Source organism: Catenovulum sp. 2E275 (assembly GCF_025515275.1).
GTDB lineage: Bacteria > Pseudomonadota > Gammaproteobacteria > Enterobacterales > Alteromonadaceae > Catenovulum.
The window spans coordinates 57,672-101,835 of the sequence record NZ_JAOPFU010000009.1; the positions used below are offsets into that span (position 1 = coordinate 57,672).

Annotated in this window: 45 protein-coding genes and 1 tRNA gene (1 of these 46 running past the window's edge); 39 read left to right on the forward strand and 7 right to left on the reverse strand. The window is 37.3% G+C overall.

The annotated features are described in order from the left end of the window. The 3 genes in view from N7931_RS06935 to N7931_RS06945 are tightly spaced (each overlapping or abutting the next) and all read left to right on the forward strand, a layout consistent with a single transcriptional unit that may run on beyond the window. On the forward strand, positions 1-71 hold the 3' end of the coding sequence (locus N7931_RS06935; protein WP_262792919.1) for an ATP-binding protein. 1,402 nt of this gene lie to the left of the window's left edge; the window shows 71 of its 1,473 coding nt (coding positions 1,403-1,473); the start codon falls outside the window, past its left edge; the stop codon is at positions 69-71. Further along, complete coding sequence (locus N7931_RS06940; RefSeq protein WP_262792921.1) at positions 71-985, forward strand: TniQ family protein; 915 nt, start codon at positions 71-73, stop codon at positions 983-985. The genes N7931_RS06935 and N7931_RS06940 overlap by 1 nt, the downstream gene beginning before the upstream one ends. Then, positions 945-2,543 carry a TnsD family transposase gene (locus N7931_RS06945; protein ID WP_262792922.1) on the forward strand — a complete coding sequence of 533 codons (1,599 nt, stop codon included), beginning with the start codon at positions 945-947 and terminating at the stop codon, positions 2,541-2,543. Before N7931_RS06940 ends, N7931_RS06945 begins: the two co-directional genes overlap by 41 nt. Here N7931_RS06945 and N7931_RS06950 read toward each other — a convergent pair. Beyond that, positions 2,523-3,059, reverse strand: coding sequence for a hypothetical protein (locus N7931_RS06950; protein ID WP_262792924.1), 537 nt, complete (start codon positions 3,057-3,059; stop codon positions 2,523-2,525). The two genes, N7931_RS06945 and N7931_RS06950, sit on opposite strands and share 21 nt — an antisense overlap. A 185-nt stretch (positions 3,060-3,244) precedes the next feature. On the opposite strand from N7931_RS06950, the gene N7931_RS06955 reads away from it, so the two are divergent. The 15 genes from N7931_RS06955 (at position 3,245) to N7931_RS07025 (ending at position 12,951) form a co-directional block, all read left to right on the forward strand. Beyond that, entirely contained in the window at positions 3,245-4,108 is an 864-nt protein-coding gene (locus N7931_RS06955) for a hypothetical protein (RefSeq protein ID WP_262792925.1), read from the forward strand. Further along, the gene (locus tag N7931_RS06960) at positions 4,092-4,745 is read left to right on the forward strand and encodes a hypothetical protein (RefSeq protein ID WP_262792927.1); all 654 of its coding nucleotides are present in this window, start codon (positions 4,092-4,094) and stop codon (positions 4,743-4,745) included. Before N7931_RS06955 ends, N7931_RS06960 begins: the two co-directional genes overlap by 17 nt. After that, positions 4,738-5,193 carry a hypothetical protein gene (locus tag N7931_RS06965; protein ID WP_262792928.1) on the forward strand — a complete coding sequence of 152 codons (456 nt, stop codon included), beginning with the start codon at positions 4,738-4,740 and terminating at the stop codon, positions 5,191-5,193. The genes N7931_RS06960 and N7931_RS06965 overlap by 8 nt, the downstream gene beginning before the upstream one ends. A 157-nt stretch (positions 5,194-5,350) precedes the next feature. After that, on the forward strand, positions 5,351-6,283 hold the full coding sequence (locus N7931_RS06970; protein WP_262792930.1) for a hypothetical protein: 933 nt from the start codon (positions 5,351-5,353) through the stop codon (positions 6,281-6,283). Between the two features lie 36 nt (positions 6,284-6,319). After that, complete coding sequence (locus tag N7931_RS06975; RefSeq protein WP_262792931.1) at positions 6,320-6,886, forward strand: helix-turn-helix domain-containing protein; 567 nt, start codon at positions 6,320-6,322, stop codon at positions 6,884-6,886. Between the two features lie 301 nt (positions 6,887-7,187). Then, positions 7,188-7,337: a hypothetical protein gene (locus N7931_RS06980; RefSeq protein WP_262792933.1), complete on the forward strand. Its 150-nt coding sequence runs from the start codon at positions 7,188-7,190 to the stop codon at positions 7,335-7,337. Positions 7,338-7,402: 65 nt separating this feature from the next. After that, complete coding sequence (locus N7931_RS06985; protein ID WP_262792935.1) at positions 7,403-7,648, forward strand: hypothetical protein; 246 nt, start codon at positions 7,403-7,405, stop codon at positions 7,646-7,648. A gap of 103 nt (positions 7,649-7,751) precedes the next feature. Next, positions 7,752-8,420: a hypothetical protein gene (locus N7931_RS06990; RefSeq protein ID WP_262792938.1), complete on the forward strand. Its 669-nt coding sequence runs from the start codon at positions 7,752-7,754 to the stop codon at positions 8,418-8,420. 372 nt (positions 8,421-8,792) lie between these two features. Beyond that, a complete protein-coding gene (locus N7931_RS06995; protein ID WP_262792940.1) occupies positions 8,793-9,101 on the forward strand; it encodes a hypothetical protein in 309 nt (102 codons plus the stop codon). Positions 9,102-9,118: 17 nt separating this feature from the next. Beyond that, positions 9,119-9,529, forward strand: coding sequence for a septal ring lytic transglycosylase RlpA family protein (locus tag N7931_RS07000; RefSeq protein WP_262792941.1), 411 nt, complete (start codon positions 9,119-9,121; stop codon positions 9,527-9,529). An 89-nt stretch (positions 9,530-9,618) separates the two neighbouring features. Next, the gene (locus N7931_RS07005) at positions 9,619-10,539 is read left to right on the forward strand and encodes a hypothetical protein (protein WP_262792943.1); all 921 of its coding nucleotides are present in this window, start codon (positions 9,619-9,621) and stop codon (positions 10,537-10,539) included. A gap of 3 nt (positions 10,540-10,542) precedes the next feature. Beyond that, positions 10,543-11,121 carry a Crp/Fnr family transcriptional regulator gene (locus N7931_RS07010; RefSeq protein WP_262792945.1) on the forward strand — a complete coding sequence of 193 codons (579 nt, stop codon included), beginning with the start codon at positions 10,543-10,545 and terminating at the stop codon, positions 11,119-11,121. A 79-nt stretch (positions 11,122-11,200) separates the two neighbouring features. Next, entirely contained in the window at positions 11,201-11,827 is a 627-nt protein-coding gene (locus tag N7931_RS07015; protein WP_262792946.1) for a nitroreductase family protein, read from the forward strand. Continuing rightward, a complete protein-coding gene (locus N7931_RS07020) occupies positions 11,824-12,264 on the forward strand; it encodes a DMT family transporter (RefSeq protein ID WP_262792947.1) in 441 nt (146 codons plus the stop codon). The genes N7931_RS07015 and N7931_RS07020 overlap by 4 nt, the downstream gene beginning before the upstream one ends. A 3-nt stretch (positions 12,265-12,267) precedes the next feature. Then, on the forward strand, positions 12,268-12,951 hold the full coding sequence (locus N7931_RS07025; RefSeq protein WP_262792948.1) for a GNAT family N-acetyltransferase: 684 nt from the start codon (positions 12,268-12,270) through the stop codon (positions 12,949-12,951). A gap of 40 nt (positions 12,952-12,991) precedes the next feature. On the opposite strand, the gene N7931_RS07030 is transcribed toward N7931_RS07025, so the two are convergent. Then, positions 12,992-13,321 carry a DUF1904 domain-containing protein gene (locus tag N7931_RS07030; protein ID WP_262792949.1) on the reverse strand — a complete coding sequence of 110 codons (330 nt, stop codon included), beginning with the start codon at positions 13,319-13,321 and terminating at the stop codon, positions 12,992-12,994. 318 nt (positions 13,322-13,639) lie between these two features. On the opposite strand from N7931_RS07030, the gene N7931_RS07035 reads away from it, so the two are divergent. The 3 genes from N7931_RS07035 to N7931_RS07045 are packed head-to-tail and all read left to right on the forward strand — an operon-like array spanning position 13,640 to position 15,802. Then, positions 13,640-15,142, forward strand: a complete 1,503-nt coding sequence (locus N7931_RS07035) for a PepSY-associated TM helix domain-containing protein (protein WP_262792951.1) — start codon at positions 13,640-13,642, stop codon at positions 15,140-15,142. 10 nt (positions 15,143-15,152) lie between these two features. Beyond that, positions 15,153-15,509: a hypothetical protein gene (locus tag N7931_RS07040; RefSeq protein WP_262792952.1), complete on the forward strand. Its 357-nt coding sequence runs from the start codon at positions 15,153-15,155 to the stop codon at positions 15,507-15,509. Next, on the forward strand, positions 15,506-15,802 hold the full coding sequence (locus tag N7931_RS07045) for a DUF3325 family protein (protein WP_262792953.1): 297 nt from the start codon (positions 15,506-15,508) through the stop codon (positions 15,800-15,802). Before N7931_RS07040 ends, N7931_RS07045 begins: the two co-directional genes overlap by 4 nt. A gap of 178 nt (positions 15,803-15,980) precedes the next feature. On the opposite strand, the gene N7931_RS07050 is transcribed toward N7931_RS07045, so the two are convergent. The 4 genes from N7931_RS07050 to N7931_RS07065 form a co-directional block, all read right to left on the reverse strand. Next, positions 15,981-18,161, reverse strand: a complete 2,181-nt coding sequence (locus tag N7931_RS07050) for a TonB-dependent siderophore receptor (protein WP_262792954.1) — start codon at positions 18,159-18,161, stop codon at positions 15,981-15,983. A gap of 341 nt (positions 18,162-18,502) precedes the next feature. After that, positions 18,503-20,008 carry an exopolyphosphatase gene (gene ppx, locus N7931_RS07055; RefSeq protein ID WP_262792955.1) on the reverse strand — a complete coding sequence of 502 codons (1,506 nt, stop codon included), beginning with the start codon at positions 20,006-20,008 and terminating at the stop codon, positions 18,503-18,505. A gap of 51 nt (positions 20,009-20,059) precedes the next feature. Further along, positions 20,060-22,129: a polyphosphate kinase 1 gene (gene ppk1 / locus N7931_RS07060; RefSeq protein ID WP_262792956.1), complete on the reverse strand. Its 2,070-nt coding sequence runs from the start codon at positions 22,127-22,129 to the stop codon at positions 20,060-20,062. Between the two features lie 121 nt (positions 22,130-22,250). Beyond that, the gene (locus tag N7931_RS07065; RefSeq protein ID WP_262792957.1) at positions 22,251-22,769 is read right to left on the reverse strand and encodes a glycine cleavage system protein R; all 519 of its coding nucleotides are present in this window, start codon (positions 22,767-22,769) and stop codon (positions 22,251-22,253) included. A 178-nt stretch (positions 22,770-22,947) separates the two neighbouring features. Between N7931_RS07065 and N7931_RS19535 the strand changes: the two genes are divergently transcribed. From N7931_RS19535 to phoU, 7 genes are all read left to right on the forward strand, one after another. Then, the gene (locus N7931_RS19535) at positions 22,948-24,915 is read left to right on the forward strand and encodes a methyl-accepting chemotaxis protein (RefSeq protein ID WP_316250569.1); all 1,968 of its coding nucleotides are present in this window, start codon (positions 22,948-22,950) and stop codon (positions 24,913-24,915) included. A 96-nt stretch (positions 24,916-25,011) separates the two neighbouring features. Then, on the forward strand, positions 25,012-25,689 hold the full coding sequence (locus N7931_RS07075) for a TIGR00153 family protein (protein ID WP_262792958.1): 678 nt from the start codon (positions 25,012-25,014) through the stop codon (positions 25,687-25,689). A gap of 15 nt (positions 25,690-25,704) precedes the next feature. Continuing rightward, a complete protein-coding gene (locus N7931_RS07080; RefSeq protein ID WP_262792959.1) occupies positions 25,705-26,982 on the forward strand; it encodes an inorganic phosphate transporter in 1,278 nt (425 codons plus the stop codon). A gap of 210 nt (positions 26,983-27,192) precedes the next feature. Next, positions 27,193-29,421 (forward strand): ABC transporter permease subunit, encoded by a 2,229-nt coding sequence (locus tag N7931_RS07085; RefSeq protein WP_410369338.1) that lies wholly within the window; start codon positions 27,193-27,195, stop codon positions 29,419-29,421. A 12-nt stretch (positions 29,422-29,433) separates the two neighbouring features. Continuing rightward, the gene (gene pstA, locus N7931_RS07090; protein WP_262792960.1) at positions 29,434-31,074 is read left to right on the forward strand and encodes a phosphate ABC transporter permease PstA; all 1,641 of its coding nucleotides are present in this window, start codon (positions 29,434-29,436) and stop codon (positions 31,072-31,074) included. A 29-nt stretch (positions 31,075-31,103) separates the two neighbouring features. Next, on the forward strand, positions 31,104-31,925 hold the full coding sequence (pstB, locus tag N7931_RS07095) for a phosphate ABC transporter ATP-binding protein PstB (RefSeq protein ID WP_262792961.1): 822 nt from the start codon (positions 31,104-31,106) through the stop codon (positions 31,923-31,925). 59 nt (positions 31,926-31,984) lie between these two features. Then, a complete protein-coding gene (phoU, locus tag N7931_RS07100) occupies positions 31,985-32,695 on the forward strand; it encodes a phosphate signaling complex protein PhoU (protein WP_262792962.1) in 711 nt (236 codons plus the stop codon). A gap of 159 nt (positions 32,696-32,854) precedes the next feature. Here phoU and N7931_RS07105 read toward each other — a convergent pair whose 3' ends face one another. Continuing rightward, positions 32,855-34,294: a DEAD/DEAH box helicase gene (locus N7931_RS07105; protein ID WP_262792964.1), complete on the reverse strand. Its 1,440-nt coding sequence runs from the start codon at positions 34,292-34,294 to the stop codon at positions 32,855-32,857. A 229-nt stretch (positions 34,295-34,523) separates the two neighbouring features. On the opposite strand from N7931_RS07105, the gene aspS reads away from it, so the two are divergent. The 11 genes from aspS to N7931_RS07160 all read left to right on the forward strand — a co-directional run bounded on the left by aspS (position 34,524) and on the right by N7931_RS07160 (position 44,149). After that, positions 34,524-36,302 carry an aspartate--tRNA ligase gene (gene aspS, locus N7931_RS07110; protein WP_262792966.1) on the forward strand — a complete coding sequence of 593 codons (1,779 nt, stop codon included), beginning with the start codon at positions 34,524-34,526 and terminating at the stop codon, positions 36,300-36,302. Between the two features lie 169 nt (positions 36,303-36,471). Continuing rightward, positions 36,472-36,993: a crossover junction endodeoxyribonuclease RuvC gene (gene ruvC / locus N7931_RS07115; protein WP_262792968.1), complete on the forward strand. Its 522-nt coding sequence runs from the start codon at positions 36,472-36,474 to the stop codon at positions 36,991-36,993. Between the two features lie 63 nt (positions 36,994-37,056). Continuing rightward, positions 37,057-37,680, forward strand: a complete 624-nt coding sequence (gene ruvA / locus N7931_RS07120) for a Holliday junction branch migration protein RuvA (protein WP_262792969.1) — start codon at positions 37,057-37,059, stop codon at positions 37,678-37,680. A 3-nt stretch (positions 37,681-37,683) separates the two neighbouring features. After that, on the forward strand, positions 37,684-38,694 hold the full coding sequence (ruvB, locus tag N7931_RS07125) for a Holliday junction branch migration DNA helicase RuvB (protein WP_262792970.1): 1,011 nt from the start codon (positions 37,684-37,686) through the stop codon (positions 38,692-38,694). 341 nt (positions 38,695-39,035) lie between these two features. Next, positions 39,036-39,746, forward strand: coding sequence for a protein TolQ (gene tolQ, locus N7931_RS07130; RefSeq protein WP_262792972.1), 711 nt, complete (start codon positions 39,036-39,038; stop codon positions 39,744-39,746). Positions 39,747-39,750: 4 nt separating this feature from the next. Beyond that, on the forward strand, positions 39,751-40,173 hold the full coding sequence (tolR, locus tag N7931_RS07135; protein ID WP_262792973.1) for a protein TolR: 423 nt from the start codon (positions 39,751-39,753) through the stop codon (positions 40,171-40,173). Positions 40,174-40,177: 4 nt separating this feature from the next. Next, complete coding sequence (gene tolA, locus N7931_RS07140; RefSeq protein WP_262792974.1) at positions 40,178-41,107, forward strand: cell envelope integrity protein TolA; 930 nt, start codon at positions 40,178-40,180, stop codon at positions 41,105-41,107. A gap of 18 nt (positions 41,108-41,125) precedes the next feature. Further along, complete coding sequence (tolB, locus tag N7931_RS07145) at positions 41,126-42,469, forward strand: Tol-Pal system beta propeller repeat protein TolB (RefSeq protein WP_262792976.1); 1,344 nt, start codon at positions 41,126-41,128, stop codon at positions 42,467-42,469. A gap of 45 nt (positions 42,470-42,514) precedes the next feature. Further along, positions 42,515-43,060, forward strand: coding sequence for a peptidoglycan-associated lipoprotein Pal (gene pal / locus N7931_RS07150; protein ID WP_262792978.1), 546 nt, complete (start codon positions 42,515-42,517; stop codon positions 43,058-43,060). Between the two features lie 19 nt (positions 43,061-43,079). Further along, entirely contained in the window at positions 43,080-43,859 is a 780-nt protein-coding gene (gene ybgF, locus N7931_RS07155) for a tol-pal system protein YbgF (protein WP_262792980.1), read from the forward strand. Between the two features lie 214 nt (positions 43,860-44,073). Next, positions 44,074-44,149, forward strand: a tRNA-Lys gene (locus N7931_RS07160). Positions 44,150-44,164 lie beyond the last annotated feature (15 nt).

Consider the following 44,164-nt stretch of genomic DNA (forward strand, 5'->3'; position numbering starts at 1 on the left):
AGAAAATCAAAGAAAGCCTAGCGAATAAGAAAAATGGCTTATCAGGACCTCAGACATTAGAGCATAAATAATGATCCGCATACCCGCGTTATTACCTGAAGAGCATGTTTACAGCTGTTTTGTTCGAGGTCGTTTTCTGAGTGCTCAAATGCACCTGAGTGATAAAGAGTTCTTTAGCATGAATCAGCTTCCATATCATTGGCTACGCTCTCAAGTGCCGCTGTGTGGCAATATGAATGCGGTTCTTGAATTAATGTCAGTCTCATTGGAGCAACAGTTTAAGCTACGCCTATTGCACACGCCTTTCGCCCCTTGGTTACTATCATTACCTAACGATTTAAAGCCTTCAGATCTGACTGAAAGCAATGTACGAAACAATATGGAAGAGAGCCCTTTTAATGTAGATAAACGCTGGAAGTTTTGCCCACACTGTTTAGCGGAAGATCGAACAACTTTTGGTGTAAGTTATTGGCGTTCATTTCATCAATTGCCAGGTGTACTTATTTGTGAAAAGCATAAAGTTGCTTTGCACAGCCATGCAGAGCTTCGTTATCTGGCTTTTAAACTCCCGCATCACTTTCTAAATGGATCTGAGGAACTGGTTGTTGACGCCGATTGGCAACACTGTTGGCAGCCTTTTATTTATAAATTGAGTAGACATTTACAAGCAAATCCAGAATGGGGTCGCGATGTTCCTAACTACATTAAGCGACAACTGCAAATTGAAGGAGTAATTAAAAGCACACATCGTCCACTCTTTAATAATCTATTTAAATCTATGAGAGAGGATGTGGGAATGGCTTGTCTGGCAGGCCTGTTTACTCGGTTTGCGAGGAATAATGGTCGTATGCCAAACATATTATGGTTAACCCTTTCTGGGCGTTCACAAAACAAAGGTATCCGACATCCTTTATATTGGCTCGCAATCTTATTTTGGTTACGAGATGAACTTCCTGAGCTACGTTTTTTACGTGAAGACCGTTAGCTTTATCCCTTACGAAACTGTTTATAGCTGGGTTGCTCGAAGCCACTGTCGATACGGTGTGGGGCTAACTGAGAGCACATTTAAAGCAATTTTTAGAACCCAGAGGATCCGTATTCATCCGTATTTACCCAGTTATTTATTTCAAGTATCACAAGTGAGTACGTTTGACGTAAATAAGATACTAAGTTTTCATACGTTACACCCTTTGTTTAGGTACTTTGAAAATGATAAATCAGGCATTTTGAAGCAACAGATGTTGGCTAATAAAGGGGCTGCAATTGCTGCATCCCATATCCCAAGTTCATCGATAGAGATCCCTTTAAGCCATAGTTATTGCTCTTTATGTGCTCAAGAACAGCGGGTGAATAAAGGGTTCAGTTTCTTTGATATACGTTTTCAGATACCTGGCGTTGAAGCTTGTCCAGTTCACTTTTGTCACTTAACTCGAATTACATGCGGGGATGGTGGAATTGACAGGCTAATTACCTTACCTAAAGCCAATGTATGGGCGTATCCCTGTAAAGATATAACAGTTCGATTTGCAGCATTTTGCTTCGGTGTTTACGAAGCACTTGTTCTTTGCCCAAGAGCTAAGTTTAACAAATCGAACTATTTAATTATGTTAGATAGAAAAGGCTATTTGACTCGATGTGGAAATATTCGACTAAAACAGTTAAAGCAATCGTTAAAGCTCTTTTATAAGGAGATAGAACTTCCCGAAGGAGCTTATAACTTACTAGATTTTAATTTTATTGGGCCGCTTTTGCGAAATAAAACCCATTTTTCGATGCACCCATTAAAACATTTGTTGCTTGGCTTTTGGTTATTTGATGCTAAAGCCAGCATCTATTTTGATGAGTTAAAACTTACTGAACAAATCGCTTTACCATTAGAGGAAACAGCAGATGCTGATGAGTTAATCATTAAAGGCTTAAAGTCCGGAATCAGTCTAAATAAATTAGAGAAACAAACAGGCCGAAGCCGTTGTTATATAAGGCGCTTAGCTGAACTTAATAATATCTTTCATCAATCGAATAGATTATCTTTTGATAGGAAAGTACGTGACTGGGTAATACTCCAAGCTCAGCTTGGCCGTCATCGAAAAATAATCGCAGAAAATGTCGGTGTTGGAATTGGCTATGTTGAACAAGTGATTTCAAATACACCGGGGCTTGCTGAGTGGAGAAAAAATTTCAAGAAGCAGCAAAAAATAGCATTAGCAGTAAAGGAGATCATTCAAGCTCGGTATGGTCACCCTGAGTGGTTAAGAAAGGATGTAAAATTTCACTGTAATCAAGCCTTTTTTTACCTCTATCGCAATAATCGAGCTTTATTAGAATCTATCTTGCCTGCCCCTGAAGTGCCTATCCTGCATAAGCTTGATTGGAGCAAAGAAGATGACCGGCTTTACATAGGTATTAAGCAATTAAAGCATCCGTTACCAAAATCTTTAAGTGCACTCGGTCGTGCGTTGAGAGATAAGGGGCACCTTAATAGGAAGCTAAATCTATTGCCGAAAACGAAGCAGCTATTACATTCACTGGGTATTATCAAATAATGTGAAGGTTTTGATGATGCTAGCTTCGTCTTTGCATATTTCTATCGGCTTTATGTTCAAAGCGCAGTCGTAATTAGAGAGCCAGCTTATGAAACGTTTCTTTTGATTGTTTTTAAATCGTTTATTGCATTCCATTGATAGTAATTTCAATGCATTGTGAGAAATATTGTGTTTAGGTATTGCTTCGATAGGGAGCGATATTTCGAATATATCAGCCCTTAAGCTTTTTGCTCCCGCAATAAGTTTATCGAGAATGTGTTTGTGATATGAATTTTCAATACCAAGAGCATCTTTCTTTAAGCAGTAGACGCTGCCACTGAGCTGAGGCCAGTACCAATATTCATCGTCTTCTTTTAATTCTTGAAAATGATAGGCACCAGAGCTAATTCGCCACTCATCATTAACAATACTGGAAAATACCTTAAAATATTCATCATCTTGTGTTTTTACTTTCAGAACCTCCCACTTTTCGGCTATGACGGTCGTCGGCGTTTTACGTGAAATTTGAATAGTCATGAGGCCTCCTAATAATGAACGGCTGTTCGCTATACACCAAGACGATAATTAAACTTCAATAGTTATAAATTTATTTTAGTGAATTTCCTCAATTTTCCATAATTCTCTGCTATTAGTTAAATGATGGTATTAATTTTATTCCTTGATGCATGTTTAGTCGGGAAGCATCTTTACTGGGAGATTGAATGAATATTGTTTCAACACCTAAGCGAGTTATTTGTTTAGGAATTCGACCAATGTACGAGGATAGTAAGGCAAGAACTTACGAGTATTTTGTTCAACCCAAGCCTCTTTTTTGTCGATTACCTGTCACACAAAGCTTCGTAGATAAAGTGACAGAACTAAGATGTTGGTTAGTTGAAAAAGACCTGAAAAGTTTGTCGTTTCTTTGGCGTGACATAGTTTGGTTTTATGGGGTAACAGAGCGTTTCCACTTTGGGATAGAGTCAATCGTTCATGTATCTGCCACAGAGCTTTTTATAACTGGTAAATATAACTTTGAAGCTGAGAGCTTATATCGTTCTGTATCATTGCCTATAAGCGAATTGGTTGAGGAGCACGTGCTCAAGTCAGTTGATACGACTGCTTTCGAGTTACCTTGTTCGAAAGCGTTAATAACTGAAATTGATGCAAAGTATCAAAGCTATCTTCGAACTTTGGATATGCAAGAAAAGCTTGAGCAGGTGAGGGATGATTTAATCTCACTAGCTGACTCATCTGTGCAATTAATGTCTGTCGAAAATCAGCGATATATTGATTCATTGCAATTAGAAGTAGCGGCATTGGATAGGCTCACTACAGAGCAAGAACTTAGCCTCGAAAACTTATGCGCGAGGTTGTTATATCAAAGTTTACAAATAGCTTTAGGCGATTGGGTTTACTTTGATATTAACCGTCACCGAAAACCTGTTCAATTGGTCGCAGAGTCAGTGAGTTATCACGAAGGCGTTATCTATATCAATGGAGCAAATATTACTCAAAAGGGAGAAATAGGAAAACGGCAAGAATCAATCAGCTTTGGGATCTTAAATAATGAATCTGACGGATAAATTAAAGTCTATTAGACAAGCCAAAAAGCGGCGGGTTGCATTAATGTATCATCAAAGAAATATTGGAGGTATTGATGTGCCAGACGATATTTTTGAAGATGTGATGAGGTTCACCAAGGCCCTATTTAAAAAGCTTAAGGAGGCAAAGTACGCTATTGAAGTGACTCATTGGGGAGAAGTGTTTTTCATTGAGCCAACAAAAGATGTCTACATCCAATACTCGGTTAATTTAGGGTTGAAACATGATTTGGTTGAGTCGTTAAAAAATCGGCTGAAGCACACTCCATATATAGTTGATACAACTGAACCTTCATGTCTGCTTTCATTTCAAGCATTGCGGCCAGGAACAAAACTCTGGCAATTTAATTTTGAAGATTTAGCAAATAAAGAAAATGGTGTTGAATATGTGTTTGAGCGGATTATCGATGCTGTTGCAGGTCTACAGCAACATGTTCGTCGAACTATTCGTATTGATCCACTTGAGATAAGTAATGCAGACATACGCTGTATTGAACATTACAGTGCAGCTAAGTTCGGTAACCGTAACCAGTTACACAAGCTTCTGCGTACTCAAGCATTTAGTATTTTCTCTGAGTTAAATAAGCTGTGTTCAGATCACCGGAGGGGTTATGAGTAATGACAATACAAATCGCGAAGCAGAAAAAGATAACAAAATTGATAAAGACCTTGAGGAGCTGTTTCTTCGTATCGAATCCCCTGAATACGGCAATGGGATTAGGAAACTATTTGAAGCGGATGGTGAAGAGCTAATGGCTATTAATATCCTCAGTCAGTGGGGGGCATCGCCGGAGCAAATAATTTCAGTACTTCCATTTGATGTGGATAAAGTTGAGATGGGGAGAAGAATTCAAATAGTACGTACACTCAATACGACGCTCCGAAATTTACTTGGCAACTCAAAGTCTATATCTACTTTTATGACTTCAACTAACGAGAGTTCTTACTTTTCAGGCTGTAAACCCATAGATGTTTTTGCTGAAGGAGGTATTGAAACTATGGAAGAGGTGCTTAAACAGTTAGATGACGATAAGGAAATAAAGTTTATTAATTCTAACACTAGATAGCAGAAATATTGGCTATTAGGTAACTAACTAAGAAAGTAATAAAGCCATGATGTTTATTATTTTGTTGCTATCCGCTATTCGTAGTACTCTCATTAAGTTATATTAACCCTTTAAAAATAGGGAGTGCCCCCAAGTTGTAGCGTAGGGAATGTAAATAATGGCAGCTAAAATTCAGTTTAAAACGGAAAAGAAGTCGGGGTGGGTATCTGGCTATGATTTTGAGAAGTTACTGTTCCAAGTTAAAGATAATATTTTCTCAAATAAGCAAGCGCTAACTATTGTAATTCAGGCAAAATCAAATGCACCAATAAATACAATTATCAGACTGCTTAATGTTGCAAATCAACTTGATGAAAAAGGAGTTAAAGTTACTTTAGACTTTTCAGGTAAAACAAATAGGCTTTATGGATATTGTGAAACAATGGGCTTTATTGAGTGTTTGTCTGATAATGTGGTTGTTAAGAATAACAGCAGTATTAAAAAAGTCGGTAAGATTAAGAAGTCTGGAAATTCATACGTATCCATTCATTGCATATCGGGTTCTGTGCATGATAAAGAGTTGCCGAAAGCCCTTGCACGAAAAATTACGGAAAATATACCCGAAATAAATGAAAATCAAAGGCAGGAGCTATTTACTCAGTTCTTTTCTTTATTTAGCGAGCTTACTAGAAATGTGTGTGAGCACAGTAAGACAGAGTTAAATGGCTTTGCTGCATTGCAAGTATATAAGAATAATCGAGCTGAAATAGTTGTATGTGATAGTGGTATTGGATTACTTGAATCATTAAAGTCAACTTTTGAAGCTCATAATAAAAAGTATAAGGACTTTACAGATAAGGAGTTAATAGTAGAAATGCTAACCAGAGGCATTTCCAGTAAGGAAGGTGATCAGGGAGGTAATGGGCTATGCACTTGTTTTCATCATGCAAAACTAACTAATTCTGATATGCATATTCGCTTGAACGATAGCTATTATCATTTTTATAAGGTAGCTGATAAACCTAAGCTAGTTGATTCTATGAAGGTAACAAATGAGCTCCTTGAGTTATCAGGCACTTTTATATCGTTTGCTGTACCTTTCACGAAATAATTGCAATCTATTCGCATTTCTGCTTCAATATAAAATATGAAACAGAATGAAAATGTAATTAGTCTAAAGAAAATTTTCGAGGAAAATTCTTTAGAAGGGATCGGAGACGATGAAGGCAAGCTGGTTTTTGACAAGCTTGTTTTTTTTATCGATAAGAAACCTGAATATAAAATTTTTTATATCTCTATAAAAGGAGTTATTTTTGATGCTTCTTTCGCTAGGGAGGCATTGGTGCGTCTAGCAAAAAGGTATCGGAAACAGAAAGGAATTTGTTTAATTGATGCTACAAGTGAGACATTGAGGCTGAATATCTTGGCCCCGGTACTTAGTCTCGAACAACCAATGCCATTCTATGACGGTGATCTTTTTGATCACATTAAGTCAGATAAGATTGGTGTACCTTCAAAAACAAACCTACCAATATTCAAATTCGTCTTTGACAACGGAATTACAAGTGCGAGTGAAGTAGCTGAACATCTTGATTACAAAGTAAATAATGCTAGCACTAAGTTGAAAAGCCTTTATGAAGATGGATTTTTACTTCGCGTTGAAGATAAGTCTGAAACCGGCGGAGTTGAATATAAATACTACGCTATAAAATAGCCCATCAAAAAAAAGTTTGATCCTCAGGTTTTAATATGTATACTAATACCATCAAAATTTATTTTGATGGTATTGCTTTGTTGTACTCAGAACTGAATCAGTTAGATTTTTTTATGATGTCAAAAAGCTAATCAAGGAAAGGATTACCTGACCATGTGTCCAGCAAGGTCAGGTAATGATGAACCATACTTGAGAGGCTCATCTGAGGAATTTTTTACGTTCCAAGCGCGGCTAAATTTAGTCTATTTCGTAATTAATTTCAACCTTTAGCCTCTCTGAAAAATTTTTTAGGAGCTATTTTATGGCTAAAGAAAAAAAGAAGATCGATGTGCCTAAAGGCATGAAGTTGATCTTTCGTCGTTATCGAAAAGATCCCAAGTCAAATCAGCTATTAGATGCACGTCAATATGGTTGTAAAGCTTGGCCTATTTTGGTCCCTGCGAATTCCTAGGCAACACAACGGGCATATTGCTTTGTTTTTATGCCTTTTTGAAATTAATTATGGAGTCATAAATTATGACAAATTCAAAACAATCATCTAAGTCGTTAGCTTCAAAAGCTGCGTCTACTCTAAAGGACCCTTCTGCTTCGAATATACAGAAGTCTCTCGCAGCTTCAGTTTTAAGCCAATCAAGTACAGGTAATCAAACTGGTTCTGAAATGGAGACTAAAGCATCTGAAGTGATGAAAAGTAGTAAGTATAGTTCTGATACTAAGTCCTTTGCCGCTTCAGTGTTATCTCAGTCAAATAAGGGAAGGTAATGAGGTTTTGATACTGTCATACATTTTCTTGTGTGGCAGTGTCAAACATCCTGTCATGTGCTGTTTAGAAGAGAGTTTGTTTTCATTTCATATGAGGTAATCAGTGAAAAGTTTATTAAATCATGCTTCTGTAGTGATTAGCTTAACCTTAGCTGGGATGTATGCGCTGGGGTTGATGTATCATTTAAGTTATTTAAAAGCGTTTGGAATAGAGGAAACACAATTTCCCTTTTCTATTGATAGAGTTTTCTTCCAAGGTTTTTTAGCTTTTGCCAATTTAACAGCACCTAATATTGGATTTGTGATCATGTGTGCAGCGGGGGTCTTGATCACCTCATGGGGAGCGTTAATAGTGTTTGAAACAACCAAACGACTTGATATGTTTAAGTCTTTGTTTTCTTCTATTCAAAAGCTATTTGTTAGTGAGCCCCAGCAAATACAGTTAAACCAAGCTTTAGAAGGGTTTGCCAATTTCTCAATGAAAGTCTTTAGCTACGTTGTAGCAGGTGTACTTTTTTATCTTTCTGTTTTGATTGTTCTAGTTGCCGCTGAGCATACAGGTAAGGAAGGTGCACAGCGATATATGGAAAAAATTAATGCTCATGGAGTGCCTATGGATACTTTACAAGTAATAAATGCAAAGGGAGAGATCCAAGAGTACAAGGGTTATTCAATAATTTGTAATGTTCACCAATGCGCCTATTTTGATGGTAAGAAATCCACAGTATTCAATCATACAGCTGTAAAGTCTTTACATTCAGAACCACTATAGGCGGATTACGAAACGCTTACACGGTTGATGAAGACGTTTCAACAGCTAATGTTACAGAGCTACTCTAACGTACAGACACTGTTTTTTATTTATGCTGTTCTTTTCAGTGAAATATAAGCAAACCTTCTTGTAAAATTGTTCATGTCGTACTTATTTTAGGTATATTGTTTCGTTCAAATGACTATGCTTAATTAAATTAAAGAATTGAAATTTGAATAAAAAATTTCATTTAGATTAGTGAGTTAAGATTGTCTTCGTTGCAATTTAATTTTTCATGTTAAAAAGGGGGGGTTGTAGCAAGGGTTTTAGGCTTACTTTGTCTTCGTTCTATTTATGAGAAATCATTAAGTTAATAACTCAGTTTGGACAATAATGAAAAAACTATCAAAAGTACAAATTAAACAGCAAACGGCGGTGATGGCGGCGGTTACCAAATTGGAAGAAAAAGCATTTAGCGAGTTAACTGGAGTTAAACAAGCTTGGTTTAGTATGGATTACGATGCTTTTCCCGGTTCTTTATTGGTTAGGTTACAGTTTGAAACTGAACCGGATTTAAACGTGTGTGAGCCAGAATTATTAGCATGGCAAAAATATTTGGCGGGTTTATTGTTTAAAAAAGGGATATTAATTAAAGATATGCGCAGGCATCTGGTATTTACGCTGGCCGATCCGCAAGATTAATATTAACAGGAGTGTTTATGTTAAAACGTTTTATAATTAATAACTGGGTTAAATCGGTTTGTTGGCTCACATTATTAACTCTGGCTGGTTGTACAAGCGCGCCAACACCAATGCAGGATCAAACCCAAGCGCAGGGTTTTAAACAAAATGGTAAAGCCTCGTATTATGCGGCGCATTATCATGGTAAAACGACTGCGAGTGGCGAGGCTTTTGATCAAAATAAATTAACTGCGGCGCATCCGGTTTTACCATTTGGCACAAATGTTAAAGTGACTAATCAAGCTAATAATCAATCTGTGGTGGTTAAAGTTAATGATCGCGGTCCTTTTGTTTCGGGTAGAGTAATTGATTTAACTAAAACTGCATTTGGACAAATTGCAGATTTAAACTCAGGTGTGATCAGTGTAACGCTTGAAGTCATAGATTAAGCCTAAAATAACCAAGCTAAAATAAAAACTAAGCTCAATACAGAAAAGCATTTAACAAGAAATAATGAAAGAAATAAGGGGATAAATAGATGAATTCAACAGTCTCAAATTTTATTAAAGAAGAAGATAATCATAATATTTGGCTAGCACCAGCAGCTTCTCAACATACAGAGTTTACGGATTATGGTATTACCCCAACAGTGCTTGAGTCAGAAGCCGCAGTGGGTCAGGCCATGTTAAACGAGTTATTTGAAACGGCAGCAGCAAAAAGTGGCGATATTAATATTGCGCTTTTAGGTGGCCGTGGAGCTCAAGAATTACACCGTTTATTAGGCGAAATTGCTAAGTCGTCAGAGCATGACGCACTACTTGGTCGGTTAAATGTATTCACTCAGGATGCATTAGCGCCAATGGGAATGAATAACTGTTTAAGTTTTGTCAGAGATTTTGAACGAATTTTAGGCGATGCATTTTTCCAAAAAATTAAAAGTTTTACCCCTATGCAAACCGATACTCAGGATTTAGAAGCAGGTTTGATTAATTATTTAAATAAGCTTGAATCTTTAGGTGGTCTAGATATCTTTTTTATTGGCCACGGGCCAGAAGAAAATGCAGCATCCCACCTTGCTTATATTAAACCGTTTTCTGGCGCAAAAGCTGCCCATGTTGCTGGATTAATTCCAATTTCAAGCAGCATTTTAGAGCATCACATTAGTAAATTTAAAGCGGGTGGCAGCGTGATTAACGAGCAAGATGAGCAAGAGTGTAGGGCGGCTAAGTTTATTTTAACCTTGGGACCTGCGGCTATTTTGCAAGCTAAAAAAGTCGTTCAGTCTGTGGTTGATGCAGATTCTGCTCCGGCTAAAGTGAAAACTTATGCAAATGTATTAAATACCGAGCTAAGTTCAAATCAAGCTGAATTAATGGCTCAGTTAAATGCAAACCCCGGCCTTTGGATTAGATTGCACTCTAATACCAAATCTTTTGTATTGCCTAATTTAGGGTTATAGCTTTTGCAAAGCTTTGATTTTTTAAAGCGAATTCTTAGCCGTTATGAGAAACTTCCGGAAAAAAGTTGGCTATCGTATTTAACTTGTTGTTCATTCAAACAATTAAATAAAGGTGATATTTTATATTCATTGGGTGAACAACCAAAAAGCTTTGCTTTTTTAAATAAAGGTTTAATGCGAGCTTATGTTATTGATGATAAAGGCAACGAGTTTAATAAAAACTTTTTTGCTGAGGGGCGTTTTCCCGGTTGTATGACCGCGCTATTGACCCAAACCCCGAGTTTTATTGAAATTCAAGCTCTTGAGCAGTGCGATATTATTGAAATTAATTTCAAACGCTTTCGTAAATTGCTTTTAAATGATCCAGCGCTTATGCGTTTGCATATTAGCTATTTAGAAACACATTGGTTGCTAGAAAAAGAGCCTAAAGAAATTGGCTATTTACAAAATGAAGCTAAGCAAAGGTATCGGGTATTTTTAGAGGATTATGCAGGTATTGCTACTCGACTATCTCAATATCATATTGCTGGTTATTTAGGGATAACACCAACACAATTAAGCAGGATTAAAAAACAAATATAAATTTTATATTTATCAACATATGTAAATGAAAGTGTGGTGGCAACATTTTAAATTAATGATATTGATAAAGGAGAAAACAATGTCATTAATTGAATCACTCAACTGGCGTTATGCCGTAAAAACATTTAATCGAAAAAAATTACCTCTTTCCCAGCTTAATTATCTCATTGAAAGTATTCGTTTATCACCGAGTGCATTTGGGTTGCAACCTTTTAAGTTATTTATTGTCGAATCAGATAGGTTAAAAGGTCAATTAACAGCAGCTTGTTTTGAGCAACCTCAAATTTTGTCATGTTCACATTTGTTCATTTTTGCTGCTCAAACCTCCATTGCAGAAGACGATATTTCACTTTACATCAAAGAGCTTGCTCATACTCAACAAATCAGTGAATCAAGTTTAAATAGTTATAAACAGCAGATTATTCAGAGTTTATTGGGATTACCTCAAGAGCAGCAACAGAAGATTGCACAAGAACAATGTTTTATTGCGTTAGGCACTTTATTAGCGGCTGCGGCAATTAAGAGAATTGATGCTTGTCCAATGACGGGGTTTAATGTAGATGAACTTAATCAGATTTTGACATTACCAGAACAAAACCTGACTTCTGTCGTTTTATGCCCTCTTGGCTTTAGAGCTGAAACTGATCATACCGCACATAGGCAAAAACACCGGAAGTCAAAACTGGATTTAGTGGTGAACTTATGAGTGGATTCGCCTTGTTAGCTATTTTTTCTGGTGCGTGTATTGCAATTCAGGCTGCAATGAATGCTGAATTAGGTGTAGCGCTTAATAGCAGTTTAAAAGCCACCTGTTATGCATTTTTAACCAGTTCTTTATTAGTCGGATTATTATTACTCGGACTAAATCAACCACTACCAAACGATGTAATCAGTAAAGTACCTTGGTATTCATGGTTTTCATTTGTGTTTAGTGTGGTTGGAGTGGGTAGTTTATATTATTTAATCCCCAAAATGGGCGTTGCTAATTTAATGAGTTATGCGTTAACTGGACAGGTGATACTAGCTATGATCATTAGCCATTATGGACTCTTTTCTAGCCCAATAAAAATGGTAAATATAAGTAAGCTGATAGGTGCTATGTTTATGATTTTTGGGATAATGTTAATTAATAGGGGTGAGTAGATAATGGACCAATTACAGAAAAACTTAAATAATTTACACCATTTCTGGCTAACGCTTGGTGGTCAATTTAAAAATGGTCATTTTGAACAGGAGATTTGGCCGAATCATTTCTGGTTAAAAGACTATTCACTGCTTGATGCCCATAAAATACAACAACGTGCTAACTTACACAAAAAGATCGTTTTGGCGACTATCGAAAAGCCCTGTTTTGATGCAGAAAATACTAAACAATCTGTTAGTCTAGAAATTATGAATTTAGGATTGGATCGCAACATTAATTTTTCGGGATTTTGTCCTGATGTTAAACAATTAACCGATCTTCACTTAATTCAAAATTGGGTCGATACATGTAGCAAAGCATTTGGTTATCAAATTGATATAGTTGCAATTAAAAACTTATTAAATAACCCCAATGCTCGATTATTTGCGTACTTAGATAAAGGTTTTATTGCTGGTACGGCCATTAGTTATCAAACTGGTGACGTATTAGGTTTGCATCAGGTAGGGGTTCATCCCAACTATCAGGGAATGGGAATTGCCAAAAAAATGATGAGCCACATCTTGGCAGAATTAAAACTACCAGACATTAAACAGGTAAGCTTACAAGCATCAAAGGCGGGATTGAAACTTTATCAACAATTAGGGTTTATTTCTTTAGCTACGCTATATAAAGTACAGCTTCAGTAAAAAATAACAGGCATTAATTGCCTGTTATTAAGATTAAAAATTAAAAATGCTCACCATTTTCGTAATAATTATCACCGGCTAACTGAGTAAAAGTCACGGTAATATCTTGCTCAGGGTAATATGCTTTTAAGCGTTTATTTAAATGCTCGGCAAACTGGTTTTGCAATACTTGGCTACGGGCAAACCAGTGTACTTCAACGTAAGCTTCTCCAGCTGTTTTTTTTCCTGAGCGGTAAAACTGGCTTTGCATGACTTGCATTGTGAAATAATCGACCGGACAGTCAATTATCTGCGCCAGTTCTTCGGCTAATGACTCAGATAAAACTTCAACAACATTTTCTTCTACTGCAAAAAACCTTAAATGTGGCATGTGTATATCTCTTAAATTTTGGAGGCAAGATTATAGCTCGCTTTGTTTCGTTGTAGATTAATATTTTATGGCTGAATAACTAATTAAATTTGGATAACAAACCGGGTTTAAAAAAGAATTAAATTAAAGTGCTAAAAATTTAGGGTAACTGCTAACCTGAGTAGAATGAATAAAAAAAATGAGAATAATTTTTATTTTAAACCCGTTTCATGCTTTAATACGCGTTTTATTTTTGCCCCTGATCACTTTACTAAAAGCGTATCGGGCAATTAAGTGGAGTAAATTTAACACATTATGAAAGCGCGCTTTCGAGATAGTATGACTTGGTTACATACTTGGACAGGTTTGGTTGTTGGCTGGGTATTATTTGCAGTATTTTTAACTGGTACATTAGCGTATTTTCAACATGAAATTACTCAATGGATGATGCCGGAAGTTGAGGTTGTTGCGCCGCCGGAGCAGGCTATTGAGCAGGTACAAACTTTTTTATCAGCTAAGGCGATGGCTTCACCAAGATGGTCCATTACTTTGCCAAGCGAGCGCGAGCGGGTTAGCACTTTATACTGGCGAGATAAAAATGCGGGTGGCCGTGGTTTTGTTAAAGCCGTGCTTGACGGGCAGGGCAAAGAGATAACTTTGCGAGATACCCGTGGCGGTAATTTTTTATACCGTTTTCATTTTGATTTACATTATGTGTCTGTATTTTGGGCAAGGTGGTTTGTTGGTATTTGTTCTATGTTTATGCTGGTTGCAATTATTACCGGTATTATTATTCATAAAAAAATATTTAAAGACTTTTTTACCCTGCAATTATTTAAAGGACCTCGAAGCTGGCTAGATGCGCATACTTTAACTTCGGTTTTAGCGCTGCCTTTTCATTTAATGATCACCTACACTGGGCTAGTCACCTTGATGCTAATGTATTTAGTATCGGCTATTAATTTAAGTTTTTCAGACCGCAACGCATATTTTAATGCAATAACCCCACAAGGCATACAGATTAAAGCCGTTGGTGAAGCTGCTAATATGCTGCCATTTTCTGATATTTATTTAACCGCACAAAAAGCTTTAAACGGTGTTCCGGTTGCTTATATTGAGGTATTAAACCCGGGCGATAAAAATGCAATTATCAAATTTTATGAAGCGCCAACTGAGCATTTATTGTCAGATTACCGAACGCTTACTTATTCAGCCGTAACTGGTGAGTTACTGGAAAATACAGCTTTAACTAACAGTGCTGAGCAAACCCGTAAAACCATGATTAACTTACATGCCGGGCGTTTTGCTGATACCGGATTACGTTGGATGTACTTTTTATCTGGCGTGATGGGCACACTTATGGTCGCAACTGGCTTAATTTTATGGTTTGAAAAACGTCAGAAAAAGTTAAAACAGCAAAATAAAATGCCTTTTGGTCATAAGTTAGTTAGTGGATTAAATGCCGGTTTCATTTTGGGGTTACCCGCGGCTGTAGCCGTTTATTTATTAAGTAATCGGCTATTACCGGTAGATTTTACTGATCGTGCGCAAATGGAGATCCATTGCTTTTTTGCCACTTGGTTCGTTTTTTTGCTTTATCCAATATTAAGAGGGGCAAGCAAAACATGGCGCGATGGTGCTTTAATCAATGCAGTTTTATTTTTTAGTATTCCTTTTGTAAGTGTCATTATGATTGAACGTCATCTTTTCAGTTATCAGTATCCACGAGACTGGACATTATTCATTATTGATTTATTAACGATTTTTTCAGGCTTAACAATGTTTGTTTTATTTAACTACTTAAAACAAAGGCAGCAGCAAGTTAATCAAATTAAGGTATAAAGGGGCGATTGTGAGAAAACTTAAATCTTTATTTCAGAACCCTAAAATTAATGTGCTTTATCGGGTTATTTTGGCTGTATGCGGTGGGGCAGCTTTTACTTTAGTTGCAACAGTGTTTTTGCCTGAGCTACTGCTTTATAACTTTGGTTATGACAAAGCCAGCAGCCTTTTATGGATGATGTTACTAAGCTTTTTAATATATAGCTTAATTATTATCTGGGTATTTTCGAGTCATAAATTATTTAGAGTGAGCGCTCAGTTATTAGGGTTAACGGCTATTTTATATATTAGCTTTAATCAGTTACAGGCTGTTAATCAAGCTAGGTTAGAACAAATAAATAATCAGGCAGCGCAGGTGAAAAAATGATAAACCTTTTTATTTGGATAATGAGCGGCTTAGGTTTTTTAATATTATGTTTGTTAACACCAAGCCACAGAAAAGTATTTAACCTTAAAATGTTAGCGGATAGACAAGAAAAAGCCTATCAGTGGATAGGACTTGGGTTAATTTTATTATCATTTATAGCCTGTTTTTTTAGCGTTAATATTGCCGATGCGATTATTAACTGGTTTGGAATTTTAACTTTTTCAGCACTATTTATTGCTTTGGTTTTAAGCTTTAAACAAAGCCAGCTGCAAAAAAGAAAACAGCAAAAATAAAGCGCCAGATAAGTTATCTGTTTTATTTTGGATAAATGTGTGCGGTCAAGTTTTTGGACTAAAGCAGATAATAAAAAGCAGATAATAAAAAGCAGATAATAAAAAGCAGGTAAAAGACAGATAAAAAAATAGGTGCTGAGTTAGCACCTATTTTTTTGAATAGCAAAACTATCAAGCATTAAAAGTTGTAGTTTAAGCTAATGGTAAAGTTACGTGGCTTACCGTAACGGTATGCGCGGAACGAACCTACATTTGATTTGTATTTTTCATCTGTTAAGTTTTCAGCATTAAACTGAGCACTTAAATTATCAGAAAACTTATAACGAGCCATTAAGTTAACTAAAGCAAATGCTTCTTGCTCTAATTTATCTGTTTGATCCGCTATTACAGGGTTAGCGCCTGATGATGAATATTCATTTTGCCAGTTTACACCGCCACCAATTGATAATTCAGGTAAAGTATTAACAAATTGGTAAGTCGTAAATAATTTAAACTGTTTGTCAGAAATATCTGCGTTAACTTCGTTGCCATTAGCATCTTTGGCATCGAACTGAGAATAACCAGCAGAGATATTTAAACCATCAATTGGTTGACCAACGATTTCAAATTCAAACCCTTTACTTTCAGTACCTTGTGCACCGTAGTATGCCGTTTGTTGCTCTGCCGTTGGTACAAAGCTAGTATCAATCTGAGCTAAGTTATCTTGCTGAATATTAAAAATAGCAAAAGTGGTATGTAGACGATCATCTAAAAATGAGCTCTTTAAACCAAGTTCATAACTTTCACCTACCAATGGATCAATAAAGTCACCATTTTTGGTTAATCTGTTTTGTGGTTTAAATATTTCAGTATAACTTGCATATACTCTGTGTTGCTCTGTGATGTCGTATAAAGCCCCCGCATAAGGGATAAACTCATTTTCATCACCGTAATCTACATTACCACTCCAGTCAAAACCGGTACGTAGCCAAGTTGCAATACGGCCACCAGCAATGAATTTTAAATCATCGTTCACTGAAATACGGGTTGCTGCATAATAGCCTTTTTGCTCGGTTTCCATATCCTGCGTTTGAGTTTCAGCTTCAGTCCACTCTGGCTCAGGGATACCACCAAATTCAAAGAAATTATCTACCGGGACACTATCCCATTGTAATTCTGGATCTTTATCTACAGGATCACGGGTATATGTAAATGCAGATTGGTCACTGTACAAAGCACCAACAACAAATTCATGAGTTTGGCTAAATAACTCATATTCACCTTTTAACTGAATATCAAAGCTATCTTGTTTCGATTCGCCGTAGCTGTTATAGCGCTGTGCGCCTAAGCCTGCACCTGTCTCAATATCAATTAAGCTATAAGGGTTGATATACAATAATTTGGTCGATTTTTCGTATTTGATTTTGTTGTAGTTAGCAATTAACTGCCAGCCATTATCAAAAATATGATTTAAGCTTGCAAAGTAGTTAGTATTGGTGCTTTCCCATGTATTCCAGTCTAATGCTGTTGTGGTTGAAATATCCCAATCTGCCTGACTACCATCAGATAAATAAGTCGGGATCATGCCCCAAGTTGCACCACGTGGATCATTATTTTGATAACTTGCACCCACACGTAATAAAGTTGAGCTAGTAATGTCAGTTTCTAATACACCGTAAAAAATCTTTTTATTATCTTCGTAATTATCTACGTAAGAATCTGCATTTAAATATTTAGCCACCACACGGCCACGAACGCTGCCACTTTCATTTAAACCATTAGCAACATCGACTGTGATTGATTTTTTATCCCAGCTACCGGTAGCAAGGTTTACATAACCTTTTAATTTTTTACTGCCAGCATGTTTACGAACCAAGTTAATTGAAACAGAAGGGTTACCAACGCTGGTTAATAAACCAGTCGCGCCACGAACAAACTCAATACGGTCATAAAGAGCAACATCAGCAACGGTTTCACCAGAATCGCCACCTAAACTCCATGAAGTAGGGACACCATCTAATTGATAGCTGTCTACCGAAAAGCCACGAGAAAAGAATGAATTACGTACGTTATCTGTTTCTTCTGTTACCACACCTACCGCATTATTAACGGCATCTGTTACTGTGTTGATATTTTGGTCAAACATACGGTCAGATGTTAAAATCGTCACTGATTGTGGGGTTTCGCGCAGTGTTAAACCCAAACCTGTTGCTGTATCAAGTGTTTGAGAAACACTGTATTTACCGCTAACAGTAATAACTTCAATATCGTCCTTTGATGTTTGCTCATTCCCTTGAGTGGTTTGTTCCGCAGCCATTGCGTTTAAAGGATTCAGTGCAAATAAAATCGCAGCAGAAAGTGGAAGGTGTTTTAACTTCACGTTGTTAACTCCAATTATGTGTTGAATTGTTGTTTTATAAATTTGTTAGAATAATAAAATTATTATCACTTTAAATAAGATTCATTTGCGGGTGGGGAAGTTAACATAATTGAGAATCCTTTTCATTATCAATTTTCTTTAGTGGCTGAAATTTTTCTCTCGCAAAAAATTAAAGTAAATTAAATGTTGGTTTATGGTCTTTTTGATTGGTATTTTGTTTAAATCTGTATAACAAATGTTGTGACGATGAAGGGAGAGAAGATTTAAATGTATAAGTAATACTAAGTCGACTATAACAAAAGTCAAAAGCCGACTTAGATTGAATTTGTGTGATAAGAAAACTACGAAAAATTAAGCTCAAATCCAGCTGATAGTTGAATTTGTTGCTCGGTTTCTAAATCTGCATTTAATAACTTTTCGTTTGCTAAAAAGTCAGTTGGAAATAATAAATCTATTTTATCCTCATGAACGCTTACCTGATATCCGGGTAGGTAGTTTTCACGGCGGCGTAAATTTAAAATTGCCGCTATGCGTAATATTCTGATTGCTCTAATCAGTTTATTGGTTTTGTATAAACTTAAATTAGGCAGTTCTGCAACTTTAAATTTTTTACGGTGGAAACGAACTAAGCTGGCAATTGCTAGTTGCTCTTCCTGATTAAACCCAGGCATATCTGTATTTTCAACTATATAAGCTGAATGTTTATGATAACCTGTTGAATGAATTTGTAGCCCGACTTCGTGTAACTGAGCAGCCCAGTATAATAAAGCGCGAAAATCATTTTTGCCAAACTTCCATTCAGTTTCTAATTGGTCAAAAATAAAACAGGCAGAACGAGCTACTCGGGCTGCTTGGGCTGTATCTATTGAATATCTTTGACTTAGGCTTTCTATAGTTCGTTCCCGAATGTCATGGTGTTTAAACCTGTCTTGCATTTCGTATAAAACGCCTTCACGCAGTGCGGCATCCTCATAATGCATTGACTCTATACCTAAACTATCAAAAGCAGCAATTAAAACAGCAAGGCCTCCAGCTAAAACCGGACGGCGGTGTTCGCTCACACCGGGTATATTAATATTATCAATATGACCATAGGTAATTAGGCTTTGTTTTAACTTTTCAAGGTGTGTGGCTTTTATTTCACCATCGCTCCAGCCATTTTGAACAATAGCTTCTCGAATAGCTTTAATTGTGCCAGATGTACCATGAGCAGTATTCCAGCCTGTTGCTTTATATGTATCAACTATGACCTCTAGTTCTTGTTCTGCAGCGATTATTGCTTGCTGAAAAGCTCGTTCAGTGACTTTTCCTTTATTAAAAAACTGATTGGTATAGCTTACACAACCCATGCTGCGAGAACTTAAATGTAAAGGGTTAAAATATTCACCAATAATGAACTCGGTACTGCCACCGCCAATATCAATGACCAATTTATTGCCGTCATGAGCAACTGTGTGGGCAACACCCTGATAGATTAGCCGAGCTTCTTCTTTACCTGGAATAATTTCAATCGGGTAAGGAAAAATGGCTTCAGCCTGGCTTAAAAAACTTTGACGGTTACGGGCTTTGCGAAGGGTAAAGGTTGCAACGACCCGAATATTTTCTGGTGGAATACCTTTTAGGGTATCAGCCATCTGGCTTAAAGTTTCAAGTCCTCTATCCATGGCTTCTTGACTGAGCATATCATCCTCTGATAGACCCTGAGCTAACCTAACTCTTTGTTTCACTTTATGTAAATTTTGGATTGAGCCATCAATTATCCGTGCAACAATTAAATGAAAACTATTGGAGCCTATATCTAATGCGGCTACCACGTCAGCTGTGTTTGCTGTGTTTTCTTCTTGCATTAATACTCCTTGGTTTTCATTTTTAATTAACCTACATGTAGTAAGCACAGATTATTTATATTTAGATTGTTTGAGATAATCATAGATTGCAACTTGAGAACGAATTTTTTTGCGGTTACCGCGTGCAACATAATTGTTTTGTTGCAATTTATCTACAATTCTGGCTTTAGTTGTGTCTTTGTATTGTAATTCAAACATATCCAAGATTTGTTGTTTGAGTTTGTCATCATAAATCGGGCAACTTACTTCAATTCGGTGTTCTATGTTTCGAGTCATCCAGTCTGCTGAAGAGATATAAACTTTAGCATCACCATTGTTACCAAAAATCATCACTCTCGGATGTTCTAAAAAGCGATCTACAATACTGATAGCTCTTATATTTTCGCTTAAGCCTTTTACTTGGGGCATTAAGCTGCACATACCACGAATAATTAATCTTATTTTAACACCAGCCTGACTGGCTTCGTATAATTTTAAGATAAGTGGATCATCAACCAAGTTATTAATTTTTAGATCGATTCTAGCTGGCTGGCCGATCCTGGCTGCATTAATTTCCTGATCGATTAACTGAGTAATATTAATTCTGGTATTAATCGGCGACACCATTAAGTGATAAAACTTAAACCTTTTGTAGCTGTGCTGAATAAAATCAAATACGTTTTCGACTTCTTTGGTGATCTCGTTATGAGCCGTAAATAAACTGTAGTCAGTATAAATTTTGGCGGTTTTTTCGTGGAAGTTACCTGTGCCTAAATGTGCATAGCGTACTATTTCGTCATCTTCTTTACGGTGAATTAAGCACAATTTGGAGTGAATTTTTAACGTTGGAATGCCAATTTGTACTTTAATGCCGGCATCTTCCATTATCCGTGACCATTCAATGTTGTTTTCTTCGTCAAATCTGGCCTTTAACTCAACGACCACGGTCACACTTTTACCATTTTTAACAGCGTCGATTAATGAGTTAATAATTCGAGAATTTTTGGCAACCCGGTAAATGTTCAAACGGATTTGAGTCACCGCTGGATCAAACGCAGCCTGACGAACCAGTTCGGTAAAATGGTCAAACTGATGATATGGATAATACAGTAAAATGTCTTGTTTTTTGATCGCCTCAAACGCTGTGGTTGCCTCTACAAAATGAGGGTGGGCGAGCGGCGGTAAACTTGGATTTTCTAAATATTTTCTACCAAAGTTAGGAAAACCAATAAAGTCTTTAAAGTTACGGTAACGTCCGCCTGCTAATAAACCTTCGTTTGCATCAGAGATTTGTAATTGTTTTTTTAAGAATTTTAGTAAGTTAGCTGGCATTTCCCTGTCGTATACAACTCGGGTTGGTTCGGCGCTGAATCTTTGTTTTAAGCTTTCTGACATTAGCTCAACTACACTTTGGTCTAATTCATCTTCAACCTTGTATTCGGCATCTCTGGTTAATTTAAATGAATAAGCACAAATCTCATCAAATTCAAAAAAGCCACTAAAAATAGAGCGCAAATTATGCACAATGATGTCATCAAGTAAAATAACTTCTTTTTTTAATTTACTTTTTTCAGGTGGTAATAAAATAAAGCGTGAAACTTCTTTAGTGGGGACTTCTACAATTGCGTATTCGGTATTGTCACCTTTGCTCATTTGAACGGCTAGGTAAGTCTCGTTATCGTTAAGTAAATCAACCAGCTTACGCGTTTTAGAAGGAATAATTGGCGTGACGTGTTTTAAAACCTGATCGTTAAAAAACGCTTTTAACCAGTTATTATGAAATGGACTGAGTTTAGACTCATCAACAAAATAAATTTTGTGTTTGGCCAGTTGCTTAGTGACTTCTTTATAAATACTGTCAAATTTACCTTGCAGGGCAAGCACTTTAGCCTGAATGTCGGCCAATAATTGAGTCGCGCTATAGTCCGGAACTGAATCTGTATTGGCTTTTTCAATAATAATGCGGCGTTTTACATCAGCTACACGGACTCTAAAAAACTCATCCAAGTTATTGGAAAAAATACCTAAAAAACGAACTCTTTCTACAACTGGGACACTTTTATCGGCTGCTTCTTGTAATACGCGTTCATTAAAAGATAACCAGCTCAATTCTTTAGGTACAATTGTCGGTTCTTTGATCATTAATAATGCTCTGAAAATCGTTAAAAAACTTACAGTCAATTACAACCTTTTATAGTGACGCTTTTATGACAGTTGTCATAAAAACTGTCATAAAACTTTAAAGATTATAGTTCGTTATTATTTATCGGGCACTTAAATTTACTTCAACAATTAAGTCATTAGCGATTTGTTCTAAAGCATCAGTTAGCTCATCAATATCTAGATCGGATGGAATTTCAATATCAGCTTGGGCTTTAAACAATAAACTACCCCAGTTAGGTGCGCTCTCACAACTTGAAGTCAGTTTTAATAAATTGACATGATGAGAAGCCAATACGCGAGAAATTTCTTTAATTATTCCTTGCTTGTCGTTACCAACAATCTCTAACTGAATGATATTTTTATTATTTTCTGTTTGAGATTCCCCCTTGGCTATATGAAGTTGAAACTCATGACTAGAAAGGCTTTCAAGCGCATTTAATACATTATTAGATTCTTCAGACGGACAGCTAAATTCAACAATACCAGCGAACTGGCCTGAAAGACGACAGAAATTACTGGCAAGCCAATTACCTTGGTGTTCATTTATTAATTTTGACAGTTTTTCAATAATGCCTGGTTTGTCGCGAGTAATTACAGAAATAACATAATTTGTATTCATCTTAATAATCCTTTTAGGGTTAGCTATTTATTAATAACTTATTTATAAGTATGCGTTTTAAATTACGCCTTTGTCTACATTTAAGTATAAGTGTTGCTGGAAATTAATATGACAACTGTAACAAAAGTGTCATAAAGTGCTGTTAAGGTTGCGCCATTAATCTCAGGTGGTTAGCGGTATGAAAATTTCAAGTTTCTCAAATCTGTCTGCTGGCATATTGCTGTTAATTAGTGCAGGGTTGATAGCCTTGATTAGCTGGTCTGGTATTCAAAGAGAAGAAGTACAGGCCAATTTAAATCAATATCAAAATAATAAAAATTTACTAACTCAAAAGTTTAGAGTAAGTGTTAATCAATATATTGAAAGTAGCAATTCAGTTAAGTTAAATCAGGCTTTAGAAGAACTAGCACAGATAAAACAAAACCTGATCCAGCAAGATGCAGAGTTATATCAAAATTTATTAGCTCAAATAGAAATTATCGTTGAGCTGATTAACACCGATGTGAGAGCTGCTGGTAAGTTGGGTAATAATAGTGCTGCTTTATTACAATTTGCTGAGCAAAGTATGTTAGGTGATATTGAAAGTTTGATTGAATATGCTCAACAAGGGCTTGAAAATAAACCTAAACTAGCAACTCAATATTTAGCGCAATTATCCAATTTGAGTTTAGCCTTGCAGCAGCTAAGCTATCGCCGCGAACGCACTTTTATGCAAGGCGGCCAAACTACAGAAAACATTGACTTATTGCTAAAAGTTACCCAAACGTTAGCGACTCAAGTTGAGTCGATTTATCTGTTACCTCGACTTGAAATTTATCCGCAAGCAGAGCCAGTAGACGAAGACGATTTGTTTTTGGGGATGATGGAAGAGCCTGCTGAAATAGGGGATGAGTTTATTGGGGATTTACGCTCGCAAATTAAGCGTTACCCAAAAGAAGTCTCTAATACTCAAGCTTCGCTTAAGTTGGTTGAAGATGCATTGAATGGATTGGCAGTATCGGTTGAGCAATTTGAAACACGCTTTTTAACCTTTGAAAGCCAATTGCTTGAACGTCAGGCCAAAGTGAATAAACAAACCGAATGGTTATTATATTCTGCTGCTTTATGTTTAATTTTAGTAGCGATATTAATTGTTGTGTTTCAATATGCTTGGGTGGTTAAGCGGATTAGTCAACTGAGCACTAACTTTAAACAGCTAGTTGAAACCGGTGAATTAAAACGCATTCATGTTAATAAAAACCGCTCTGAAATTGATGAAGTGAGTGATTGTTTTAATCAGTTGTTAGTTCAGATTGAATCTGAAAACGCAGATAAAAATAACAAATTAGTCGATATTTCATCCACTTTGGCTGGTTTAGTTAAAGAAACTAAAGATATAGAAGGTTTTACCGGCGATATTGCTCAGGATATGCAGCGCACTTCGGCTATTGTTGAGCAATTAGTTGAGTTGGCTGAAGAGGTTTATACCGGCTCTGAAACGGTTCAAAGTAATGCTAAACAAACCGAAATTTCTATCGCCGACAGTAATTTAAAAATTGGTACTGTGACTGAAAATACGAAAGCGATTGTGGATGCTGCGCATCAGAGTTATCAGTCTGTTGCCAGTTTATTAGCCTCGGTTGAAAACGCGTCTACTATTGTTGATACCATTAGTAGTATTGCTGAGCAAACTAATTTATTGGCGTTAAATGCAGCCATTGAAGCCGCCAGGGCTGGTGAGCATGGCCGTGGCTTTGCGGTAGTGGCCGATGAGGTTCGCAGCTTATCAAGACGAACACAGGATTCACTGGGAGAAATTACCGGTATTTTAGGGCAGTTAAAACAAGCTTCTGCTAATTTAGAAGATACAGTAAAAACTATTGATGGTTTATCTGCCGAGCAATCATTTACTGCACAGGAGTTATCAGTTAATGCTGAGGTGGTCAGAGCTCAAGCTCAAAATTCTGCGAGCACAGCACTGCAAAGTTTTCATAATGCCAGTACTCAGCTTGAACATATAAATCAATTTAAACGTTCAATTGAACATATTCAAAATATTATTCAGCAAGCTAGTGAAAAAGCTAATCTAATTAGTCAAAGCACAGAAATGCAAGCAAATAATATAATAGAAACATTGGGGGATTCAGAACTTAAAAGTGCCGCGTAAGTAAAAAATATCACTTTATTTGAGCTGTTTTATTTTTTTGCTTTACTTTTAGTGTAGAATCCGCCGCCGCATACACAAATAACTAAAGGTTAAACTATGTCTGCTAATTCATTTTTAGGTGTATTTGGTAAATCGCCTTTCAAAGCGTTAGAAACGCACATTGAGATAGCTAAGAGTGCAAGTCAAACACTTGTCCCATTTTTTGAAGCTGTATTTGAAACTAACTGGGCCTTAGCTGAAACGTTAAGAAAGGAAATTTCAAGTAAAGAGCAGGATGCAGATAAAATCAAACGTGAGATTCGTATGCAGCTACCTAAAGGGCTGTTTTTACCAGTTGAACGTGCTGATGTTTTAGAGCTATTAGTTCAGCAAGATAAAATTGCGAATAAAGCAAAAGATATTGCCGGACGTGTTATTGGTCGCGAATTACCAATCCCTCAAAGCCTTCGTGAAGAATTTTTTACCTACCTTGAACGCTGTGTTGATGCTGTGGAAATTGCAGCTAAAGCAATCAATGAACTGGATGAATTATTAGAAACTGGTTTTAAAGGTCGTGAGGTTGAACTGGTAGAAAAAATTATTTCAGAAATTGATGCAATTGAAAAAGATACTGACGCAATTCAAGTCAGTTTACGTCTTTCTGTTCGTAAACATGAATCTGAATTAAATCCGATCGATGCAATGTTTTTATATGATGTAATTGAATGGGTTGGTGATTTAGCAGATAAAGCTGAATCTGTCGGTGGACGTTTAGAGCTGTTGCTTGCTCGTTAATATCAGGAGTTTTTAATGGATATTTTACAAAGTTACGGCTTAATTTTAATTTTGTTTGCCGCAGTTGTTGGTTTTTTTATGGCTTGGGGTATTGGGGCAAACGATGTAGCCAACGCAATGGGTACATCGGTTGGTTCTAAAGCATTAACTATCAAGCAAGCGATTATTATCGCAATGATTTTTGAATTCGCCGGGGCTTATTTAGCTGGTGGTGAAGTTACCTCTACAATTCGTAAAGGTATTATTGATTCTACACCTTATATTCATGCTCCGGAGTTGTTTGTTATTGGCATGATTTCAGCCTTGATTGCTGCTGGTGTTTGGTTAGCTCTTGCTTCTTACATGGGGTGGCCTGTTTCAACTACTCACTCAATTGTAGGCGCTATTATTGGTTTTGCGGTGGTCAGTGCTGGTGCAGAAGCAGTTCATTGGGATAAAGTTGGTGGTATTGTTGGTAGCTGGATTATTACACCGCTTTTATCTGGTATTTTGGCTTATATTATTTTTATGAGCGCGCAAAGATTTATTTTTGATACTGATAATCCAATCAAAAATGCAAAACGTTATGTCCCTGTTTATATGGGGATTGCAGGCTTTGTATTATCTCTTGTTACCATCAAAAAAGGGTTAAAACACGTATTTTCTGATTTTGCAGTATCAATCAGCGGTGCTGAAGCTTATTTATATTCGTTCATTATTGCTGTCATTGTGGCTTTAATTGGTCGTTTATTTATTGCTCGCTTAAAAATTGATCCTGAAGCTGATAAAGAAATGCAATTTAATAACGTTGAAAAAATCTTCGCTATTTTAATGATTGTAACGGCTTGTTGTATGGCGTTTGCGCATGGTTCAAACGACGTAGCTAACGCGATTGGTCCATTAGCTGCTGTTGTTAGTGTGGTTCATAGCGGTGGTGAAATTGGTTCAAAAGCGGCATTAGCTTGGTGGATTCTACCTTTAGGGGCATTTGGTATTGTCGCTGGTTTAGCTATTTTTGGTCACCGAGTTATGGCGACCATTGGTAAAGGTATAACTCATTTAACCCCTAGCCGCGGTTTTGCTGCTGAATTAGCAGCAGCTAGTACAGTTGTAATCGCTTCAGGGACAGGTCTACCAATTTCTACTACTCAAACTTTAGTGGGTGCGGTATTAGGGGTTGGTTTAGCTCGAGGTATTGCGGCATTGAACTTGGGTGTTGTTCGCAACATAGTTATTTCTTGGGTTGTTACTTTACCTGTTGGGGCTGGTTTAGCGATTCTCGCTTATATGTTGTTGACATCGATTATGTTGTAAGTATGACCTAATATTAATTGAAATATTTTTGTCATCTTTATTTTTTAAAAGGCTTCTTCGGAAGCCTTTGTTTTTTCTTTTGTTTTTAATTATTTTAAGGTCGATTTAGTCAATTTGATTTTATGGATTGTGAATAATCCAGACTTATGTAACATAACTGTCATAAAAACATCATATAATGTGCGCAGTTAAAATTGACTAAGTTGACTCATGCTACAAACGACCAATCAAACTCATAATCAAAACTTTATTCGCAATCTTAAGGATAAAGTAGCTAAATATGGTGTCACCACTGGTGGCATTATGGTTTTAGTTGCATTGCTATTAATTTTCTTTTACCTACTTTACGTGGTTCAGCCAATCTTTGATGATGTATCAATTGATCATAAACTAGATATATCTATAACAATGCCTGAGAATACTCTGGCTTTGGGGTTAGATGACCATGTCGAAACTGCATTTCGATTAACTAAAGATGCCAAATTAGAATTTTATACTTTAGTTGGAGCTAATGCTGGTAGTTTAGTTAAAACATTTGACATTACTGGTGGTGATCAAATCTCTAGTTTTGCTAAAAGCATGGTGCATTTAAACCAATATGCCTATGTAACGGATAAAAATCAGTTAATTATAGCCGAACCTAAATTCAAATTAGGGTTTGCAAATAATCAACGTCAAATTAGTCCTCAAATCAATTACCCACTGACAAATCAAGGTATTTTTCTTAATTCAGATTCAGTCATTTCAAAGTTAGCTTTTGCATTTACTGAACAAGGTGGTGGAGTTATCTATCAAAATGAACAAGGCCACATTCGTTTTGTTCGTTTAGATGCCGAAGTTAATTTTATGACAGATGAAACAGAGTGGGTTCAAACACAAATCAATTTACCTGCTGTTAGCGGTCAAGTCGATTACTTGTTAATGACTGCCGATATTTCACGTGCATTTGTTGTTCAAAATGGTCAATTATTTGTATTTAATACTCGGGATCCAGAGAATGTGTCTCTTGTATCAAAAGGACAGGTTGTTGATTATGATAAACAGGTGACTGCGACCAGTTTATTAGGCGGCGCTAACTCTATAATGATTGCTGACTCAAGCGGAGAGATTAGTCAGTGGTTTGAAGTAAACGGTGAGAAAGGTCGTCGTTTTGAAAAAATCCGCAGTTTTAAATCTAAACAAGCCGTTACTGATTTATATCCAGAATATTTTAGACGTAGTTTTGTCGCTACCTCAGAGAATGGAGAGCTAGGGGTTTATTATACCACTAGTCAAGCTACGTTATTTAATGGTGAAATAACGAAAGGCAAAATTGCGACTATGTCAGTTGCTCCTAGAGCTGATGCATATATATTACAAGCCAATAAAACAGTACAAGTGTTTGACGTTCACAACGAGCACCCAGAAGTGACTTGGTCTGCACTATGGAATGAAGTGTGGTATGAAGGTTATAGTGAACCGGATTATGTTTGGCAGTCAACCTCAGCATCAGATGACTTTGAGTCTAAATTCAGTTTAGTGCCTATTACATTCGGGACCATTAAAGCTGCGTTTTATGCCATGCTATTCTCCGTTCCTATTGCTTTATCTGCGGCTATTTATACCGCGTATTTTATGCCAGCAAAAATCCGAACCTTGGTTAAACCGACCGTTGAAATTATGGAAGCGTTACCAACGGTTATTTTAGGTTTTTTAGCCGGTTTATGGTTAGCGCCGTTAATAGAAACGCATTTGGCCGCCTTGCTAGTTTTAGTATTTGGCTTACCTGTTTGTATTTTACTGGTTGCATATATTTGGCATAGCTTACCTATTTCAATTAAAAACCGCTTACCTGTCGGATGGGATTCGTTAATATTAATTCCAGTGATTATCTTATTAGCTTGGGGTTGTATTGCAATGAGCCCTTGGTTAAATGATATGTTTTTTGATGGCGATGTGCGGTTATTTATTACCGATGAATTAGGGATATCATTCGATCAGAGAAACTCCTTGGTAGTGGGTATAGCTATGGGATTTGCTGTTATTCCAACCATTTTCTCAATTGCTGAAGATGCAGTATTTTCAGTCCCTAAGCACTTATCTCAAGGCTCTTTAGCTCTGGGTGCTAGTCAATGGCAAACTTTGGTTAGAGTGGTTTTATTAACCGCCAGCCCGGGGATTTTCTCAGCCGTAATGATGGGATTAGGCCGCGCTGTGGGCGAAACTATGATAGTACTAATGGCTACTGGTAATACTCCTATTATGGACTGGTCTATCTTTCAGGGGATGCGTACATTGTCGGCGAATATAGCGGTTGAAATGCCGGAATCTGAAGTGGGTAGTACTCACTACCGAATTCTATTTTTAGCTGCATTCGTATTGTTTGTTTTTACTTTTGTATTTAACACAATTGCTGAGTTTGTTCGTCAGCGATTACGTGACAAATACAGTTCGTTATAACCAAGGTTAGTATTGATGAAAAATTGGTTTAAATCAGGAGCTCCATGGATTTGGATGACAGCTGGTGCTGTTAGCTTAAGCTTAATTTCAGTATTAGGCTTGTTATTAATGATTGCTTGGCGTGGTTTGAGTTATTTTTGGCCAGCTGATATTTACGAATTTCAGCTTGAACAAGGGCAAGCTCAACAAAAAATTATTGGTGAAGTTTATGATACGGAAGAGGTGTCGACTAAACGCTTACGTGAAGCTGGCTTAACGATTCCATCATCAGCAGGCGAGTCTGTTGAGCGTTTATTGGTAAAAACGGGTAACCGTGAGTTTGTGGAATTGGATTTTAGATGGATTTTAGAGACCGATATTAAATCGGCAGCAAAAACAACAGGCATTGCAGTATTTGAACGTAGTAAAAATGGTAATTTTTATGGCTATGTAAAGCATGTAATTATTGATGGTCAGCAAGCTGATGCGGAAAAGTTAGAAAGTGTAATTGAGCGTGCTGTTGATATAAACGATAAAGCATTAGACTTACAGAATGACGAAATTGGAGCAATCAATTATCGCCTTGAAAAAATCCGTTTAGAGAAAAGAGCCTTGGAGTTAGAGGGGGAGTTAACCGAAGAGGTTAAAACTCAATATCAGGCAGAAATTGAAGAGCTCAACAAAAATTATCAAGAGTATGAAAAAGAGCTCTTTAAATTACGTCAAGCAGCAAACCGAGATGCGGTTGTAGTTGAGGATATGCGAGGAGAATTAGTTGAAATTCCTGCGACTCAAATTCTGGATGTTCATTTTCCTAATGATATGACTTTACTAGCAAAAACAGGTCGGTTTTTTGTCCAAATCGGTAAGTTTATTAGTGATGACCCACGTGAAGCTAATACTGAAGGTGGGGTATTTCCTGCTATTTTTGGTACGGTTTTTATGGTTATTTTAATGGCGGTTATCGTGACACCGTTTGGCGTTATTGCAGCAATTTATTTGCACGAATATGCTGCTAAAAATAATGTGACTAAAATTATTCGTATCGCGGTAATTAACTTAGCTGGCGTGCCTTCTATTGTATATGGGGTATTTGGTTTAGGCTTTTTTGTTTATATGCTTGGAGGCAGTATTGACGAATTGTTTTATCCGGAAGCTTTACCTAACCCAACGTTTGGTACACCTGGGGTTATTTGGTCTGCATTAACGCTAGCAATTTTGACTTTACCTGTGGTGATTGTCTCTACCGAGGAAGGAATGTCGCGTATTCCAAGCTCGTTACGCCAAGGTAGTTTAGCGTTAGGAGCAACTAAAGCTGAAACTTTATGGCGGATTATTATTCCAATGGCGAGTCCGGCTATTATGACAGGGTTAATTTTAGCTGTTGCTCGTGCTGCCGGTGAAGTCGCACCTTTAATGTTAGTTGGTGTGGTAAAAATGGCACCGACTTTACCTTTAGATGGTAATTTCCCGTTTATTCACGTTGACCGTAAATTTATGCATTTAGGTTTTCATATTTATGATGTCGGTTTTCAAAGCCCGAATGTTGAAGCCGCCAGACCGCTTGTTTATGCTACCGCGTTTTTATTGGTGACAGTGATAGTTGCACTGAATATTACCGCTATTGGTATTCGCAATCATTTACGTGAAAAATATAAGTCGCTTGAGCACTAAGATATTTAAAGTTAAAAGGTTTATTTAAGATGATTTCATTATCACCTGAAGTTACAAAGTTACATAACGCAATTTCACCCAATGAATTAAGTGCAGAGCAAACTGCACTTGAAATGCGTGACTTAAATTTATTTTATGGCGATAAACAAGCGCTATATAACATTGATATGAAAATACCTAAAGGTAAAGTAACAGCCTTTATCGGACCGTCTGGTTGTGGTAAATCGACATTATTGCGTTGTATTAATCGGATGAATGATTTAGTTGATATTTGTCAGGTAAAAGGCGAAATATTATTAGAGGGTAAAAACATTTATGATAAAGACATAGATGTGGCTAATTTACGCCAGAATGTCGGCATGGTATTTCAGCGTCCTAATCCATTTCCTAAATCTATTTATGAAAATGTAGTATATGGGCTACGTATTCAAGGGATTAAAGACAAGCGTAAATTAGATGAAGTAGTTGAAACGTCATTACGTAAAGCAGCATTATGGGATGAAGTAAAAGATAGATTAAACGATAGCGCTTTTGGTTTATCTGGTGGTCAGCAACAAAGGTTAGTGATTGCACGTGCAATTGCAATTGAACCTAAAGTTTTATTATTGGATGAGCCAACTTCTGCGCTTGATCCAATTTCAACTTTAACCATTGAAGAATTAATTAACGACCTAAAAGAAACTTATACAGTGGTGATAGTGACACATAACATGCAACAAGCTGCTCGTGTATCTAATTATGCAGCATTTATGTTTATGGGAGAGTTGATAGAATATTCAGATACTAATCAACTATTTACTACACCAGCAAAAAAGAAAACCGAAGATTATATTACAGGCCGTTATGGCTAAAAAATACCGACTATAATTATATTAATATTATTAGTTAGGTAAGTATAAGGTTATGAGTTATGGATTTAAAACTAGATAAACATATTTCCGGCCAATTTAATATCGAGCTCGAGCGTATTATGAGTAGCGTGTTAGATATGGGAGGGCTTGTTGAGCAACAAATTACTCAAGCACTAGAAGCTATAAGCAGTTTTGATGAAAAACTGGCTGAAAAAGTAGTTGAAAATGACCGCAAGATTAATGCTTATGAACTAGCGATCGATGAAGAATGTGCCCGTATCATTGCTAAACGTCAACCTGCTGCAATCGATTTAAGGATCATTTTAGCTGTTGCTAAAATGATTGCTGATTTAGAGCGGATTGGTGATGAAACTTGCAGAATGGTGAAAGCTGCACAGGTTCAATTTAAAAATCAGGAACACCAGTTTATTGTTGATTTAGACCATATGGGTCAACAAGTTTTAACTATGTTTAATAAAGTGTTAGATGCGATGGCCCGAATGGACAGTGACGCAGCTTACGAAGTGTATAAATTAGATAAAAAAATTGATAAAGCTTACGAAGCAATTACTCGCCAATTAATGACACATATGATGGAAGATCCTAGATCGATTCCTAAAGTTATGGATGTAGTATGGGCGACACGCTCTTTAGAAAGAATAGGCGATCGTTGCCAAAATTTAAGCGAACATGTTATTTATTTAATTAAAGGAAAAGATGTACGCCACCGCAGTCGTGAGCATATTGAGCAAATGCTTGAATCTAAATAATCTGACCTGTCGTACATAGAAAATTGCCCGACAGTTTTTATACTAAGGTAAGGTTAAATAACGTTTAGAATTGATTAAACGCTTAAGTAAATAAATGAGTAATTTAAAAGTACAAAGAAAAACGGCTGTTATAAACAGCAGTTTTTCTTTGATTAACTATTATAAGTTTGCTTTAAAAGTAAAAGTTTTATTTTTTGCACGTTTTTCTTTTTGAGCTGATGGTTTATTGTTGTTTTCTCGACTTTTCTGGCTATTAGAATGATTGTTTTCGTTCAATCCCTGTTTTTTAGCTGGTCTGGACTTAGCTCTATTTTTAGGAGCTTGTCTATTGCGACTAGGTTGATTAACTGAAGTCGCCTTTGAGTCAATATCTCCTGAATGTTTTTGTTCAGGCTGAATTTTATCTTTTTTTGGTTTTTTAGGGCGTTTCTTTTTTGGAGCCCTTAACACAGATTCTGGTAGTGGATTAACTGGCTCAAAATTTTCAAGCGGTTGGCGTGGTAATACTTTTTGAATTAAGCGCTCTATTTCAAATAACTCTTTGCTTTCGGCAGCGCACACCAATGAAATTGCCTGACCAGATTGTCCGGCGCGGCCAGTTCGGCCAATTCTATGCACATAATCTTCAGCAATATTCGGTAAATCATAATTAACCACTTGTGGTAATTGACTAATATCAATCCCGCGAGCTGCTATATCTGTCGCTACTAAAATTTGAGTTTCACCCGCTTTAAAATCAGCCAGCGCTTTGGTTCTAGCTGCTTGGCTTTTATTGCCATGAATCGCAGCCGCTTTAATATCAGCACCACAAAGCATTCTCACTAAACGATTAGCGCCATGTTTGGTTCGGCTAAAAACTAACGCTTGTTGCCAGTTATTATCTTTAATTAATCTGATCAAAACATCGGTTTTTTTATTTTTATCCACCGGACAAATCCAATGTTCAACAGTTTCTACGGTTGAGTTAGCCGGTGTGACTGAAATTTCAATTGGATTATTGATTAACCCTTGAGCCAGCGCTTTAATTTCTTCTGAAAATGTTGCAGAAAACATTAAGTTTTGACGCTGCTGCGGTAAAAGATTAATAATTTTTTTTATGTCGCGGATAAAACCCATATCCAACATTCGGTCGGCTTCATCCAATACAAATGTTTCTAGCTCGTTAAAGCGGACAGCATTTTGTTGGTGTAAGTCGAGTAAACGTCCGGGCGTTGCCACTAAAATCTCAACGCCTTTAGTTAAACGCAACATTTGTGGATTAATTTTTACGCCGCCATAAACCACATCGGCGCGGATGGTTAAAAATTCACTGTATTTAGTGATATTGTCTGCAACCTGCGCAGCCAGTTCACGGGTTGGGGTTAATACCAATGCTTTAACCTGATTTGAACTCGCCCGTTTTTGAGTCGCCAGTTTTTCCAAAATAGGTAAAGTAAAACCTGCGGTTTTACCTGTGCCGGTTTGAGCTGCGGCCATAATATCGCGTCCGCTTAAAATCGCAGGAATGGCTTTGGCCTGAATTGGTGATGGGGTTTGATAACCTTGTTTTTCAATTGCTTTTAAAATCGGCTCGGATAAACCTAACTCGGTAAACTTCATAGATGCTCTCGTGGGTGATGCTTTATAGACAATATAGACCGCTTTTAGCGGCAGTTGCCACAGCGGGTGGCAAGCTTAACTCAAACGAGTGTAAAGCGCTATTTTTTTAGCTAAATAGCCAGTCGATGTTCGCATTTAAGCTCAATTTGGGTATATAATCTCCGGCAATTTTTATAAGCTTTATGCTTTACTGCATTAATTAATAAACAGAATCAGGAATAGAATAAATATGCGTAGCCATTATTGTGGTCAGGTTAATGAATCTTTAGTTGGTCAGTCAGTTACTTTATGTGGATGGGTTAATCGTCGTCGTGATTTAGGCGGGTTAATCTTTTTAGATTTACGCGATGTTAAAGGGTTAGTGCAAGTAGTGGTTGATCCTGATTTTGAAGCTTTATTTGCTACTGCCAATAAATTAAAACACGAATTTTGTATTCAGTTAAGTGGTACTGTGCGCGCTCGTCCAGAAAGTCAGGTGAACAAAAACATGGCAACGGGTGGAGTTGAAATTTTAGCGTCTGAATTAACGATTTTAAATAGCTCAGATGTATTACCAATTGATATGGGCGGCCATCAAAATAACTCGGAAGAACAAAGATTAAAATACCGTTATTTAGATTTACGTCGTCCTGAGATGACTCATAAAATTAAATTCCGTGCAAAAGTTGCAAGCGAAATTCGTAACTATTTAGATAGCCACGACTTTTTAGATATTGAAACGCCCATTTTAACTAAAGCGACGCCAGAAGGTGCACGCGATTATTTAGTACCTAGCCGTACTCATAAAGGGCAATTTTTTGCTTTGCCGCAATCGCCTCAGTTATTTAAACAATTATTAATGATGTCTGGTATGGACAGATATTATCAGATTGTTAAGTGTTTCCGTGATGAAGACTTACGTGCGGATCGCCAACCAGAATTTACTCAAATAGATATTGAAACGTCGTTTATGTCGGCAGATGAAGTGATGGCTGTTACCGAAGATATGGTGCGCCAATTATTTATCAAATTGCTAGATGTTGATTTGGGGGATTTCCCTAAAATGACTTATGCCGAAGCCATGACTAAATATGGTAGTGATAAACCGGATTTACGTAACCCGCTGGAAATGGTTGATGTTGCTGATTTATTAAAAGAGGTTGAGTTTAAAGTATTTTCTGGCCCAGCTAACGATCCAAAAGGTCGCGTTGCTGCATTAAAAGTACCGGGCGGCGCTGAAAAGTTCTCGCGTAAAGATATTGATGAATTAACTAAGTTTGTTGGTATTTATGGAGCCAAAGGTTTAGCTTGGATTAAGGTGAATGATTTAGTGCAAGGCATGGATGGTTTACAATCGCCTATTTTAAAATTTTTACCACAAGCCGTTGCTGAATCTATTTTGGCGCGTTTGGATGCGCAAACCGGTGATATTATCTTTTTTGGTTCAGATAAATACACTGTGGTATCAGAAGCAATTGGTGCATTAAGATTAAAAATTGGTGAGCAGTTAGGTTTAGTGGAAGATTGCTGGAAGCCTTTATGGGTGGTTGATTTTCCAATGTTTGAAGAAATTGAAGGCGGCTTAACGCCACTTCACCATCCGTTTACAGCACCAGTCGATGTGACGGCTGATGAATTAAAAGCTAACCCAGAAAATACCTTATCAAATGCTTATGATATGGTGTTAAACGGCTGTGAAGTTGGTGGTGGCTCGGTGCGTATTCATAAGCAGGATATGCAGGCTGCTGTTTTTGAAATTTTAGGTATTAATGAAGAAGAAGCGAAAGAAAAATTTGGTTTCTTATTAGATGCTTTAAAATTTGGTGCGCCGCCACATGCAGGTTTGGCATTTGGTTTAGACCGTTTAGTAATGCTGATGACAGGCGCTTCATCTATTCGTGATGTGATGGCATTCCCTAAAACAACAACTGCCGCTTGTCCGCTGACTAATGCACCGGGGTTTGCAAATCCTGAGCAATTAAAAGAGTTAGGCATTCAAGCAGTTAAACCTGCTGATAAAGTAGAGTAATGAAAGTTGCCATGCCTGAATTTTATTGTCAGGCATGGTTTGTTCCTGCATTTCTTAACCCCTCGCTTCTGCCTATGAGTTGTCAGCCCTTAATCAAAATAACTGTGTTAAAGTTTGTTCGGTTTTGTATTGCTGGCGGTTTCATTCACCAATTAATCAGGATAATTCATTGAGTATTATTTTAGGGATAGATCCGGGTTCACGCATTACAGGTTATGGGGTTATAAAACAAAACCGTAATCAGTTTTTATATTTAGGCAGTGGGTGTATTCGGTTAGGCGATGCGCCTTTACCTGAGCGTCTAATTAAAATATTTAATGGTGTCAGCGAAATTATTACTCAGTTTCAGCCGGACTCTTTTGCCATCGAACAGGTTTTTTTGGCACATAATCCTGATTCGGCGATTAAACTCGGGCAGGCCAGAGGCGCCGCGATTGTTGCCGCCGGACATGCTGGTATTGAAGTAGCTGAATTTTCGGCAAGGCAAATTAAACAAGCCGTGGTTGGTAAAGGCAATGCTGAAAAAACACAGGTTCAGCACATGGTTTCGCATATTTTAAAACTGAATAAAAGCCCGCAGGCCGATGCGGCAGATGCTTTGGCTGTTGCTTTATGTTATGCCCATACCAGACAAAGCTTAATTGGTTTGGCTGGGCAAGCAACAAAAACAGTTAGGCGACGTTTGCGCTAATTCTCCGGCTGAAATCAAGTATCTTGAAGCAGTACGGGTATATATATTTAAAAGAGGGTTGTTATGATCTCAAGATTAACCGGCATGATTGTTGAAAAGCTACCACCAGAATGTGTATTGGATGTTCAGGGTGTAGGTTATGAGATTCATTTACCAATGACCAGTTTTTATCAACTGGCAGAAATAGACCAAAAACAAACCATTTTTATTCATCAGGTGATTCGTGAAGATGCGCATGCTTTGTATGGGTTTCATAGCCGGTATGAAAGAGATTTATTTCGTGAGCTATTAAAAGCAAATGGGGTTGGTCCTAAGCTCGCTTTAGCTATTTTATCCGCTATGTCGGGTCAAGAGTTTATTGCTACGGTACAGCATGCCGAAGTGAATCGACTGGTTAAAATTCCGGGGGTTGGCAAAAAAACCGCTGAGCGCTTATTACTCGAAATGAAAGACAGATTAGCTAAATGGCAGGCCGTATCTTCTGATATTAGCCCATCTGCTGGTGTCGATGCAGGTGTGCAACCGCTTGAATATAACCAGTCACAAAGTGCCAGTCAGGATGCTATTGAAGCTTTGATTGCACTGGGGTATAAAGCTAATCAGGCCGAAAGTGCGGTTAAAAAAGTTTCTGCAGGGCAATCGTCTAGTGAGCAAATTATTCGTTTAGCATTAAAGAGCATGTTGTAATTTATGATAGAAGCAGATCGTTTAATAAGTGCACAAGCACAGTTTGATGATGAAACAGTTGATCGGGCAATTCGTCCGCAAACCTTAGCCGACTATACGGGCCAGTTGCATGTTGTTGAGCAAATGAGCATTGCGATTGAAGCTTCAAAAAAGCGGCAGGACGCATTGGATCATGTACTTATTTTTGGGCCGCCCGGTTTAGGAAAAACTACATTAGCTCGAATTATTGCTAACGAAATGAATGTGAATATTAAAACCACTTCTGGCCCTGTACTTGAAAAAGCCGGTGATTTGGCGGCTTTATTAACCAATTTAGAACCGCATGATGTTTTGTTTATTGATGAAATTCATAGGTTAAGTCCAGCGGTTGAAGAAGTTTTATATCCGGCAATGGAAGATTATCAACTGGATATTATGATAGGCGAAGGCCCAGCTGCACGCTCCATTAAATTAGATTTACCCCCTTTTACTTTGGTGGGGGCTACCACTCGGGCTGGTTCATTAACTTCTCCGCTACGTGACCGATTTGGTTTAGTTCAACGACTTGAGTTTTATGCGGTTGATGAGCTTGAAAAGATTATTAGTCGCAGCGCTCACTTTTTACAAATGGAGTTAAGCAGCGAAGGCGCCCGCGAAATTGCGATTCGCTCTCGTGGAACCCCGCGAATCGCAAACCGTTTATTACGTCGGGTGAGAGATTATGCCGATGTAAAAGCAGATGGTATTGCAGATGATAAAATTGCCGAACAAGCGCTTAATTTATTGAATGTAGATGATCAAGGTTTTGATTATATGGATAGAAAACTACTGGAAGCCATTATTGAAAAATTTGATGGTGGCCCGGTAGGTTTAGATAATATTGCGGCAGCGATTGGGGAAGAGAAAGATACAATTGAAGATGTCATCGAGCCGTTTTTAATTCAGCAGGGTTTTATCCAGCGTACTCCTCGAGGACGAATCGCCACGCAACGCGCTTTTTTGCATTTTGGATTGATTCAAAACGATAAAAAATAATGAACTAAGGCACACTACTAATTAATAACTAATAAGTTTTTTTAGTTATGTGTATTCAATCATATTTTTTGTTTAGTATTTAGCGTATATTTTACAGCGTAAAAAAGAATGATGTATTTTATGCTCAAGTTGGATTTGACGTGGAACTTTATTTAACCAAATTTATCAAATCCAAGGTTTAAATATTGTCAGTTTAATATTACAAAAGTTAATTGACTACTGCTCATCCGTATTATTAAGATGGATATGTTTGGTATTAACATTTAGTGACATAGTAAAGTGGCAAATATTCAAAAGCGCTTAACAGGTACAGAAATTTATAAAAATTAAGGAATCAAAGAGTGTCAGCAGATATTAGTTTCTTCGGTTTATTCATGCAAGCCAGTTTATTAGTTAAAGCAGTAATGCTTATTTTGCTTGCTTTGTCTGTTATTTCTTGGACTATGATTTTCAAACGCGCTAATGCGCTCAATAATGCAGCAAAACAATCGCGTGCTTTTGAAGATAGATTCTGGTCGGGAGTCGATTTAAGTAATTTGTATCATGAAGTCACCCATAAAGTGGGCGAGTTATCTGGCTCAGAAAGTTTATTTAAAGCGGGCTTTAAAGAGTTCGCCCGCTCACGTAAAGCAAATGGATCATCGTCTGAAGCCGTAATGGATGCAACTTACCGCTCAATGCGAGTGAGCTTATCACGTGAGATTGACAATCTGGAAACGCATTTACCTTTTTTAGCAACGGTTGGTTCGATCAGTCCTTACATCGGTTTATTTGGTACTGTATGGGGGATTATGAACGCGTTTATTGCTTTAGGCGAAGTACAACAAGCAACTTTAGCTATGGTTGCACCGGGCATTGCCGAAGCATTAATAGCAACCGCGATGGGGTTATTTGCCGCGATTCCAGCTGTTATTGCTTATAACCGCTTCTCACATAGAGTTGAAAAACTAGAAAATAATTTACATAACTTTATGGAAGAATTTTCAGCGATTTTGCATCGTCAGGCAATGAATACTCCAACTGGCAATACAGCGAATAATAACGGAGCTTAATAGTATGGAAATACGTAAGCGACGCAGACCCGTATCCGACATTAATGTTGTCCCTTATATTGATGTTATGTTGGTTTTATTAATTATTTTTATGGTAACAGCCCCCTTAATTACTGCCGGGGTGAATGTAGACTTACCAAAAGCAGATGCCAACCCATTGGCTGAAGATAGTAAACCACCCGTGATTGTCTCTGTTACCGCTGATTATGAATATTTTGTCACTGATGGTAGCAAAAAAGAAGGTCCTATGGTGCCACAAGAACTTGCTGCTGTGGTAGGTGCCTATTTAAAAGTTGAACCGGATCGCCCGGTAATGGTCGAAGGAGACGGTACTGTCACTTATGATGCAGTCGTCAATTTGATGGTGTTATTACAAAAACAGGGCGTTGAATCTGTTGGTTTAATGACAGATCCAGTTGAGGAGTAATCAGATGACATATCCTGTTGCATTTGGTATTTCAATTTTTGTTCATATTATTTTAGGGTTAGTTTTGTTTGTGAGTATGGAGTTTAAAACGCCGCACCAACCACAAAATGCTCAAAATAAACCAGACAAAGAAGTGGTTCACGCTGTCTCAGTGGATAAATCTGCGTTGGAAGCTCAGGTTAAAAAAATGGAAGCTGCCAAAGCGGCTAAGCAAGCAGAAGAAGATAAGCGAGTTGCAGAATTAGAACGACGTGCACAAGCGGCTGAAAATTCTCGTCGTCAAAACGAAGCCAATTTACAAAAATTAGCTGAGCAGAAAAAAGCCGCAGAAGCAGAAGCGCAAGCGGCAAAAGAGCGCCAGATAAAAGAAGCTAAACGAGCAAAAGAGCTAAAAGAGGCCGCAGAAAAACAAGCGGCAGAAAAACGTAAAGCAGAAGACGAAGCTCGCAAAGCACGTGAAGCTGCACAAAAAGCCGAAGCTGAACGCAAACGCAAAGAGGAAGAAGCACGGAAAGCGGAAGAAGAGCGTAAACGTAAAGAAGCTGAAAGGCTGAAAAAAGAGCAGGAAGCTCGAGAAAAAGCTGAAATGCAGCGTATGTTAGAAGAGCAGATGGCGGCCGAGAAAGCTGCGCGCGATAAACAACGAAACCGACAGGTTTTATCTGAAAAAGATAAATATGTTGCTTTGATCCGCTCTGCTATTCAAAGTAACTTATATACAGATCCATCTTTGGCTGGTACTAGTTGTAAATTGAATATTAAGCTGGCGAGTAATGGTTTTGTAACTTCGGTTAAAACGTTGTCAGGTAATGCGCAAACTTGCCAAGCTGCAGAAAAAGCTGTGTATAAAACAAACCAGTTACCGGTTTCTAGTGACCCAGAAGTAACTGCTTTATTACGAGATATCAATTTAACCGTAGCACCTGAAAACTAATTCGATAAGAGTGACAATATGAAACGAGTACTATTTGCTATTAGCTTATTTTTAACGGCTTTTTCAAGTCAGGCCGCAATCGAAATTTTAATTACAGAAGGTTTGGATAGTGCCCAACCAATAGGGATTGTTCCGTTTGAATATAAAGGCACTGCACAAATGCCTCAAAATATAGCTGAAATTATTTCTGCTGATTTAATGAGAAGTGGTAAGTTTAATGCAATTAAACCACAAGACATGCCGCAGCACCCTGTTAGTAGTGCTGAAGTGGATTTTTCGGCTTGGGCAGAACGAAATATAGATACTATTGTGATTGGCCAGGTTAAAGATGTGAGACCGGGCTTATTTATTGCCCAGTACCAAATTATTGATATTGTTCGAGGCCAAGTGACTGGCGGCAGTCCCCAAACGATGAGTAATGGTAAACTAGTAGAATCTAAAGCTCATATTTTATTTGAAAGCCGCCCGCTGCAATTTGATATGTCAGATTTTCGTCGTGTCGGCCATGCAATGAGTGATCGTATTTTTGAGCAACTGACCGGTATTAAAGGCGCATTCCAGACTAAAATTGCTTATGTCTTGGTTGCTGATAGTGGCACTCGTCCATATAAGTTAGTCATTGCCGATTATGATGGTTTTAATGAACAGGAAATCGTACGTAGTAAAGAGCCTTTAATGTCTCCGTCTTGGTCTCCTGATGCAACAAAGCTTGCGTATGTGACTTTTGAAAATCGTCAAGCTCAAGTCTTTATTCATGATTTATATTCAGGTTCTAGGGAAATGATAGCTTCATTCCCAGGAATTAATGGTGCACCTAGCTGGTCTCCGGATGGTTCTAAAATGGCGTTGGTTTTATCAAAAGACGGTAATCCAGAAATTTATATTATGGATATGCTAACTCGAAAGCTAACTCGTTTAACGAATAACCGTACAATAGATACAGAGCCAAGTTGGTCACCTGATGGTGAAAGATTAGTATTTTCTTCAGAGCGGGGCGGTCGAGCCCAGTTATATGAAATTAATATTAACAGTGGTAAAGTAAATAGGCTCACTTTTACAGGTGAAATGAACTTGGGCGGATCTTATACCCCTGATGGTAAAAGCTTGATTATGGTTAATCGTACTCGTGGCAATTATCATATTGCGAAACAGGACTTACGCACCGGAGCATTACAAGTTTTAACTAAAACTCATTTAGATGAGTCACCTAGTTTTTCTCCTAATGGAAATATGATAATTTATAGCACATTACATGGTCAGAATCAGGTTTTAGCCTTGGTTTCGGTTGATGGTCGCTTTAAAGCTCGCTTACCAGCAGGTGAAGGGCAGGTGAAGTCTCCGGCTTGGTCTCCCTATATGTAATCGTGGTTTAATTTTAATTTAATAAGCAATAATAAGGATAAGCACATGCAAGCTAACCAATTATTAAAATATTTAGTTGTTGTTCTTCCAATGTTAACAGCAGCTTGTTCTACAACTACAGGCGATGAAGATACTGCTGGTATGACAAACTCTGATTCGGCTCAAACAGGCTCTATGAATAATGAGGACTCAGTTGAAGTAATGACACTTGAGAAAAAACGTCAAATGGAAATTGAAGCTCAAGAACGTAAGCAAGCAGCATTACGTGAAACTAACATGATTTTCTTTGATTTTGATGGTTCTCAAATTCAAGCAAAATACTTTGAAGTATTAGAGGCTCATGCCGCTTATTTACGTTCGAATCCAAGTGCTAAAGTGTTAATTGAAGGCCATGCTGATGAGCGTGGTACGCCGGAATATAACATTGCTTTGGGTGAGCGCCGTGCAAAGAGTGTTGCTAAGTATTTACAAAACTTAGGTGTTATGTCTGCTCAAATTTCAACTGTAAGTTATGGTGAAGAAAAGGCTCTTGATAGATCTCGTACAGAGTCTGCTTTTGCTAAAAATCGTCGCGCAGTTTTAGTTTATTAATTGATTAAAAGCTGAGATTATGAAAAAGCTATCTAAAATCATCGCTCTCAGCATAGGGGTGGCATCTGTGATGTCCACTCCTTTAGCTTTTGCTGAGCGAAATATGTCATTAGGCGAACGAATTGATTTATTGGAACGTTCAGTAGAAGCTAAAAGTCGCTCTCAGGCATTAATGAGCCAACAAGTAGATTCGTTGCAAACAGAAATTGCAGAACTTAGAGGTATCAGCGAAGAGCATAATTATAAATTATCTCAAATATTAGAAAGACAGAGAGAACTATATCAAGAACTAGATAAGCTAGCTGAATTAACTAAACAAGCTAGTCAAATTAATCGTTCTAGTGGTGTTGATTCTGAACAAGATTTTGGGGTAATTAATAGTGGGCCAAGTTCGAGTCCAACTTCTTCATACTCTAATAGTTTAGATGAAAACCAAGCTTATGATAAAGCTGTTAATTTGGTACTGAAAGATCAAAGATATGATGATGCAATCCCTGAATTTCGGGCTTTCATTCAGCAATATCCAAACTCAGTTTACCAGCCAAATGCTCAATATTGGTTAGGACAATTATTATTTACAAAGGGGCAGTATCAAGAAGCCGCGAGTAGTTTTAATACGGTTGTTCAAAAGTATCCAGATTCAAATAAGCGGGCAGATGCGATATTTAAATTAGGGATGGTTGCGCAAAAAATGAACAAACCTCAACTTGCTAAAGAAAAATACCAGCAAGTGATTAATGAATATGGCGACTCGACCGTGGCTAAATTAGCAAAGTCACGTCTTGCTAATTTAAACTAACCGATACCGATGATAATTTCTTAGATAGTTTATTTTGTAAAATTAACTATCTAATTGATTGATTTTTGAACCTTTTCGGTCTTTTTATAACCGATTAAATAAAAAAAGCGTTTTTTCTAAAAAAAAATGAAATTTTTGTTGCGTTCGCTTCGCATATCAGTATCATACGCCCCCGTTAGCAAGCGGGGCATCAGCCAAGTTTGAAAACAGGTAGGGGTCATTAGCTCAGCTGGTAGAGCAGTGGACTTTTAATCCATTTGTCGCAGGTTCGAATCCTGCATGACCCACCACTTTATTTTTGTTTA

Bases quoted from the DNA above. Each gene is read 5' to 3' on its own strand.
- N7931_RS07030 (WP_262792949.1), bottom strand. From the start codon at position 13,321: ATGCCACATTTAAGGTTTTTTGCAGTAGAAGAAAATGTTGTTGAAGTT.
- N7931_RS07080 (WP_262792959.1), top strand. From the start codon at position 25,705: ATGGATATTTTACAAAGTTACGGCTTAATTTTAATTTTGTTTGCCGCA.
- N7931_RS06940 (WP_262792921.1), top strand. From the start codon at position 71: ATGATCCGCATACCCGCGTTATTACCTGAAGAGCATGTTTACAGCTGT.
- N7931_RS07025 (WP_262792948.1), top strand. From the start codon at position 12,268: ATGGACCAATTACAGAAAAACTTAAATAATTTACACCATTTCTGGCTA.
- ppx (WP_262792955.1), bottom strand. From the start codon at position 20,008: ATGCAAGAAGAAAACACAGCAAACACAGCTGACGTGGTAGCCGCATTA.
- N7931_RS06955 (WP_262792925.1), top strand. From the start codon at position 3,245: ATGAATATTGTTTCAACACCTAAGCGAGTTATTTGTTTAGGAATTCGA.
- N7931_RS07020 (WP_262792947.1), top strand. From the start codon at position 11,824: ATGAGTGGATTCGCCTTGTTAGCTATTTTTTCTGGTGCGTGTATTGCA.
- tolB (WP_262792976.1), top strand. From the start codon at position 41,126: ATGAAACGAGTACTATTTGCTATTAGCTTATTTTTAACGGCTTTTTCA.
- ppk1 (WP_262792956.1), bottom strand. From the start codon at position 22,129: ATGATCAAAGAACCGACAATTGTACCTAAAGAATTGAGCTGGTTATCT.
- N7931_RS06995 (WP_262792940.1), top strand. From the start codon at position 8,793: ATGAAAAAACTATCAAAAGTACAAATTAAACAGCAAACGGCGGTGATG.
- N7931_RS07045 (WP_262792953.1), top strand. From the start codon at position 15,506: ATGATAAACCTTTTTATTTGGATAATGAGCGGCTTAGGTTTTTTAATA.
- N7931_RS06980 (WP_262792933.1), top strand. From the start codon at position 7,188: ATGGCTAAAGAAAAAAAGAAGATCGATGTGCCTAAAGGCATGAAGTTG.
- pstB (WP_262792961.1), top strand. From the start codon at position 31,104: ATGATTTCATTATCACCTGAAGTTACAAAGTTACATAACGCAATTTCA.
- N7931_RS07035 (WP_262792951.1), top strand. From the start codon at position 13,640: ATGACTTGGTTACATACTTGGACAGGTTTGGTTGTTGGCTGGGTATTA.
- N7931_RS06950 (WP_262792924.1), bottom strand. From the start codon at position 3,059: ATGACTATTCAAATTTCACGTAAAACGCCGACGACCGTCATAGCCGAA.
- N7931_RS19535 (WP_316250569.1), top strand. From the start codon at position 22,948: ATGAAAATTTCAAGTTTCTCAAATCTGTCTGCTGGCATATTGCTGTTA.
- N7931_RS06965 (WP_262792928.1), top strand. From the start codon at position 4,738: ATGAGTAATGACAATACAAATCGCGAAGCAGAAAAAGATAACAAAATT.
- N7931_RS07005 (WP_262792943.1), top strand. From the start codon at position 9,619: ATGAATTCAACAGTCTCAAATTTTATTAAAGAAGAAGATAATCATAAT.
- N7931_RS06975 (WP_262792931.1), top strand. From the start codon at position 6,320: ATGAAACAGAATGAAAATGTAATTAGTCTAAAGAAAATTTTCGAGGAA.
- N7931_RS07075 (WP_262792958.1), top strand. From the start codon at position 25,012: ATGTCTGCTAATTCATTTTTAGGTGTATTTGGTAAATCGCCTTTCAAA.
- N7931_RS06960 (WP_262792927.1), top strand. From the start codon at position 4,092: ATGAATCTGACGGATAAATTAAAGTCTATTAGACAAGCCAAAAAGCGG.
- phoU (WP_262792962.1), top strand. From the start codon at position 31,985: ATGGATTTAAAACTAGATAAACATATTTCCGGCCAATTTAATATCGAG.
- N7931_RS07015 (WP_262792946.1), top strand. From the start codon at position 11,201: ATGTCATTAATTGAATCACTCAACTGGCGTTATGCCGTAAAAACATTT.
- N7931_RS07065 (WP_262792957.1), bottom strand. From the start codon at position 22,769: ATGAATACAAATTATGTTATTTCTGTAATTACTCGCGACAAACCAGGC.
- N7931_RS06945 (WP_262792922.1), top strand. From the start codon at position 945: ATGAACTTCCTGAGCTACGTTTTTTACGTGAAGACCGTTAGCTTTATC.
- N7931_RS07105 (WP_262792964.1), bottom strand. From the start codon at position 34,294: ATGAAGTTTACCGAGTTAGGTTTATCCGAGCCGATTTTAAAAGCAATT.
- N7931_RS06985 (WP_262792935.1), top strand. From the start codon at position 7,403: ATGACAAATTCAAAACAATCATCTAAGTCGTTAGCTTCAAAAGCTGCG.
- N7931_RS07085 (WP_410369338.1), top strand. From the start codon at position 27,193: ATGCTACAAACGACCAATCAAACTCATAATCAAAACTTTATTCGCAAT.
- N7931_RS07000 (WP_262792941.1), top strand. From the start codon at position 9,119: ATGTTAAAACGTTTTATAATTAATAACTGGGTTAAATCGGTTTGTTGG.
- ruvA (WP_262792969.1), top strand. From the start codon at position 37,057: ATGATCTCAAGATTAACCGGCATGATTGTTGAAAAGCTACCACCAGAA.
- tolR (WP_262792973.1), top strand. From the start codon at position 39,751: ATGGAAATACGTAAGCGACGCAGACCCGTATCCGACATTAATGTTGTC.
- pal (WP_262792978.1), top strand. From the start codon at position 42,515: ATGCAAGCTAACCAATTATTAAAATATTTAGTTGTTGTTCTTCCAATG.
- ruvB (WP_262792970.1), top strand. From the start codon at position 37,684: ATGATAGAAGCAGATCGTTTAATAAGTGCACAAGCACAGTTTGATGAT.
- tolA (WP_262792974.1), top strand. From the start codon at position 40,178: ATGACATATCCTGTTGCATTTGGTATTTCAATTTTTGTTCATATTATT.
- N7931_RS06970 (WP_262792930.1), top strand. From the start codon at position 5,351: ATGGCAGCTAAAATTCAGTTTAAAACGGAAAAGAAGTCGGGGTGGGTA.
- ybgF (WP_262792980.1), top strand. From the start codon at position 43,080: ATGAAAAAGCTATCTAAAATCATCGCTCTCAGCATAGGGGTGGCATCT.
- aspS (WP_262792966.1), top strand. From the start codon at position 34,524: ATGCGTAGCCATTATTGTGGTCAGGTTAATGAATCTTTAGTTGGTCAG.